The following is a 57671-nucleotide window of genomic DNA, read 5'->3' on the forward strand; positions in this document are numbered from 1 at the left end:
GCCGTGGCCAAGAAGGACCTCAAGCCCGGCGACAGGCTCGACGCCATCGGCGAATACAGCTACCGCGCCTGGATCATGACGGCGGCAGAAGCACGTGCCGCCAAAGCGATCCCTTGCGGCCTCCTGCAGGGCGGCACCGTCACCGCCCCGATCAGGAAGGGCGAGCTCATCACCACCGCCAACGCCGCCGTCGCGCCCGGCTCGAAGATCGCCGAGCTCAGGGCACGACAGGACAGGCTGGTCTATGGCGAATAGCCCATACGCCGCGCGTCGAGACGGACGTGCGGCGCGGCTCGGCCTCTAAAGCACTTCCGCTTTTCTTCGAATCGCGGAAACGCCCTATGCTCTTTGTTCTTGCGCAATTCCGGACGGAAAACCGCTGCGCAGGTTTCCTGGAGTTGCTCTAGGCCTGTCGGCAAGCTGCAAGGATGGCCTCCCGCAAATCCTCTCCGCCGATCGGCTTGTGGAGGATGCGGGCGCCGCTCGCGTTCACTTCCTTCAGCCGTTCCGGCGAGGTGTCGCCGGTGATGATGATGGCCGGCACGGGGCGGCCGACATAGGCATTGAGGGCCTGGATCGCCTCGAAACCGGTGGCGCCGTCGGCGAGGCGGTAGTCGGCGACGATCAGGTCGACGGGTGCATTTCCGGCTTTCGAAGCCTGCGCGTGGGCGCTCTGCGCCTCGGCGGTGGAGCGGCCGGCATAGACGCGGTGCCCTTCAAGAGTGAGCAGTTGCACCATCGCGTCGAGCACGTCTCTTTCGTCCTCGATGACCATGATGCCGACCGAGACGCCGACATGGGCGACTTGCTCGACCGGCCTGGGCGATGGCGCTGCGCGGATGCTGGGAACCGTGACCGAGAACAGGGAGCCGCGGCCGGGCTTCGAGACAAGCCTGAGCGGATGCTTCAGCAGGCCCGCCGTGCGCCGCACGATGGCCAGCCCCAGGCCCAGCCCTTGCGTCCTGTCCCGCGCCGGGTTCTGCAGCTGCACGAATTCCTCGAAGACCATCGTCTGCTGGTCTCGCGGAATTCCCGGGCCTGTGTCCAGGACCTGGATCTCCACCATGTCGCCACGCCTGCGGCAGCCGAGCAGGATACGGCCTTGCGTGGTGTAGCGAAACGCATTCGACAACAGGTTGTTGAGGATGCGCCTGAGCATCATCGGGTCGCTCTCGACCCTAAGGCTGCTGTCGACCACGCGCCATTCCAGGCCGCGCTGCCTGGCCTCTTCGGCAAACTCGCCGTGAAGATCGCGGAACAGTTCGCGCAGCGCCACTGTTTCCGGGGTCACAGTGACGATGCCCGCGTCGAGCTTGGAGATGTCGAGCAGCCCGTTCAGCAGCCCGCCGAGGTTGCCGACGACGGATTTTGCCCGGCCTGCCAGGCTGCGGGCATCGGCCGAAGGCACGTCGCCGCGCTGTCCCAGCACGGCCAGCGTCGAGACCAGCAGGCTCAAGGCGTGGATCGGCTGGCGCAGGTCGTGGCTGGCGGCGGCGAGAAAGCGGGTCTTGGCGCGGTCCGCCGATTGTGCCCGGTCGCGCTGCTCCTGCAGGTTCAGGACCAGATCCTCGTTCTCCAGCCGCAGGTTGATGGTTTCGCGCAACATGCGATAGGTGATGCGGCAATAGTAGAAGTTGATGGCCACGAGTGACGCCAGCAGGAACAGGAAGGCGCCGGAGATGTCGCTTTCGGTGGTGATGGTGCGGACGGCGACCGGTAGGGCCGTGGCGAGGATCGAGCCGATGAGGGCCGGGGGGAACGCCGAGAGCGACGGCACGGTGCCGCAGACGAGGCCGGTCAGCACGATGACGGTGAAGGAAAGCACGATGGGCGCCTCGGGAAGGAAGCCTGCCCAGCCGAGCCCGCCCCACAGCAGGCCCGAAACCCACGAGAAGCCCGCCGCCAGCCATGCCCAGCGCAGCATCGATCCGGAATCCCGCTTGCGGCTGAAAAAGCGGCGGGACGCCAGGACGCGGATCGCGGTCAGCAGATAGAGCGCGGTAAGCCACGCCGTGAGCCAGGTCACGGAAACGGCGCTGCTGAGGACATACACGGCCGCGAGCGAAATGACGATGTTGGAGATGACCACGCCGTAGGAATTGCGATACAGAAGCTCGATGAGAGCCTGGCGTATCTTGTCTTCCCGCATGGTATTCCCCCAGTTGCCGCATAGATGCTAGGACGGATGATCTATCGGCAACTTGTTTCCCATAAGTTGGCGACTGAACATTATCTTTCTTGTTTTTGGATGGCGACCGGATGAATCACTTGCTCACCGCCATTGTCGCCGACGACCACGCCATTGTCCGTGAAGGGCTCAAGCTGCTGATCTCGGCGATGGACAACGTCACGGTCGTTGCCGAGGCCGCGGATGGCGAGGCCCTGTTGCGGCAGGTGCGGGGCACGCGCGCCGACCTTCTGATCCTCGACCTCGGCATGCCGGGCATTCCCGGAATCCAGTTCATCGCTGATATAAGGGAGCTTGCGCCTCGAACGAAGGTCCTGGTCCTGACCGCGAATGTCGAGCCGAGGACGGTGCGCGCTGCGCTCGAGGCGGGGGCGAGTGCCTATCTCACCAAGGACGGCGACCCCGAGGAGCTCGGCGCGGCCATCGAGGCGGTGAAGAAGGGCGGCACCTATCTGGCGCGAACCGTGCGCTTCGCCGTCAGCGAACCGTCCCGGCAGGCTGTTCCCATGCAGGAGGTGCTCTCGCCGATCCCGCTGACGCGGCGCGAGCGGCAAATCCTGGCGCTGGTCGCGCACGGCATGACCGCGCGCGAGGTCGCCGAACGGCTGGGCATCAGCCCCCTGACCGTCCGCAAGCACCGGGAAAACCTGATGCGCAAGCTCGATCTCCACAGCGTTGCCGAACTGACCGGCTACGCGGTACGCCTTGGGCTGCCGGCAGGCTGACCCGATCGCCCTGCGCCGATAACATTGCCTTAACCATCCGATGCGCGGGCGAAAGCGCGCGCGACCTAAATACGGCATCTGCCGTATGTTTTCACATAGGCGCCACGCCTATTCCTCCCAGCGGCTTGGTCGTACGGGGAGGAGCCGTCATGCTGTCGCTGGTCCTGTTGGTTCCGTTCGCCATCGCAACGCTTGCTTTCGCTGTCATGCCGGGGCCAGCGATACTCTACATGACCGCTCAAACCCTGACTTATGGCCGGCGGGCGGGATTGAGGGCGGCCCTGGGCATCCACATCGGCTGCTATGCCCATATCGTTGCGGCTGCCATCGGCCTGGCGTCGCTGATCGTCCAGGCGCCGACGGTCTATGCGGCAATCAAGCTGGCCGGAGCGGGCTATCTGGTCTGGCTCGGGCTCACCATGTTGCTGGGCTGGAACAAGGCATCCGAGAAGGGCAGCCCGGCCTCGAACACCCTGCGCGACAGCATCGTGGTGGAAGTTCTCAATCCGAAGACGGCGCTGTTCTTCCTGACCTTCCTGCCGCAATTCGTCGACCCGTCGGCGTCGATGCCGCTCTGGCTCCAGTTCATGGTCCTCGGCATGATCGTCAATCTCGTTTTCTCGACGGCCGACGTGGCTGCCGTGGGCATCGCCTCCTTCGCCCATGGCCGGTTGAAGGCCGGCAGGGCGGAATGGGTGATCCCCAAGGCCTGCGGCTCCATCCTGATCGGACTTGGCGTGGCGCTCGTCGGTTTCTACCAGTGACATGCCGGCAGCCGATGGGCCGGCGTAGGGTCAAAACGCTGTTATCGCCGGCTTCAGGAAACCAAACTTGGTTCTTCGTCCGGAGGTGAAGCGCCGGCCTGCCGCTTTCGCGCCTCGACCAGTGTGTGGATGGCAACGGCGGCGAACACGATAAGCCCTCCGGCGACCGTGCTGACGCCCGGCGTCTCTCCAAAGGCGAGCCAGACCCAGAGCGGAGCCAGTGGCGCATCGAGCGAGCCGATCAGGGCTGTTTCGATCGCCGGCAGCAGCCGCGCGCCAAGCGTGAACAGGGCAAGGCCGACCGCCGAGTTCACCAGACCGAACATGGCCAGGACGGACAGGTCGTACCCGGAGACGGCGAGCGGCTCGCCAAAGGGCCAGCAGACCAATCCGCTCAGCAGCGCGGAGAGGCAGGCGGCCGGCATGGTGGGAATGTCGTGGAACCGTCGCGCAATGACCATCATCGCAGCCATGCAGAAGGTCATTCCAAGGGCCAGCAGATCTCCGAGCAGGCCGCCCTCGGCGCCCAGGCCGACCATCAGGGCAACGCCTGCGAGCGCGGCCAGGCTGGCGATCATGGCATTTCTCGACGGCCTTTCCCGCATCGCCAGCCAGCCGAGTGCTGCGGCGATGAACGGCACCGTCGCATAGATCACAGCGACATGAGCAACCGTCGTGTGCCTGAGCGAGGTGATGAACAGCACCATGCCGACCGCCGAGACGATGGCGTACAGCCAGCCGGGCCAGGCCATGGAGCGCACGACGCGCCAGGCATTCCTGCGTTCCATGGCAAGGATCACCACGGCGATGCCGATGGCGCCGAAGATGCCACGCCAGGCGAGCATCGTCCAGCTATCCAGCGGAACGAGGCGGGTGAAGAATCCTGCCGTGCTCCAGGCAATCGCCGACGCGGTGACGAGGGCGAGGCCAAGCCTGTATTCCGTGGCATTCATGGCTGGCCTCGATCCGTACCGGGCGAGGCGGGCTTGTTCTTCCAGTCGCCGGTCGTATTCCACCAGCGATTGGGGTTGGTGCTGTCGTCGAGACCCCTGGACCGCGCGGTGACTATGGTCTGGAGCCTGATCACCGGCTCCTGATAGCTGTGCGACCCGAATATCGTCTCGATCACTCTTTCGATGAGTCGCTGCTCGTCGGGGAGTTCGAACGATACCTCCACCGTGCCGGGCCGCTTGCGAAGCTCCGCCTCCGGCCCGGCGGCTGCGCCTTCAAGCGGCCGGTATCGCTCGATGCCCGGTCCGGACTGCCACGCGTTGCTGTCGTAGTTCCCCATGGTCAGCGGTGCGATCTTCACCACCTCGGCCATGATGCGGTCCACGTCCTCGGACGGCGCCTGAAACGTAAGCAGGCACATCCGCTCCATCCTTACCGACTTCGTTTCAAATGCCTGGTCGACCATAGATGCCCTCGCAACTGATTGATCGCCAGCCTAGCTGCGCCATGCTGACACCTCGTGTCAGCATGCTCATGCTAAAAGTCGATCATGTGCAGGACGAACCGCGATGGGACGATCGAGCCGGCTGTTCGAGATCATCCAGATGCTGAGGCGGGCAGCGGGGCCGGTCTCGGCGGGCGCCATCGCTGAAACCCTGGAGGTCAGCCAGAGGACCATCTATCGCGACATCGTGGCGTTGCAGGCAATGCGGGTTCCCATCGATGGCGAGGCCGGCGTCGGCTACGTCATGCAGTCGGGCTTCGACCTGCCACCCATGATGTTCACGGCTGACGAGGTGGAGGCCATCGTCGTCGGCCTGTCACTCATCGGGCGTACCGGCGATGCCGAGCTTCTGGCGGCGGCGTCCCGCGTCGGCAGCAAGATCGCCGACATCCTTCCCGACGCCGTAGGCAGCCGCATCGAGCGATCGCCCCTTCACGTCTCGCATTGGAACGCCATTCCTCCCGCTTCGGTGGAGTATCGCGTCATACGCGAGGCGATCAGGGACGAACGCAAGCTTCACCTGCACTATCGGGACGCGGAAGCCCGCTCTAGCGAGCGCGCCATCCTCCCGATCGCGCTGGTCTACTACGTGGACAATGTCCTGCTCGCCGCCTGGTGCGAGCTGCGGCAGGATTTTCGGCATTTCCGTATCGACCGGATGAGCGCCTGCGTCGCGACCGAAAGCCTTTTCAAAGGCGAGGGCGAACGCCTCCGTGCCGAATGGCAGGCGCGGCATCAACTGTTCTCGGCCTCTTGACCGTGCAGCATGCCGATGACCGGCAAACCGGGCGGTCAAGCCAGCTGCGGGACAGTAGCATCCCAGTGGCCGGGGCTTGTCGGAACTCGCAGGAGACCGTGCCGAAGCCGGCAAAAGCCACGGTCAACCCCTGGCCGGGCAGCACCTGCAGCATCGGAGTGAACGAGCCGAGCGTCACGATGTCGCCGGCACTCAGCGCGGCGCGCCGCATGCGCAATTGCCGCGCGAGCCAGGCGAGGGCCAACAACGGGTGTTCGTCGGATGCCGCTGGGTCGGCCTTCGCCACGGCGTTTCCGTCGATCGTCGCCCGCACCGAGAGCGTGGCCGTCGCCAGCGGATCGAGGTGTCTGGTCGAGGCGCCGCAAATGGTGGCCACGTGCAGGCCGAAATCCGCGATGGCCGTCAGGTGCGCATCGCCCGCCGGCTTGGTGCGGCGACCCAGAAGACCGATCGCAGGCTGGCAGGCAACCACCGCATCCGCCGCGGCCTCCATGCCGATCGCTTCCCCGGGCGCGGGGAAGGTGCGGCCGAGCGTCAGCGCCAGCTCGCATTGCGCGCCGATCATCCCGGCCGGCAGGGTGTAGGCTGCCAGCTCCTCGTGAAAGGCCTTTCGGGGAATGGGGGCATATATCGGCTCCCGCAGCCCCAAGGTCCGGCGTGTGACATCAGTGGTGCCGACGAGTGCATAGCCCTTGAAATCGCTGTCATAGGCGTCAAGGGCCGTTTGCTGCACGGCGATTGCCTCCGCCTCGTCGGCAATGGCCGATAGCGCCAGCCCGGTGACCACGCCGGCCTTGCGATTTTGCGCCAACTGCTCCCCGAGCCTGTCCAGCATGTCGTCCATGCGGCGAGGCTACATCGGCAACGCATAAAAAATCGAGATGGGAGGCGCGGCGAAAACATTAAAATCCGCGGAGGATAATGCCTTCGCGACGCCGTCCCGTTTCGCGTATCTCAGCGCCGGAAGATCACCGGGAACCAGTCTTCGCGCAGCTTCTCGCCCGGCCGCATGCCGTGACCCGGGAAGGGCGGCGAGGTGCGCCCGGGGCGTTCGACGTAATGCGCGTCGTCGCCCATCAGCCGCAGCGAGAAGGCGCGGCGGCGCGACTTGCTCTCGTTGCCGCGGGCGCCGTGGAGCGTCTTGTAGTCGAAGGCCACGGCATCGCCCGGCTCCATCTCCCATTCCACGATCTTCATCCCTTCGGCATCCGGGTCGGGCACCGGCATGTAGGCATCGGCGTCGGGATAGAAATTCTGCTCCGACAGCCAGCGCGTCGGTAGCACCGGCTTCTCCCACAGATGCGAGCCGGCGACGCAGCGCAGCGAGGCTTCCCGCACCGGGTCGAGCGGCGACCAGAAGCTGACCGTCTGCCGGCCTTCGACGAAGTAATAGGGCGAGTCCTGGTGCCAAGGGGTGGGCTTCGACGTTCCCGGTTCCTTGACTAGCACATGATCGTGGAAGAGCTGCACGGCGTTCGACTGCATCAGGTCGGCGGCGACCTCGGCGGCGGGCGACGTGCGGATCACCGTCTCGAATTCCGGGATGCGCTGCCAGTTGCAGTAGTCGTCGAAGAAGCGGCCGCCTTCGCCCGCCTTCAGGTTCTCGGCGGCGTATTCGCCGGGTTCGGCCATGTTGGTCTCGACGCCCTTCCGCAGCGCCTCCACATGGTCGCGGAAGAGGCCCTTGATGAGCACGACACCGTCGCGCCGGTAGCTGTCGATATGGTCCTGGGTGATGAGCGGGTGGGGCATGGCTGTCTCCTCAAAGCGCCCCGATCATGCTGCCGATCGATTTTAACTTCCAATAATATATGGATAAGATAAATATAATCAGGTGTTATATATTTCGCTCAGGCAGCTCGAATATGTGGTGGCGGTGGCCCATGCGGGCAGCCTGACCGTTGCCGCGCAGCAGGTGAACGTCTCGCAGCCGGCGCTGTCGGTGGCCGTGACCCAGGTCGAGACGCATCTGGGGCGCAAACTCTTCCTGCGCCGCAAGGGCGTGCCGGTGATGCTCACCGGCTTCGGGCGGCTTTTCCTGGCGGATGCCGAGGCGCTGCTGGCCGATGCGGCCCGGATGGAGGACCCCGGGGCGCTGGGGCGTCGGCGGCTGGCGCGGATCACGCTGGGCATCTTCGAGGACCTGGCGCCGACCTATCTAGCGCCGCTGCTGCGGCGGCTGCGCGAAGCCTTCCCCGATGTCGAGATCAGGACGCGGGTGGCGAGTTTCGAGACCCTTGCCGAAGCCGTGCCGGCGGGCCAGATCGACCTTGCGCTGACCTATGATCTCGGGCTCGACGCCAGTTTCCGGCGCGAGCTCTATGCCCTGGTGACGCCGCAGGCGTGGCTTGCGCCGGACGACCCGCTGGCCGGGCGCGACGAGATCGGCCTCGCCGAACTCGCCGGCCGGCCGCTGATCCTTTCCGATCAGGGCCTGTCGATCCGCCACATGCTCGGGCTGTTCCGGTCGCGGGGGCTGACGCCGCTCGTGGCGCACCGGGCAGCCTCGGTCGAGGTGATGCGCAGCCTGGCGGCGAATGGCGAGGGCGTGGGCATCAGCTACACCAACCCGGCAGGTGCGGTGAGCTATGACGGCAGGCCGCTCGCGCGGGTGCCGATTGCCGACGCCGAGGCCAAGGAGCCCATCGTCCTGGTCCATTGCGGCGACCAGCCGGCGCCCTTGGCCGAGATCCGCGCCGCCGTCCTGGCCACCGCCGTGCAAGGGCCGGCCGGACAATCAGCCGGATGACCGGCCGAAACCAACTCCCAGCGCGCCGTTGCCGACCCGTTACGCCTCCAGCGCGCCGGAGCGCGCGTCCTTGCTCGCTGCATTGCCGACCAGCTTGACGAGGTCGTCGCCGGCGCCGGTGAAGCGGTGCGAGCGGCGGGTGAGGATGTAGCCGTCCTGCGGCGCGAACACCTCGACGCGGCCGCCGTCCTCGCCGGGCGCGCGCACGATCGTCGCCAGCCGCGCGCCGGCCTTGACCCGGTCGCCCGGCTTCACGTCGTAGAGGATGGCGCCTGAGCAGGGCGCGGACATCATTTCGATATGGTCGATGGGCGCAACCACGCCGGCGAACGGCTTCGGCGCCTCGACCGATTGGTCGGCAATGACGCCGCGCGCCACCAGCAGGCGGTAGATGCCGTCGGCGTCGTGCTCGGCGATGCCCGAATAGACATCGGACGTGCCGCGATATTCCACCGTGGAGATGACGCGGCTTTCGAGGCGGGCTTCCTTGCGCGGCAGCTTCAGCCAGGGATGCAGCGAAGCCTCGTCGAAGGAGGCGCCCGACTGGCCGCCCCACAGGATCACGGCGTCGACGCCCATGGCCGCGGCACAATCGGCCATCGCCGGCCACAGCTCCTCGGGCACGTAGAGATAGGCGACGCCCTCGTCGTCGCAGTGCAGGTCGAGCACGATCTCGTGGCCGACGGAAAGCTTCAGGAGCCGCGCCTTGAGCCGCTTGTCGGCGGTCCTCGCCACCTCGTCGCCCGGCAGCAGCGACACATCGGGCCGGTCGAGCAGGGGGAAGTCGCGGTTGTAGTTGATGCGCGTGCCGAGGTCGAAACGGCCCTGCGTACCGTGGAAGAGCTGCTGGGTGCCGCCGATCGGGTTGGCGCGCGGCACGACGGTGAGGTTGCCGCGAATGCGGCCCTCCGCCTCCGCCTTGCGCAGGCGCGGCATCAGTGCGTCGATGGCGACCACGCCGGGCAGCTCGTCGCCATGGAGCGCGGCCTGGATATAGGCCGAGGGCGCGTCTGCCGCCGAGCCCTTCAGGCGCAGCACCGCAAATTCATAGGCGATGCCGTCGCGGTCGCCCCTGATCGTCTCGACGCTTTTTTCCAACTTTTTGACCCCTCGATTCTTTGCCTGAGCGGTAGAGCAGACCGCGGTTGCGCCGTCCTGATCCAGCCGCAACCGTCCGCCGCTCCAGGCGGCTTACGCCGCCGCTGCACCCCACTGCTTCATCAGTTGTACGGAGCGCGCCAGCTGGGGTGCGGCATGGAACTCGTGCCCGAGCGTGGCCGCCGCCCGCCAGGGCCAGCGCGGGTCGGCGAGCAGCGCGCGGCCGAGCGCCACCATGTCGGCCTGGCCGTCGCGGACGATCGCGTCCGCCTGGCGCGGCTGGTCGATCATACCGACCGCGCGCACCGGAATGCCGGTTGCCCGCTTCACCGCTTCCGCCAGATGCACTTGGTAGCCGGGGCCGGTACGCAGGCTCTGGTGGGGTGAGTTGCCGCCGCTGGAACAGCAGATATAGGCGATGCCCGCCTCCGCGTAGGCCCTGGCCACCTCGATGCCTTCCTCGACCGTGAAGCCGCCGTCGACCCAGTCGGTCAGCGACATGCGCGCGCCGACCATGAGCCCGGGCACGGCCTCGACGACCCGGCGGGCGACCTCGATGGCAAAGCGCATACGGTTTTCGAGCGATCCGCCCCATCGGTCGGTGCGACGGTTGGAGAGCGGCGACAGGAACTGGTGCAGCAAATAGCCATGCGCCGAATGCAGCTCGATGAAGTCGAAGCCGGCGCGCTCGGCCCGCTTGGCGGCCTCGACGAAATGGCCGATGGTCTGCTCGATCTCGTCCTCTGTCAGCGCATGCGGCACCTGCCAGCCGTCGGCATAGGCGAGTGCCGAGGCCGACACCACCGGCCACGCATCCTCGTTTGGCGCCAGCGGGCCGCCGCCTTCCCACGGCCTGCGGTTCGCGGCCTTGCGGCCGGCATGGGCCAGCTGCACGCCGAACTTGGCGCCCGGTGTCGCGACACGCCTGGCGGCTTCCAGCGTCCGTTTCGCCGCCGCCTCGTTGGCATCCGAATAGAGCCCCATGCAGCCGTGGCTGATGCGGCCGCGCCGCTCGACGTCGGTCATCTCGATGGTGATCATGCCGGCGCCCGACATGGCGAGGTTCATCCAATGCTGCAGGTGCCAGTCCGATGCCGAGCCGTCGTCGGCCGAATACTGGCACATGGGGGCGACGGCGATGCGGTTGGGGAATTCGAGCTTGCCGAGGCTGATCGGCGAGAACAGATGGGTGGTCATGGCGGCTCCGAGCGGTGGGTGCCGCGAATGTAGGACCTTTGCTGCCGCCGACAACCGTGTTGCATGGGGCCAGCGCGTGCTATTCGGAGCCTCGACGACTGCGTATCGCTCCGAATCGGATGCATCCATGAAGACCAGAGACCGGCTCGAAGCCATCCTTGAGCGGCTCGCCGCGCGCGCCGGCGAAGAGCGCGTGTTCATGAAGCTCTACGCGGAAGCCGCCCGAGCCGCCGCCGATGCTGCAGACGCGCGGGTCAGGGCAGGGCTTTCGCTCGGCCCGCTCGACGGCGTCATCGTCTCGATCAAGGACCTGCTCGACGTCAGAGGTGAGCCGACGCTGGCGGGTTCGCTGATGCGCCGCGAGGCAGCGCCCGCGCAAGACGACGCGCTGGTGGTGAAGCGCCTGCGCCGCGCCGGCACCGTCATCCTAGGCAAGACGGCGATGACCGAATTCGCCTTCACCGCGCTCGGCATCAACCCGCATTACGGCACGCCCGGCAACGCCGCCGATCCCACGCTCATCCCGGGCGGCTCGTCGTCCGGCGCCGGCGTGTCGGCCGCCGAGGGCACCTCCGACATCGCTATCGGTTCGGACACCGGCGGCTCGGTGCGCGTGCCGGCGGCGCTCAACGGTGTCGTCGGCTTCAAGCCGACGGCGCGGCGCGTGCCGCTCGACGGAGCCTTCCCGCTGTCGCCGTCGCTCGATTCGCTCGGGCCGCTGGCAAGGACGGTCAGTGCCTGCATTGCCGCCGACGCCGTCATGGCCGGCAAGGAGCCCGCCGGCCTCGCGCCGCTTTCGCTTGCCGGCCTGCGTATCGGCGTGCCGCGCGGGCGGCTTCTGGAGCATTGCGACGGCGTCGTCACCACCGCCTTCGGCGATGCGTTGGGGCGGCTCGCAGCCGCCGGCGCGCGGATCGGCGATCTGGTGCTCGACGATCTGCTCGCCGGCATGCGCGACGCCACCCGCGCGGCCTCGATCGCGGCAATCGAGGGTGCCGAGATCCACGCCGATTGGCTGTCCGCCGGTGCCAGGGTCGCGGTCGACCACCATGTCAGCGGCTCGCTCGGCCGCGCCATGCAGGTTCCGGCCGTCACCTACATCCGCACCATGCGGCGCCGAGCCGAGCTTACTGCGGCGATGGACGAGCGGCTGTCCGCCGTCGATCTGATCGTGCTGCCGGCGACGCCGATCGTCGCCCAGCCGATCGCCGAGATGCTGGCCGACGGGATGCACGGCAACCGCATCGAGGGGCTGTTGCTGCGCAACACCCAGGTCGCCAACCAGTTCGACCTCTGCGCCCTGTCGCTGCCCATGCCGGGCTCGGCGCTGCCGGCCGGCCTCATGCTCGTCGGCCGCCACGGCCACGACCGTCGCCTGCTTGCGGCCGGGCTCGCGGTCGAGGCGATGCTGAAGAGTTAGCCGATGAGCGCCCTGATCACCGAAGACGGCGTCGTCGCCCGCTGGCCGGCCAAGGCGGCGGACAAGGTTCTGGTGCTCGATTTCCTCGCCGCGAAGTTCGAGGCCGGCCGCGACTATGCCGAGCGCGAGGTCAACGACATGCTCAAGCGCCATCACAGCTTCGGCGACTGGGCGCTGCTCAGGCGCGAATTGTTCGAGAGCGGCCGCTTCTCGCGCGACCTCAGAGGCGGCGTCTACCGGCGCGTCGATGCCCGTTGAAATGGTCGTTCGCTGGCCTCTTGCGGAGCTGGCTCAAATAGTGGTCATCTGGCCCAGGACGTCGCAGGACCGGAATCGGGAGCAAGTGAGATGCCGTCGACAATGAAGGGTCCAGCGATCTTCCTCGCCCAGTTCGCGGGCGACGCGGCGCCGTTCAATACGCTGAAATCGATTACATCCTGGGCCGGCAGCCTCGGCTACAAGGGCGTGCAGATCCCGACGCCCGATGCCAGGCTTTTCGACCTCCAGAAGGCGGCGACCTCGAAGACCTATTGCGACGAGATCAAGGGCATCTGTGCGGAAGCTGGTGTCGAGATCACCGAGCTCTCCACCCATCTGCAGGGCCAGCTTGTCGCCGTGCACCCGGCCTATGATGCCCAGTTCGACGCGTTTGCGCCCGTTTCCGTGCACGGCAAGCCGAAGGAGCGGCAGCAATGGGCGGTCGAGCAGATGAGGCTTGGCGCAAAAGCCTCGCAGAACCTCGGCCTCAAGGCCTGCGTGTCCTTCACCGGGTCGCTCGCATTCCCCTATCTCTACCCCTGGCCGCAGCGGCCGGCGGGCCTGATCGAGGAGGCCTTCACCGAACTCGGCAAGCGCTGGCGGCCTATCCTCGACGCCTATGACGATGCCGGCGTCGACCTCTGCTTCGAGCTGCATCCGGGCGAGGACGCCTTCGACGGCGTAACCTTCGAGATGTTGCTCGACGCGGTCGGCGGTCACAAGCGCTGCAACATCAACTACGACCCGTCGCATTTCCTTTTGCAGCAGCTCGACTATCTCGCCTTCATCGACATCTACCACGAACGCATCAAGGCGTTTCACGTCAAGGACGCCGAGTTCAATCCGACCGGACGCCAGGGCGTCTATTCCGGCTACCAGGGCTGGCTCAATCGCGCCGGCCGCTTCCGTTCCCTCGGCGACGGCCAGGTCGACTTCACCGGCATCTTCTCGAAGCTGGCGCAGTACGGATACGACAGCTGGGCTGTGCTCGAATGGGAGTGCTGCCTCAAGCATCCGGAAGACGGTGCCGCCGAGGGCGCGCCCTTCATCGAGGGCCACATCATCCGCGTCACCGAAAAGGCCTTCGACGACTTTGCCGGCGGGACGAGCGATCGCAAGACGCTTCGGGCGATGATGGGGCTCGAATAGCCTCTTTGCCCCGGTCACGGGGAGAAGGTCCCCGTCCTTCGATAAACGCAGGACTGGATAGGGGGCGGGGAGCAACCTATCAACGGAGAATACAGCATGGTCGGTGTATCGAAATCCGAGGCAGGCAACGGCCCGATCCGCTACGGCATGGTCGGTGGCGGGCAGGGGGCCTTCATCGGCGGCGTCCATCGCATAGCCGCGCGCATGGACGGTGACTTCCAGCTCGTCGCCGGTGCGCTTTCGTCCAATCCGGAGCGGGCTAAAGCGTCTGCGGCCGAGATTGGTCTCGACCCCGAGCGCAGCTACGCCTCCTATGCGGAGATGGCCAAGGCCGAGGCGAAGCGCCCCGACGGCATCGAGGCGGTGGCTATCGTCACGCCGAACAACATCCATTTTCCCGCGGCCAAGGCCTTCCTCGAGGCCGGCATCCACGTCATCTGCGACAAGCCGATGACGGCGACGCTGACTGAAGCGAAGAAGCTCGCCGCACTGGTCGAGAAAACCGGCAAGGTCTTCGTGCTCACCCACAACTACACCGGCTATCCGATGATCCGGCAGGCGCGCGAGATGGTCCAGAAGGGGCTGCTCGGCGACCTCAGGATTGTCCAGGCGGAGTACCCGCAGGACTGGTTGACCGAGGACCTCGCCGCCTCCGGCCATAAGCAAGCACTATGGCGCGCCGATCCCAAGCAGTCGGGCGCGGGCGGCGCCACCGGCGACATCGGCACCCATGCCTACAATCTCGCCCGCTTCGTCTCCGGCCTCGAGCTCGACAGCCTGTCGGCCGATCTCGATACCTTCGTGCGCCGGCTGCTCGACGACAATGTCAACGTCATGCTTCGCTTCAAGGGCGGCGCCAAGGGCATGATCTGGGCGAGCCAGGTGGCGGCGGGCCACGAGAACGGGCTGAAGCTGCGCGTTTATGGCTCCAAGGGCGGCATCGAATGGGTGCAGGCCGACCCGAACTATCTTTGGTACACGCCTTTGGGTCAGCCCAAGCAACTGATCACCCGTGGCGGCGCCGGCGCTGGCGCGGCAGCAGCGCGGGTGACGCGTGTGCCTCCAGGTCACCCGGAAGGCTATCTCGAAGGCTTCGCCAACATCTACCAGGAGGCGGCGCGGGCCATCCGCGCGGCGCGCAAGGGCGGCAAGCCGGCCAAGGACGTCATCTACCCGACCGTCCACGACGGCGTCGAGGGCGTGGCCTTCATCGAGGCCTGCGTGCGCTCGTCGAAGAAGAACGCCGCCTGGACGAAACTCTGAGCGCAGGGGGCCCGCGCGTCGCCTCGCGGCGCGCATTCCGGTCGATCATTCGGCGAAGAACGCGGCGGTGCGCTGCGTCCAGCTCTTCACGTCGTCGAGGCTGCGGGCGACGTGAAGGGTTGCGTCGGGGATCAGCTCGGCCAGCCGTTCGGCGGTGGTCACGGGATGCAGCGGATCGGTGTCCCAGGCGAGAATCAGCGTGGGGTGCGGCAGCACGGCCAGCGCGGCCGGGTCGGGCAGGTCCGAACGCCCGACACCGCGCAGCACGGCCGGCGCCAGCTCGTCGTCGACGTCCGGACTGAACTTCGCCTGCGGATAGTCGGCGAAGATCGGCAGCGGCGGCATTTCGGCCCATTGGCGCCGCCATGCGGCCGGCCCGATCTCCTCGATGGTGTCGGCGGTATCGAAATACCATTGCCTCAGCTGAGTGGGGCCGGACTCCCACGCAACCGGCGGGATGAGCAGCGCCAGGCGCCGGAAGCGGTACGGCGCGGCAATGGCTGCATGAAGGGCAGCGGCAGCGCCCCAGGAGGAGCCGACGAAGTCGATGGGTTGGTCGATCCCGACCTCGTCGAGAAGGCCGAGCAGGTCGGCCGCGACCTGTTCGAACCGGTAGTCCGCGGATTTGGGCCGACCGGTCGAGTGGCCGTGCGCGCGCTGGTCGTAGGTGAGCAGCGGGCGACCGGCCGCGATGACGTCGAGATCGAAGATGCCCAGGCTCCGCACGGCGGCCCTGCTCAGCAGGATGCCGTGGGCATATCCGACCGGAGCGCCGGTGCCGCCGGTGAGGCTGTAGGCGATGCTGGCACTCTCGGCGGCGAACTGTCTGTCGGTCATGTCAGTCTCCTCGCGGGTTGGCGTAGGTGTGAGGCTGCGCGTTCCCGGCGATGGAGGGTCAAGCGCTTTCCCGAATTTTCGCGATTTCTCGGGGCTCGTCCGACATCGCAGCCGCATTTGGCTCTGGATTAGAACAGGATCCAGTCGATCCGGCGTTGGCCTTTTCCGGCCTTATTCACAAGCACGAACAATTGTATACACTACTTCGTTCTACCCTCTTCCTAATCGTACACAATCTATGCATACATAGCCGGGCGAAGCTCCGAGCCGCGCTCCGGGGAAGGCAGGCGCGGGCGGATCTTACGAGGATCAACACCTAGGGAGGGATGAATGAAACGTGGATTTCTGGCGCTGTGCGCCGCAACCGCAGCACTCGCCGGCGTGGTCGGGGCGGCGCAGGCCGCGACGATCGACACGGTCAAGAGCCGCGGCAAGCTGATCTGCGGCGTGTCGCTGAGCACGCCCGGTTTCGCGGCAGCCGACGAGAAGGGCCGGATGCAGGGTTTTGACGCCGACATCTGCCGCGCCGTGGCAGCTGCGGTGTTCGGCGATCCGGAGAAGGTCGACTTCGTTCTCACCAACATCAACACCCGCTTCCAGGCGTTGCAGTCGGGCGAGATCGACGTGCTGTCGCGCCAGACCACCAACACCTTCTCGCGCGAGACCTCGCTCGGCCTCGATTTCGGCCCGACCGTGTTCTACGACGGCCAGGGCCTGCTGGTGCCCAAGTCGCTCGGCGTCAGCAGCGCCAAGGAACTGACCGACGCGGCGATCTGCACGCTGCCCGGCACCACCACCGCCCAGAACCTGACCGACTTCTTCCGCACGATCGGCGGCAAGTTCGAACTGGTCGTGTTCGAGAGCCCGGACGAGAACCGCGCCGCCTTCTATTCCGGCCGCTGCGAGGCGATCTCGTCGGACCGCTCCGACCTGGCGTCGATCCGCGCGGTCGCCAACAATCCGGACGACTACGTGCTCCTGCCGGAGACGATCTCCAAGGAGCCGCTGGCGCCGGCCGTGCGCCAGAACGATTCCAACTGGCGCGACATCGTCTCGTGGTCGGTGTGGATGCTGATGGCCGCCGAGGAAAAGGGCATCACCCAGGCCAATGTCGACGAGAAGCTGAAGAGCGAGGACCCCGAGGTGCAGCGCATGCTGGGCGGCGCCGACGAACTCGGCAAGATGCTCGGCCTCGACAACAAGTGGGGCTACAACGTCATCAAGGCCGTCGGCAACTACGGCGAGGTATTCGACCGCAACCTCGGCGAGAAGACCAAGCTCGGCATGACCCGCGGCCCGAACATGCAGTGGAACGCCGGAGGCCTGCTCTACGCGCCGCCGGTGCGCTGACGACACCGGTCCGCGCCGTACCCCGGCGCGGACCTTTCCTTCCGGTCCACCTGCTCGGCGCGCCCATGCTTTTCCTGAACGACGCGCGATTCCGCGCCGCCTTCTATCAATTCGTTGCGATTTCCGCCGTGCTGCTCGCCGGATGGGCGATGTACAGCACCGCGAGCGCCAATCTCGCCAAGCAGGACATCGCCACCGGCTTCGGCTTCCTGTCGCGGCAGGCGGGCTTCGAGATCAGCGAGACGGCGATCGCCTTCCAGTCGACCGACAGCGTCGGGCGCGCCATCCTGGTGGGCATCGCCAACACGGTAAAAGTGTCGTTCCTGGCCGTGCTGTTCGGCACCGTCATCGGCCTGTTCGTCGGCATCGGCCGGCTGTCGACCAACCCGCTGCTCAGCCGCCTCATGCTTGCCTATGTCGAGGTGCTGCGCAACGTGCCGCTGCTGCTCTACCTTTTGCTCTGGTACTCGCTGATCATCCTGGTGTTCCCGCCGGTCAAGCAGGCGATCCAGTTCCTGCCCGGCTTCTTCCTGTCAAACAGCGGCCTCGCCGTTCCGGCCATGCAGTGGCAGAGCGGCTTCTACGCGCTGCTCGGCGCCGTGGCGGTCGGTGTGGCGGCAGCCTTCATCGCGCACGCGATCTCGCGCCGGCGGCGCATCGCCAGTGGCCGGGGCGGCTCGGGTTGGGCCATGGCCGCAACGCTGTTCCTCCTGCCCATCGTCGCCGTCTGGGCCAGCGGCCAGGTCGCGGTCACCTGGGAGGCGCCGGAACTCGGGCGGTTCCGGCTCACCGGCGGGCTGCACATTCGTCCCGAATTCGTGGCCCTGCTCTTCGGCCTGGCGCTCAACCTGTCGGCCAGCGTCGCCGAGATCGTCCGCGGCGGCATCCAGGCGGTGAACCGGGGGCAGTGGGAGGCGGCGATGGCGCTCGGCCTGTCGCGCTCGCTGGCGCTCCGGCTGGTCGTGCTGCCGCAGGCGCTCAGGGTCATCGTGCCGCCGCTCACCAACAACTATCTCAGCGTCTTCAAGAACAGCTCGCTCGCCATCGCCATCGGCTATCCCGACCTGGTGATGGTGTCGAACACGGTCATGAACCAGACCGGCCAGGCCATCGAGACCATCGCCATCTTCATGGGCGTCTATCTCGGCCTGTCGGTGCTGATCTCCGTGTTCATGAACTGGTACAACGCGCGTGTCGCGCTGAAGGAGCGCTGAGATGAGCGACGCCCAGGCACTCCCCGCAGCGGCGGAGAAGGTCGCCCGGCCGCCGCGCCGCTCGCGTTGGCGCGAAGCCTATTTCGGCACGCCGGGTAATGCCGTCGTCACGCTGATTTCCGGCGCGGTCATCCTGCTGCTGGCCAAGCTCGCCATCGGCTGGCTGTTCGTCGACGCCGTGTTCGACGGCAGCTCCGAAGACTGCAAGCAGAGCTCAGGCGCCTGCTGGCCGTTCCTCGCCGGAAAGCTGCGCTACATGCTGTTCGGCTTCTATCCGTTCGAGGAGCAGTGGCGGCCGCTCACAGCACTCATCCTGTTCATCGGCAGCTGTGCGCTGTCCATGGTTCCGCGGCTGTGGGGCAGGGGCCTGCTGCTCGCCTGGGCGCTCGTCATCCTGCCGCTGCTCTATGTGCTGATGGCCGGAGGCGTCTTCGGCCTCACCGCCGTGCCGACGTCGAAATGGGGCGGCCTGCCGCTGTCCTTCACGCTGTCCTTCGTCGGCCTGGCGTTTGCGCTGCCGCTCGGCATCGGGCTTGCGCTGGCGCGCGCCTCGGAACTACCCGTCATCCGCGTGCTCGGCACGGGCTTCATCGAGATCGTGCGCGGCGTGCCGCTGATCAGCATCCTGTTCATGGCGGCGGTGATGCTGCCGCTGTTCATGCCCGACGGGGTCACCATCGACAAGCTCTTGCGCGCCCAGGTGGCGATCATCCTGTTTGCCGCGGCCTATATCGCCGAGGTGGTGCGCGGCGGCCTGCAGGACGTGCCCAAGGGCCAGTTCGAGGCCGGCCGCTCGCTCGGGCTGCACTACTGGCTGGTGATGTTCAAGATCGTGCTGCCGCAGGCGCTGAAGAAGGTCATCCCGGCGCTGGTCGGCCTGTTCATCGCCTTCTTCCAGGACACCACGCTGGTGACGATCATCGGCCTGCTCGATTTCCTCGACACCGTGCGCACGGCGCTGCGCGACCCCGAATGGCAGGGCATCGCCGTGCTCGAAGGCTATGCCTTCGCCGCAGCCGTCTACTTCCTGTTCAGCGCCGTGATGGGCGCCTACAGCCGCTTCCTCGAAAGGCATTTCAACACGTCGTACCGGTGAGGGCTGCGCGCGCGAGGGGAACAGCGCGCGGCAGCGGTTCTGAACCCGGAGTTCCCCTGGCATCCGAGGGGCTCAGAGCCGGTAAAATGTATCCGTGCGCTTCGTCGGTCTAAGCCGCGTTATTCTGGCGCTCTACTGGCGCTTTGTTCGGTGCGCCACGCTTGCGCCAGCACCCGGCCTATTGCCGCCGGGCGACATGTTTGATTTCCTGCATCGGGGTTTGATTGTCGTTCAAAGGGGCGCATGTGGCTGAGGCAAGGGGGCCGCTTGGCAAATTAGCTAAGTTCTTGATGATCGCTTGGATATTGCTCGGCCTGTTGCCCATGCTTGCCCAGATGTTCGGCGGCGGCTTCGTGCCATCGACTGAATGGGCAACCGCAACACGCGGCCCTGGACTTGTTGCCGGTCTAGGAACCGTGATGCTGTGGCTTTGGTCGGTATGGAGCGCCGATGATTGGCCTTCGCGCAGTGACCTCAGCAAGTTTGGTGCTGCTCTTGGCGTGCTGCTTTTGGGTTTTATGACCGGCAAGAACATCGTTGACGTTACCGGCCCGATGGCAATTGCCCTTGTTGCTGGCGGAGAGACTGAGCTGCAGTTCACTGTAGAACGCACTGACAGCTTCGGACCCAAAGGCTGTCGTTCGCAGGTGGAGCTGCAGGGGCTGCCGCTCCTCTTCAATAGCGCTTGCGGCGTTCCGAGTGACTTCAGGGACAGCCTCACCCCAGGTACACGCGTCGTAGTCTCTGGCCGCGGGACCAGTCTAGGCGTCTATGCAAGGTATATGCGTCGAGCTGATTGATTGGCGGCAAGGAGGTAGGCGACGAAGCGCTGCTGCTTGTCAGTTGGCGCCACGTCTGGTTACCCTCGGCTGTTGTCGAAATGGGCGTGGGCAATGGCAGGCGACAAACCGAACCCAACATGGCTGAGGTTCCTCGTCCTTGTTCTGTTTTGTCTGTCGTGCGCCGCGTGGGTCTCTGCAATTCTCTCCGGCGAACTCAAGGATGTTGTGTCGATCATCACAGGCGCCACGTTACCGTTGGCCGGATTTTTCGCGTTTCGAACCTTTGGTGGGAAGTTTCAACGATAGACTGCCTGGCCCGGTCGCGGCTGTACTCATGGGTGATCGCAATCCTTCGCCCTTTGGACGGCATCAGAGATATATCTTCCCGATGACGTGTCGGAGCATCGATCAATTTCGTCATTGATCCGCTCGACGACTACCGCCAAGGTCACAAAAACGGTCACGAACACGCCCAAGAGCGCGGCTGACAACAACCACAATGAGATTCGCCAACGACCCACTTGTCACCGCTTGATCAATCGGCTTGCAAGTTGGCATGGCAACGGAACGGTGTCACTTGCCACTAGGTTTCAGATGCAGAGGGTACGCCTGAGCCCGTGCCCTGATCTGGTTGCAGGGGGAGGATTTCACCTTCAGCCTCCAGCTTATAGGGCTGGCGAGCTACTGGGTTGCTCTAGCCTGTGAAACTAAGGTGCTTTCTGGCGCCGCTCATCTAGACGTTGCCGATAGCGGCGATCATCGAACAACGCCTTTACGACGATTACTGTTGTGCAAAGAAGGCCAGCCCCAAGGAACCATCCTATCGGTCCCAAAAGCTGGCCAGCGAGTATCACTACGACGGCCATTACTGCGATGGCACCAGCACTTCTCGCAAAGAACTTCACACTGTCGACCATGGAGCGAAGACTAGCACCTTCGCGACTGTCGGCAACATCACCCCGCCCGATCACTCGGATGCCCTTTGATCCAGAAGTTCAGGAAGGGGCCGGGACCTGAGCCTGGGCTGAGCGGCGGCGTGGGCTGCCTTGAACTCAGCCCTCCGAATTCTTCGGAAACACCTTCCAGCGATTGGGCCGGAAGGTCACCCGGCTCTTGTGGGCGGCCGGATGGCCGACCGGCAGCTCGATCTCGACGCGCTCGCGGCCGCCGCCGATCTCGAGTTCGACGCGGCGCGTGCCGGCGACGCGGCGGCTCGACGCCACCGTGCCGGCGATGCAGCCGTTGCATTCGTCGAGCAGGTCGACATGGTGCGGGCGGAAATAGAGCGTCGCCTCGCCATTCGGCAGATCGGGCGTCGCAAGCCCGATCGGCCGGTCGGAGATCCAGACATGGCCGTCCTCGACCTTCACCGGCAGCGAGCTCGATTCGCCGATGAAGCCGTAGACGAAGGGCGAGTTGGGCTGGTCGTACACCTCGTCGGCGGTGCCGACCTGCTCGATGCGGCCCTGGCTCATCACCACCACGCGGTCGGCGAGCTCGAGCGCCTCCTCCTGGTCGTGGGTCACGAACACGGTGGTGTGGCCGGTGGCGTCGTGGATCTCGCGCAGCCAGCGCCGGAGTTCGCGCCTGACCTGCGCGTCGAGCGCGCCGAACGGCTCGTCGAGCAGAAGCACGCGCGGCTCGATCGCCATGGCGCGGGCCAGCGCCACGCGCTGCCGCTGGCCGCCCGACAATTGCGCCGGATAGCGCTTTTCGAGGCCCGAGAGCTGCACCAGGTCGAGCAGTTCCGAGGCGCGGCGGCGGATTTCAGCCTTGGGCGGACGCTTGCCGCCCGGCCGCACCTTGAGGCCGAAGCCGATGTTGTCGGCGACCGTCATGTGGCGGAACAGGGCGTAGTGCTGGAACACGAACCCGACATTGCGCTCCTGGATCGTCCTGTTCGAGGCATCCTCGTCGCCGAAGAAGATGGTGCCCCGGGTCGGCCGCTCCAGCCCCGCGATCAGGCGCAGCAGCGTCGTCTTGCCCGAGCCGGACGGGCCGAGCAGCGCGATCAGCTCGCCGGAGCGTATGTCGAGCGAAACATCGCGAAGCGCCGGAAACCGGTCGAATTCCTTGCGCACATTGGCAACGCGAACATCCATAAATCAACCTCGGTCAATGTCCGCGCGTAGCGGCAAGTTCGGCGCCGTAGCGCATTTCAAGTATGGTTTTCAGCACGAGCGTCACCAGTGCCAGGCCGGCGAGAACGGAAGCGACGGCGAAGGCGCCCACGGCATTGTACTCATTGTAGAGGATTTCGACCTGCAGCGGCATGGTGTTGGTCTGGCCCCTGATGTGGCCCGAGACCACCGACACGGCGCCGAATTCGCCCATGGCGCGGGCGTTGCAGAGCAGCACGCCGTAGAACAGGCCCCATTTGATGTTGGGCAAGGTCACGTGCCAGAAGGTCTGCCAGCCGTTGGCGCCGAGCGAAAGAGCGGCTTCCTCGTCGCCGGTGCCCTGTTCCTGCATCAGCGGGATCAGCTCGCGCGCGACGAAGGGGAAGGTCACGAAGATCGTGGCAAGCACGATCCCGGGGACCGCGAACAGGATGACGATGCCCTGCGCCTTTAGCCAGGGCCCGAGCAGGCTCGATGCGCCGAACAGAAGCACATAGACCAGGCCCGAGATCACCGGCGACACCGAAAAGGGCAGGTCGATCAAGGTGATGAGGAAGGCCTTTCCCTTGAATTCGAACTTGGCTATCGCCCAGGCGGCGGCGACGCCGAAGACGAGGTTGAGCGGCACCGAGATCGCCGCCACCAGCAGCGTCAGCTTGATCGCGGCGATCGTGTCCGGCTCGTTGACGGCTTCGAGGAAGGCGCCGATGCCCTTGGCGAAGGCCTGTTCGAAGACCACGATCAGCGGCACGACCAGGAAGATGCCGAGGAAGGCGAAGGCCGTCGCCATCAGCAGGAAGCGTGCCACCGGCGCTTCGCTGGTGGCCAGCGAGACGTGCTCGTGCAGTTGGTCTGCTGGGTAAAGCTCCGGATCAGCCATAACGCTTGCGGGTCCACGCCTGGGTGAGGTTGATGATGAAGAGCAGGCTGAAGGACAGCAGCAGCATGATCGCGGCGATCGCGGTGGCTGCGGCGTAGTCGTATTCCTCCAGCCGGATGATGATCAGCAGCGGTGTGATCTCCGACACGTAGGGCAGGTTGCCGGCGATGAAGATGACCGAGCCGTATTCGCCGACGCCGCGGGCGAAGGCGAGCGCGAAGCCGGTGGTGACGGCCGGCGCCAGCCCCGGGAACAGCACCCTGGTGATCGTCTGGAAGCGGTTCGCGCCGAGCGTGGCGGCCGCTTCCTCGACCTCCTTGTCGATCTCCTCGATGATCGGCTGCACTGTGCGCACGACGAAGGGCAGGCCGATGAAGATCAGCGCGATGACGATGCCGAGCGGGGTGTAGGCGACCTTGATGCCCAGGGGTTCGAGCAGGCGGCCGATCCACCCTTGGGTCGAATAGAGCGTGGTGAGCGCAATGCCGGCCACCGCGGTCGGCAGCGCGAAGGGCAGGTCGACCATGGCGTCGACGACGCGGCGCCCGGGAAAGCGGTAGCGCACCAGCACCCAGGCGACCAGCGTACCGAACACGACATTGACCAGCGCTGCGATGAAAGCGGTGCCGAAGCTGATCTCGAGCGCCTTGAGGGTGCGGCGGTCCGTGGCGATGGCGAGGAAGTCGCTCCAGCCGAGGGCGGCCGAGCGCCAGACGAGTGCGGCCAGCGGGATGAGGATGATGAGGGTGAGGTAGGCAAGCGAGAAGCCGAGCGTCAATCCAAAGCCTGGAATGACGCTCGGCTGTCTGAACCGCCACCCCGCCGTAGCGGGTGCTGAACTCATGTCGTTTGGAACTTCCCTGCTGGCTTACTGCGCTGGCTTGTAGATCTGGTCGAATATACCACCATCTCCGAAGTGATAGGGCTGCGCTTTTGCCCAGCCTCCGAAGATCGGATCGTCGATGGTCACCAGCTTGAGTTCGGGAAGCTTTTCCACGTCGACCGGAACCAGCTCCGGCTTGGACGGCCGGTAGTGGTGCTTGGCGACGATCGTCTGGCCTTCAGCCGAATAGAGGTAGTTGAGATAGGCCTCGGCCACCTTGCGCGAGCCCTTGGCGTCGACATTGGCGTCGACGACCGCAACCGGCGGCTCGGCCAGGATCGACGACGGCGGGATGACGATGTCGAACTTGTCGGCGCCAAATTCGTCGAGGGCGAGATAGGCCTCGTTCTCCCAGGCCAGCAGCACGTCGCCCAGGCCGCGCTCGGCGAAGGTCACCGTCGAGCCGCGCGCACCGGTGTCGAGCACCGGCACATGGGCGTAGAGGTTGCCGATATACTGCTTGATCTTGCCCTCGTCGCCGCCGAACTGGCCGTTGGCCCAGGCCCAGGCGGCGAGGTAGTTCCAGCGCGCGCCGCCGGAGGTCTTGGGATTGGGCGTGATCACCTGCACGTCTTCCTTCACCAGGTCGCCCCAGTCCTTGACGGCCTTGGGGTTGCCCTTGCGGACGAGGAAGATGATGGTCGAGGTGTAGGGCGAGGAATTGTTGGGCAGCCTGCCGCGCCAGTCGGGGTTGATCGTCTTGGATTTCTCGACGATCGCGTTGATGTCGCTTTCGAGCGCCAGCGTGACGACGTCGGCGTCGAGGCCGTCGATCACCGCACGCGCCTGCTTGCCCGAGCCGCCATGCGACTGCTGGATCGTCACCGTCTCGCCGGTCTCGGCCTTCCAGTACTTGGCGAAGGCCTCGTTGTAAGCCTTGTAGAGTTCGCGGGTGGGGTCATAGGAGACGTTGAGCAGCGTCGTCTCGGCATGGGCAACGCTCAGGCCGCCGAGTTGCATGGCCCCGGCGACCAGCGCCGAGAGGAGTAGGGTTCTGCGTGAAGTGGTCATTTCCGCCTCCGTTCGAATAGGCATAGTCTATCGAACTGGTAGAAATTAGATGCGGCGAATGTTCCGAATTTTCCCGCCGCGGGGCAATTTTCGGCCACACCCGGACCGGTCGCGAAATTTTTTTGCTCGCCCAAAAAGTCCTGACCGTCGGGGCAAACGATTCGCCACAGACCACGACAGCTAGGGGATGCGGAGGAGGTGGCAAGGGGCGGCGGTCGGGGATGTGCTTGGTTGCAGCCCCACGGAATTTGCGCCCAGCCGAAATATTCTGCACCGGCGTTGGTTCGTAGCCGTCGCGGCATGGATCCCCGGGTCTCCGCAACGTCGCTTCGCTCCTGCTCCGCCCGAGGATGACGAGCTTCATTAGACTTTGCCGCCAATCTCCAACGCATGCGATTGGCGAGGAGCCCCATGCCTTCGTCATCCTCGGGCGGAGCAGGAGCGAAGCGACGTTGCGGAGACCCGGGGATCCATGCCGTGACGGCTACGAACCAATGCCCGTGCAGAAGTTCGGAATGGTTGATTGATCCCGTTTCATGATCGATCTACTCCACGAACACCCTGACACTCGCCGCCCGGCCGGCCGCGTCGATCACCGTCAGCGTCGAATAGCCCGCGCCGTCCGGTTGCCACGTCGCCTCGCGGCGGCGTTCGATCGCGTCCAGCGGCTTGCCGTTGGCGAGCCAGCGGAACGGCGCGCGGCCGCCCTGCAGCTTGAGCACCAGCGGGCTCGTACTCCCGCTTGCCGCGCCCAGTTCGACCCGGGCGCCGTCGGGCGGGAAGACGATCTGCGGCGCGGGCTCGGTGACGGCGGCGGCGACGACCGTCGGCAGCTGCCCGGCCGAGGAGAAGCGTTCGAGCGTCACCGGCAGGTCGGCGCGGGCCAGGCGCAGGGCACCCGTGGGCGCCTGCGGCAGCGGCATCGCCGGCAGGCCGGAACGGGCAAAGCCCTCGAACAGGATCGGCGCGGCCGAGACGTAGCCGGACAGGCCGGGCACGGCACCCGCATCGGCGCGTCCGGCCCAAACGCCCAGCACATAGCGGCCGTCATAGCCGATCGACCAGGCGTCGCGGTAGCCGTAGGAGGTGCCGGTCTTGTAGGCGATGCTGCGCTTGGCCGCCCCCTCGGGCGCGCGCACGCCGGCAAGGATGTCCGCCACCTGCCAGGCCGCCTGTTGCTCGAGGATCGTGCCGTTGGCGAGCGGCGCGGGTGCGGAAGTCTCGGTGCCGTCGCGCAGGACCTTGGCGCGGCCGCCATTGGCGAGGCCGGTGTAGAGCTGGACGAGGTCGCGCAGCGAAACGCCGACGCCGCCCAGCCCGATCGCGAGCCCCGGCACCTCGCCCGGCGGCAGCGAAGGCGTCACGCCGGCCTGGCGGAAGCGCGCGGTCAGCCGCTGCGGCCCGACCGCGTCGAGCAGGCGGATCGCCGGCACGTTGAGCGACAGCTGCAGCGCCTGGCGCACCGACACGTCGCCCTGGTAGCTCATGTCGAAATTCTTTGGCCGGTAGCCGGCGAAATCGGCCGGCCGGTCTTCGATCAGCGTTTCCTGCGCCACCAGCCCCTGTTCGAAGGCGAGACCGTAGATGAAGGGCTTCAGCGTCGAGCCGGGCGAGCGCACCGTCCGGGTCATGTCGATCCAGCCGGAGCGGGTCGCATCGAGATAGTCGGCCGAGCCGACCTCGCCGAGGATCTCGCCGGTCATCGCATCGGCCATCACCAGGGCGACCGAGATGCGCGGCCCGAGCCGCTGTCCTGCCTCGCGCGCCACGGCCTCCAGCCCGGCCTGCACGCTTTTGCGCAGGGTGAGCTGGTGCCTGACGATGCCGGGCGCATTGCGCAACGCCAGGTCGGCTGCGTGCGGCGCCATGGCGGGCAGCGCGAGCCGGGTGGTGCCGACGTCCTCGAGTGCTGCGCGCGCCGCCTCGGCCTCGCCCAGCAGCCCCGCCGTCACCATCCGCCCCAGCACCCGGTCGCGCGCCACCTGGGCGTTGTTCGGGTTCCTGTCGGGCCGGCGCCGCTCCGGCAGCTGCGGCAGCGCCACCAGCAGCGCCGCCTCCGACACGGTTAGGCGCTTCGGCTCCTTGCCGAAATAGGCGAGCGCGGCGGCGCGCACGCCCTCCAGGTTGCCGCCATAGGGCGCGAGCGTGAGATAGCGTTCCAGTATCTGCTGCTTCGACAGCCGGCGCTCGATCTGTACGGCGCGGACAAGCTGCCTGAGCTTGGAGCTGAAGCTGCGCTCGGCGCGCGGCTCGATCAGGCGGGCCAGCTGCATCGACAGCGTCGAGCCGCCCGAGACGATCCGGCCGTTGCTTGCGAACTGCCAGGCGGCGCGGCCGAGCGCCAGGAGATCGACGCCCTCATGCTCCCAGAAGCGCTTGTCCTCATAGGCGACCAGCATCTTCACCAATGCTGGGTCGACGTCGTCGAGGCCGACGCCGAGCCGCCAATGCCCGGACGGCGTCGCATAGGCGCGCAACAGCTGGCCGTCGCGGTCGACCACCTCGGCCGAGACGACGAGTTTTTCGGGCAGGGGCGGGGGGAAGGTCCGGTCGAGCACGACAAGGCCGCCGAGAGTCAGCGCGGCCAGCGTGGCAGCACCCGTCGTGCAGAGGGCGATCCTGCGCGCTGTTCTCGCGGAGAGCATTGCTCTGCCCCTCACCCTTGCCCTCTCCCCGTGAAAAACGGGGAGAGGGGGGCGTCGACGTGGCCGCTTGTCCCTTCTCCCCGTCCTGAGCTTGTCGAAGGATCACGGGGAGAAGGTGCCGGCAGGCGGATGAGGGGCAGCGCAGACCGCGCCGTCAAAGTCGATGCTGGTCTGAAAGCAGACATGGCTACTCCGCCTTCACCTCCATCATGCCGGTGGCCGTGCGCGCCGAATATTGCGGACGGTACATGTCCTCGACATTGGCCGCCGGGTGGGCATAGACGCCCGGCGTCACCGCGCGGACGACATAGGCCAGGGTGAATTCCTGGTCGGCGCCTTCGCCGCTGTCCATGGCGGCGACGAAGCGGTCGTTGCGGAATTCGAGATGTGCCGCTTCAGTCTGTGTCAGCCACGGGAAGTTCGACAGGTTGGCGCTGTTGACCAGCCCCGGATTGTCGATCTCGAAGCCGGCGGGCAGCATGTCGGCGACGACGATGCGCGAGGGCCAGTCGTTGAGCTCGCTGATCTTGAGCACGACGACGAAGCGCTCGTTCTGCTTCACCTCGGTCACGTTGGCCTCGCTGCCGTCGAGCCGGTAGTAGGTGCGCTCGATGGTGAAGCCGTCGCCGCCCGCGGGCAGCGGCTGCACCGGCGGCGCCACCGTCGTCACCACCGCCTGCAGCGCATCCTTGCCGGTGTTCGACACCACGATCGGGTTGACCAAAAGGTCCGCCCCGCCGACCCGCTCCGAATAGGCGCCGCTGTGCGCCGCTCCGTTGACGTCGAGCGAGATCGCCTCGTTGCCGGCCTTGAGCGCGCGTGCCGCAAGCAGCATCCAGGCGTCGTCCTGGGTGCTCGTCCAGTTCGCGGCGACACGATCCGCCGCCACCATCTTGACCAGCGCCGGCACCACCGAGGGCACCGGCTTGCTCTCGGCGGCCAGCGCCAGCATGGCAGCGCTGTCGCGCAGGCGCGAACCGTAGTCCGAGCGGTACCAGTCGTAGTCGGTCGCAGCCTTGGCGAGCTGCAGCGCGGCTTCGAAGGTCTGCTCCGAGCGCTGGGCGTCGCCATAGAGCGCGAGGCTCGCGCCCAGCTGGGCCACCGCCATCGGGCTGGTGAAGGCTTCCAGCTTGGTGTCGGCGAAGTAGCGCAGGTCGCCCACCGAGGCCTGCTTGTTGCGCGCCAGCACATAGAGCGCATAGGCGATCTCCGAGCCGCGGTCCTCGACGTCGACGTCGTAGCCGATCGAGTTCTGCAGGTTGTTGAGCGCCTGCATCATCGCCTGCTGCGGCACTTCGAAGCCCTTTTCACGCGCCCTTGTCAGGAAGTCGGAGACATAGGCGTCGAGCCAGAGGTCGCCGGAGCCCGGCCCCCATAGGCCGAAGCTGCCCGAAGAGGCCTGGTAGTTGAGCACGCGGTAGACCGCGCCCTGGATGCGCTCGCGCAGCTCCGGATCGTCGGCCATGCCGGCCGCGGCGCTGAGCTCGCTGACATAGAGCAGCGGCAAGGCCCGGCTGGTCGTCTGCTCGGCGCAGCCATAGGGATAGCGGTCGAGCGTCATCAAGAGCGACGGCACGTCGAAGGCCGAGGCCTGCGACACGCCGACGCTGACATGGGCGTCCTGCAGCAGGCTCGCCGCCAGCAGCTCCTTGTCGATGCGCAGCGAGGCGTTGGGCTTGAGGTCCACCACCATGCGCGTGGTCACCGGCAGCTGGCCGGGGCGCACGGGGAAGGAAAGCTCCTGCTCGACCGTCAGGCCCTCGGCATTGGCGAGGCGGATCGTCAAGCCTGCCGTTCCCGCCGTCACCGGCATCAGCGGGATCTTCACCGTCTGGCGCTTGCCGGGCTCCAGCGCAAGCTTCTGCGGCAGGGCGGCATCGCCGGTGGAAAGATCGCCGGTGGTGTCGACCGACAGCGTGTAGTCGCCCGACGGGGCATCGGTGTTGGCGATGTCGAGTGTCATCTCGGCGAAATCGCCGGGCGCCATGAAGCGCGGCATGCCGGCGGTCAGCACGATCGGGTCGCGCACGATCACGTCGCCCACGGCGCGTCCCACCGCATCCCTGGTCCAGGCCACGCTCATCACGCGCACCGTGCCGTTGAACTGCGGAATGTCGAAGTCGACCGTGGCCTTGCCGTCGGCGTCGAGTTCGACGACGCCGGAGAAGAAGGCGACCAGCTTCTCCTTGGGCGGGCTGCCCTGCGAGGTCATGGAGGCGCCGTCGCCGCCGGTGCGCAGCTTGCCCATCGCCCCCAGTGAGCCGTCGATCAGCCTGCCATAGAGGTCGCGGATCTCGAGCCCCATCATGCGCTGGCCGAAATACCAGTCCTCGGGGTCGGGCGCGCGGTAGTTGGTGAGGTTGAGGATGCCGACGTCGACGGCGGCGACCATCACATAGGCCTTGTCGCCCGCCTTCGCCCCGGTCACGGCGACCGGGATCGACAGCGTCTTGCGCGGCTCGGTCTTTTCGGGAAGCGTGAGCGCGACGCCGAGTTTCTTGTCGGCGGGGTCGACCGCCAGCCATTTCAGGCCGATGGCGCGGGCCGGCATGCGCGATTCCTGCGCCTCGCCGGGCCGATAGAGGGTGGCCGTCACATAGGCGCCGGCGCCCCAGTCGTCGCCGACCGGGATGTCGACGGTGGCGCCGTCGGCCGGCACGCTGGCTGTGACGGTCCTGATCAGCTTCTCGGCGCCGATGGTGACCAGGAGCTCGCCGGCGAAGCGCGGCGAAACCTTCAACTTGGCCACCTCGCCGGCGGCATAGCTCTCCTTGTCGAGCGCCACTTCGAGGCCGTCGGGCGTTTCGGTCGAGGTCGCGGCCACGTACCAGCCGGCATCGAACTCGTAGCTCGAGGCCGGTCCGGCCGGGTTGGCGGTCTCCACCTCGAGGCGGTAGCGGCCCCAGTCGACCGGCAGCGAAACAGTCGGCTCGCCGTTGGCGTCGAGGTCCACCTGGCCGGTCGCCACCGACTTGGTGAAGGTCACCGGCTCATAGTTCCAGGAACTGCCCGCGCGGTACCACTGGTAGTTCCGCTCGACCTTGACCAGCGACCATTGCGCGCCCTTGAGCTCGGCGCGCTTGCCGTCCGGCTGGGCCGCGATCAGGCTGAACTTGGCGGTGCCGCCCTGCGGCACCTCCTCGCCGGAGAAGTCGGGGCGGATGCCGATCATCGTGCCTTGCGGCAGGATGCCGATGTCGAGCCGCTCCTCGACGGCGCGGCCGCCGGTCTCGCGCATGCGCACGGTCAGCGCCGCGTTGATCAGGCGGGTGGTCGAGGGCGCGGAGGCAATCACGACGGGGAAGGTCGCCTTGCCGTCGTCGCCCACCACGGGCAGGCCGGTCAGGGGGGTGCGGGTCGCTTCGCCTTCCTGTTCGTCGGCGAGGCCGAAATAGTAGCCCTTGAACGCGTCCCACTCGCGCTTGGTCGACAGCGTCACCTCGCCCTCGATCGCCAGGCCCGCGGCCGGCGCGCCATAGAGGAAGCGTCCGTCGACGGTGGCTGTGGCCGTCTCGCCCACCGCGATCTCCTTGCGGTCGGCGGTGAGGTCGAATTCGATGCGATCGGGAACGAAGTCCTCGACCAGGAACATCTGGCTGGCGACCGCCGGCTGCTTGGGATCGGTGTAGATGCCGAGGCTCCAGGTGCCGCGCATGGCGGCGCTGGACAAGGGCAGGTCGACGGCGTGGCCGCCGGCATTGCCGCCCTGGCTGACGATGCGCCTGTCCTCGACGCCGTCGGGACGGGTGAAGATGAAGGTCAGCGGCAGGTCGTTGGCGCGCGCCGCGTCGTCGCGGGCAAGTGCTGCCGCATGCACCGTCTCGCCGACGCGGTAGATGCCGCGCTCGGTCCAGGCATAGACGTCGAGCGCGCTGGGCGCGGCGCGGCCGGTCACGCCGCGGTCGGACAGGTCGAAGCCGGCCCTGGTCATGTCGAGGAAGACGAAGTCGTCGCCCCCCTTGCTCGCCATCAGCACCGCCGGCGCAAGGCCCGAGTCGCCGCGGGTCAGGCCGGGATTGAAGGTGGCGCGGCCCTCGGCGTCCGTCCTGGCGGTGCCGAGGATCTCGTTGTTGCGGGCAAGCAGGGTCACTTCCGTGTCGGCGATGGGCTTTGCTGTCGCCAGCGAGCGGGCGAAGACGTTGAGCCCGTCCTGGCCGGTATAGGTCGAAAGCCCGATGTCGGAGACCACGAACCATTGCGTCGCCTTGGTCGCCCACTCCTCGCTCCTGTCGTCGAGCGGCTGGGCGGTCAGCACATAGACGCCCGGCTTGCGGCTGGGCAGCGCCTCGTCGACGGGGAAGGAGGTCGTCACTTCCTTGTTGAGTTCGTTGGCGATGACCAGCTGGCCTTCCCAGATGGGTTCGCCCATCTGGTCGGAGATGCTCGACAGGTCATAGCTGTCGAGCTGGCGCAGGAACTGGTAGCCGGAGAGCAGCTGCGCCAGCGAGCGGTCGCCGATGCGATAGAGCTTCATCGCCGCCGCATCCATGTTGACCGTCACCACCGGGATGCCGCGACGGGCGGTCGAGGGCAGGACGAAGCTGTCGCCGGTGAAGCGGGCCGATTGCGCCCGGTCCTGGATGTAGACGCTGAGCACCACCGGCGCCTCCAGCACCTCGCCGATCGCCGCCGGCAGGCCGGGGCGGAAGGTGACGCGATAGTGCCTGCCGTGCTCCAGCCCCTCGACACAGATCTGCTGGTCCTTGGCCTCGACGGCCTTGGGCGCGGCATCGTCGACGGTCACGAAGGGGGTGTAGTCGACGCCGGCCTTGACCAGCGCTTCGGAGAACTGGGCGCAGACGCGTGGCGAGGTGGTGTCGGCGTCGATCGAGTGGTCGACGACGCGGAAGCCCTTGCGGGCCTTGAGGTCCTCGTATTCGGCTCGCACCGAGGCCGAGTTGTCGAGCGCCAGGCTCGCCTCGTAGGCCTGCAGTGCCGGGCGGAACATGTCGCGCTTGTCGAGGGCGCGGGCGATGAGCGTCAGGCTCTCGGCGCGCACCTTGGCGGTGCGCGACAGCAGGTAGGCGTTGTAGGCGCTGGCGGTGGCGTCGCGCTGCTGGTTGGCCGTCTCGTTGCCGTCGCCGGGCTGGATCAGCAGCACGGCATTGGCCAGCCGGTTCCAGATCGCGGTGTCGTCGGGCAGGATCTTCAGCGCGGCGCGGAACTTCTGGCTGGCCGCGCGGCCGTCGCCGCCCCGGATGGCGGCCTCGCCGGTATCCATCAGGCCCGCCAGGCCCTCGCTGCCGTCGATCTGGCCGCCGGTGACCTCGGCGCGAAACTTGCGGGCTTCCTCCGCGAACGCGGCGGGGAAGAACGACAGTTCGGCCGGCGCGCCGATGTCGGGATCGCCGTTGACCGGCACCACCTTGCCGGCGACCGCGCCGCTGAACGGCTTGATGGTCGCGAAGTCGGACTTGAGGAAGCACCACTTGGCCTTGGTGTTGTAGGTAAAGGCGCGGCAGGCCGAATCGCCCAGGCAGGAGGTCTGGCACTGGTCGAGGGTCACGTTCTGCTCCGACCTCAGGTCGAAGCCGAAATAGTCGCTGTTTTCGGTGGTCACCACGCGCCGGGCCTCGAGCGCCGCCGCACCGAGCGTCCAACCGAGCAGGAAGAGAACGAATACCGGAAAAACACGCGCCGCACGCATCATCAGTCCCTCCGACAGGCTCGTCGCCGTTCAAGTCACGTTCAGGCTAGCCTCACTACAGGCAATACGGAAGCCTGCCAGCGAGTGCTCGCCAAGGTTGTCGCTTGTCTTGGATGCCGTGCATGGTATTGCCCCACCATGCGGTTGCCCCGATGAACCTGCCGAATCCCTATCGCGGGGCTCGACCTTTCGCCCACTGGAATCTCATTCCTCGATTGTGTCTGCTTTACGAATGCACAGAAACTTCATTCCAATTTTAGATTTGAAGGTTACGTTGGCTTGATGTTTGTGCGGCGTAAGCGTGGAAACGATAGTTCTGCCGGCGCCCGCGTGCTTTGGCGCGCGGCGATGGCGGCGCTTTTGGCCACCACGATTCTCGCCGCCGAGGCGCGCCAGGCGGCGGCGCTCGAGATCTTTGGAATCAAGCTTTGGGGATCGAGCAAGGACGAGGACGCCGACATCGTCGATCCGCTCGACTATGCCGTCACCTTCGAGGTCGCTGGCGACGACGACGATCTGCGCGAGGCGCTCGAAAACGTCTCCCTGCTCAAGAGCGAGGAGGAGCGTCCGGTCTCCGGTTCGCTCGGCCTGCTCGCCAAGGCGCGCAGCGACCGCGAACGGCTGATCGCGGCACTCTTCTCCCGGGCGCGCTACGACGGCGTCGTCGAGATATCGATCGCCGGCAGGCCGCTCGACGAGCTCGAACCCGACGCCGTGTTCGACGGCCCCCAGCCCGTCCCGGTCACCGTTCGCATCCAGCCCGGCTCGCAGTTCACCCTGGGCGACATCGTGCTCCAGGGCGACGCGGCCGGCATCCGCGGCGCCGATTTCGGCCTGATCGCCGGCGGCGACGCCTCGTCCGACGCCATCCTCAAGGCCGAGGCCGAGATCGTGCGGGCGCTCAAGGAGGAAGGCCGGCCGCTGGCGCGCGTCACCGACCGCGCGATCGTCGCCGACCATGCCACCACCACGCTCGACGTCACGCTCAGCGTCGAGGCGGGGCCGATCGCCGGCTACGGCGACACCTCCGTGGAGGGCACCGAAGCCGTCGACCGCGATTTCACCGTCTACATGACCGGGCTGGAGCGCGGCCGCCGCTATTCGCCCAAGGAAATCGACGACGCGCGCGACCGGCTGCTCGCGCTCGACGTCTTCTCCAGCGTCTCGATCAGCGAGGCGGCGGCACTCGATCCCGCCGGTCAGATCCCCATCGACGTCCGCGTCAGCGAGCGCAAGATGCGCTATTTCGGCGCCGGCGCCACCTTCTCCAACACCGAGGGCGCCGGCATCGAGGGCTACTGGGGTCATCGCAACCTGTTCGGGCGCGCCGAGAAGCTGCGCATCGGCGGCGCCATCAGCCGCATCGGCGACACCACCGAGCTCGGCCAGCTCAACTACAATGCCGGCATCATGTTCGAGAAGCCGGGCGTAATCGGCCCGGCGTCGAAATTCTTCGCCAACGCCAAGGTGGTGTTCGAGCATCCCGACGCCTACGACCGCTTCTCGGTCAAGGGCGGCGCCGGCGTCTCCTACGAGCTGACCAAGCAGCAGACCGTGTCGGCCGAGGTCGCGGTCGACTATTCCGACATCGAGGACGCGCTCAATCCCGACGGCAAGCGCTACCTCCTGGTCAGCCTGCCGCTGCAATATGTCTACGACAGCCGCGACGACAAGCTGAATCCGACCCGCGGCTTCCGCGCGCTCGCCTATGTCGAGCCCACCTACGACACGCTCAACGGCAAGGCCTTCGTCAAGCTCAAGGGCGAGGGCTCGGCCTACTACGGCCTCGGCGCCGACAACCGCTTCGTGCTCGCCGGCCGCGTCGCCATGGGATCGATCCTCGGCGCCAGCCTCGAGGATGTGCCGGCCGACCGGCGCTTCTATTCCGGCGGCGGCGGCTCGGTGCGCGGCTATTCCTACCAGGGCATCGGCCCCAAGGCCGGCGACCAGCCCACCGGCGGCCTGTCCTATGCTGAGACCTCGGTGGAGATGCGCTACGCCGTCAACGACAAGTTCGGCATCGTGCCTTTCATCGATGCGGGCACGGTTTCCACCAAGCAGTTCCCGAATTTCTCGACCGTCAAGGTCGGCGCCGGCATCGGCGTGCGCTACCTCACGCCGTTCGGCCCGCTGCGCGTCGACGTCGCCGTGCCGCTCAACCCCGGCCCCGGCGATCCGAGCTACGGCATCTATGCCGGCGTCGGCCAGTCGTTCTAGGCTCGCTCAATGGCCATGCTGAAGATCATCCTGCGCTTCCTCCGCATCGCCGTCCTCGTCGTGCTGGCCTTGGCCATCGGCGCGGCGGCGGTCTTCACGCTCACCGCCAGGGGGCGGGAAAACCTCGCCGGGCTGATCTCCAGCGTCGCCTCCAGCGACGACCAGAAGATCAAGCTGAGCGGACTGAGCGGCATCTGGTCGGGGAACCTCCGTCTCGACAACGTCGTGATCGAGGACAAGCAGGGCGCGTGGCTCGCGCTGCGCGGGGTCTCGGTCGACTGGGCGCCACTGGCGCTGCTCTCCTTCACCTTCCGTGCCGACCGCATCGCTGTGGCGCGGATCGAGGCCGCGCGGCTGCCCAGGCCGGGCACGCAGCAGGCGAAGGCGAGCGGTGGCGGCTTCTCGCTGCCGGTGGCGCTCGACATCAGGCAGGTCGACCTGCCCCAGATCGCGCTCGGCGAGGAGCTTGCCGGTGCCGGCATCGCCGAGCTTTCGGCCAAGGGCATGCTGCGCGCCGGCGGTTCGCCGCTGGCGGTCGAGACCAGGTTCAATGTCGCGCGCAGCGACGGCAGGCAGGGCAGCGTCGATGCCGACATCGCCTTTGCGCCCGATGAGAACCGGCTGACGCTGAACGTCCGCGCCGCCGAGCCCGCCGGCGGCATCATCGCCAACATCCTCAAACTGCCCAACCAGCCTGCGGTGGAATTGGTTGTCGCGGGCGAGGGGCCCCTGGCCGATTGGAGCGGCAACGGCACCTTCGCCGTCGACGGCAACGTCGTCACCCGCGTTTCCGGCACGCACCGGCTCACCGACCAGGGCAACGTCGTCACCGCCATCGGCGACGGCGCCTTCGAGGATTTCCTGCCCGCGGCCCTGAAGCCGCTGCTTGCCGGCAGCACCAGCTTCGACATCGCCGGCACCCGCACCACCACCGGCGGCCTCGACATCGAGCGCGCCTCGATCGCCAGCGGCGCGCTGACCGCCACCGCCACGGGCTCGCTCGATCCGCAAGGCGCCGCCGACCTCGCACTCGACGTCAAGGCCAATGACGGGCCGATCGTGCTCAGCCTCGGCAGCGACGCCCAGCCGGTCACCGTCGCCATCAACGCGGCCAGCCTGCGTGCGCTCGGCGACGGCAAGGCGCCGGCCGTCGATTTCAGCGCCTCGCTGCTTTCGGTCATCGCCGGCAACACCGAGCTGCGCGACATCGCCGCCTCGGCCCAGTCCGACGGCTTCGACATCGCCAACCGCAGCGGCCCGGTCTCGATCAAGCTCGGCGTGGCCGAACTCAAGACCGACATCGCCACGCTGGCGCCGCTCGTCGCCGGCCGCGTCTCGGTCGACATGGCAGGCTCCATCAGCAAGGACGCGGTGGTCGTCGACCGCGGTAGCGTCCGCAGCGACGCGCTCAACGGCGAGATGAACGCCCGCCTGGCGCTGGCCGATCTGGCGCTGACGCTCGGCCTGAGCGCCGACGTCGCCTCGAATGCGCTGCCTGCCGGCGTCCGCATTGCGCTGGCCGACCGGGTGCAGCTGTCGGCCACCGCTAGCCGCGACGCCGAAGGCAGCTTCGCCGCCAACGCCATCGAGTTCACGTCCGGGGCGCTCACGGCGCGAGGCACGGCCAGGATGAAGGGCAGCGAGATCGACGCCGATCTCAAGGGCGCCTTCGCCGATGTCTCGCTGCTGTCGAAGGACGCCAAGGGCGCCATCGACTTCGCGGTCACCGCGAAGGGCGCGCGTACCGCGCCCGACGTGTCGCTCTCCGTCACCAGCGACCGCATCGAAGCCGCCGCGCGTGAAATCACCGGGCTGAACCTGACCGCAACCGGCAAGGTCGACCCGGCCAATCCCGCCGCCAATGTCGCGCTTTCGGGCGATGTGGCGGGCCAGAAGCTCCAGGGCAGCGCGGTGCTCGCCACCGCCGACGGTTCGAGCCAGATCAAGGGCCTGTCGCTGTCGCTCGGCCAGAACAGGCTGTCGGGCGACCTTGTGCTCGACAAGGGCTTCGTGCCGCTCGGCAGCATCGACATCGACATGCCCGACATCGGCCCGCTGGCCGCACTCGCCCTGGAGAAGGCCGAGGGCGACATCCGCGGCAGGATCGACTTCACCCGCAGCGGCGACGTCCCGCAGGTCAAGGTCGCGCTCGACACCGCGCAGCTCAAGCGCGGCGACCTCGCCGCCAACTCGGTCGCCGTCAGCGCGGATGTGCTGGACTACCTCAAGGCGCCGGCCATCTCGGGAACGGTCAAGGCCAGGTCGGTCACCTCGGGCAAGACCGTCATTTCCGGCATCGGCGTCGATCTCAAGCGCGACGGCGAGTGGACCGGCTTCTCCGGCGGTGCGACCGTCGCCGACATTCCGGCCAAGGCCGTGGGCCGCCTCAAGGTCGGCGGCGGCACGACCACCATCGAGCTTGCCTCCGGCGAGGCGATCATGCGTGGCATCCGCGCCGCCATCGCCCGGCCGACCACGGTGGCGATCGCCGGCGGCACGACGACGCTCGACCGCCTGGCCCTCAACCTCGGCGGCGGCACGGCGACCGTCTCCGGCACCGCCGGCTCGGCGCTCAACCTCAACGTGGCGCTCGCCAACGTGCCCGCGTCGCTGGCCAATTCGTTCGCACCGGGTCTGGACGCGGCCGGCTCGATCTCCGGCACCGTCAAGGTTTCCGGTGCCGCGGCCAACCCGACGGTCGGCTACGATCTCAAGGTTGCCGGCGCTGCCACATCCCAGACCCGCGGCGCCGGTTTCGGCGCCATGAACATCGGTTCGACCGGAACCTTCGCTGGCGGCAAGCTCGCCTTCCAGTCGACCATCGGCGACGGCTCGGGCCTGGCGCTGAAGGGCGGGGGTACTGTCGTCACCAACAAGCCCGTCGCGCTCGACCTGAATTTCTCGGGACCCGTGCCGTTTGCCTTCCTCACCCGCACGCTCGCGGCGCAGGGCATGGCGCTGACCGGCACGGCCGACGTCAACGTGCAGGTGCGCGGGCCGGCCACGTCGCCCGTCATAGGCGGCAGCGTCCGCTCCACCGGCGCGCGCCTGGTCGCGGCGCAGATGGGGCTCGCCATCAACGACATCGCCCTCGACATCGGCATCGCCTCCGGCGTGGCCACCATCAACCGGCTCAATGGCTCGCTGTCGACCGGCGGGTCGCTGTCGGCCAGCGGCACGGTGGGCATTGACGCGGCGAACGGGCTGCCGGCTGACATCTCCATCAAGCTGACCGACGGCCGCTACACCGACGGTCGCGTCGTCACCGCCAATCTCGGCGGCGACATCGCCGTCAAGGGACCGCTGGCCTCGGCGCCGGTGCTGAGCGGGACGATCAACCTCGCGCGCACGGTCATCAGCATCCCCGAGAAGATCCCCGGTTCGCTGACTGCCGTCGACGTCCAGCATAAGAACGCCCCCAAGGCCGTCGTCGCCCAGCAGGAGGCGATGCGCCCGCCGGCCAAGGCCAGCGGCGGCAGCGGCGCGCTCACCCTCGACGTCACCGTCAACGCGCCCAATCAGATCTTCGTGCAGGGCCGCGGCCTCGACGCCGAACTCGGCGGCTCGCTGCGCCTGACCGGATCGTCGGCCTCGCCTCAGGCGGTGGGCAACTTCGATCTCAGGCGCGGCCGTCTGTCGATCCTCGGCAAACGCCTCAACTTCACGCGCGGCTCCGTCGGCTTCGCCGGCTCGCTGGTGCCCACGATCGATTTTGCCGCCGAGACGACGGCCACCGACGCCACGGTGACGGTGGGCATCAGCGGTCAGGCCAACAATCCGAAGTTCACCTTCTCGTCGGTGCCGGCGCTGCCCGAGGACGAGGTTCTGGCGCGGCTGATCTTCGGCCGGTCGATGTCGAACCTGTCGCCGCTGCAGATCGCCCAGCTCGCCGACGCGGCCGCGACCATGGCCGGCATCGGCGGCTCCACATCGCTGCTCTCCAGCCTGCGCGCCACGCTCGGCGTCGACGATCTCGATGTCAGGACCAACGAGAAGGGCGACACCTCGGTCGCTGTCGGCAAGTACCTCAACGACCGGACCTACATGACCATCGAGAAGGGCGACAAGCCCGGCTCCGGCAAGGCCACCATCGACCTCACCATCGGCCGCGGCGTCAAGCTGCGCGGCCAGGCGTCGGACGATGGCGAGGCCAAGGGCGGCATCTTCTACGAGCGCGAATACTGATCCCGCCGGGATCGCGAGATCGGCTTGTTAGAGGTGTTTCGACACTCTGCTGACAATGTCCTGCATCGGCCGCAGCCCTGTCGCGGAGGGTGGTCCCATGGCGAATATAAACAACGGAGAATATTCCCTGGAATCCGCCGCGCATTACCATTTTTGCGCCAATCCTGTCGCTATCGCGCGAACTGCTCCACTCCCAAAATTGCAGAGTTGATCCGGGAACAACGACATCCACCCGTTTTTGACAACGGCAGTTGGATGCGGAATGGTAGCCAACAGGCCAATACAATGGGAGAAGCAAATGGCATTCTACAAAAGCAACTCTGATCTTGTCCCCGGCCACATCCGTGAGCTGGCGCGGGACGTCATCGACGGCAAAATGGACCGCCGCGAGTTTCTCGCGATGGCAAGCACCTTCGGTGCCTCCGCCGCCATGGCCTATGGCATGATCGGCCTTGCCGCGCCGACAGAGGCGCGGGCGCAGGAAGCCAAGAAGGGCGGCGTCCTCAAGGTCGCGCAGTGGATCAAGGACCCCAAGGACCCGCGCAAGGCCGACTGGTCCGAGATCGCCAACGCCGAGCGCCAGGCGCTCGAGCCGCTGGTCAAGTACACCGCCAAGTACACTTTCGAGCCCTACCTGCTCGAGAGCTGGGAAGTGAACGACGACGCCACCGAATACGTCCTGCACGTGCGTCCGGGCGTGACCTGGAACAACGGCGACCCGTTCACCGCCGACGACGTGATCTTCAATTTCACCCGCTGGGCCGACAAGAGCGCCGAGGGCAACTCGATGCCCGGCCGCCTGGGCACGCTGTTCGACGACAAGACCGGCAAGCTGCGCGAGGGTGCGGTCGAAAAGGTCGACGACAAGACGGTCAAGCTCAAGCTGACCAAGTCCGACATCTCGATCATCCCGAACCTGTGCGACTATCCCGGCCTGGTGGTGCACAAGACGTTCGACGAGAAGGGCGGTGACTTCAAGTCCTGCCCGATCGGCACCGGCCCGTTCGAGCTCGTCTCCTACGACGTCGGCCAGAAGGTGGTCTACAAGCGCCGCGAGGACAACAAGTGGTGGAACGGCGAGGTCTATCTCGACGGCATCGAGATGATCGACTACGGCACCGACCCGGCCGCCATGGTCAGCGCCTTCGAGTCCGGCGAGGTCCACACCAACTTCGAAACCTCGGCCGACTACGTCAAGATCCTCGACGATCTCGGCCTGGTGAAGTCGGAGGTCGTGACCGCGGCGACGATCGTGGCGCGCACCAACGTCGCCAACAAGCCCTATGACGACCAGAAGGTGCGCCAGGCGCTGCACAAGGCGGTCGACAATTCGGTCGTTCTGCAGCTCGGCTATGGCAATGCCGGCGAGGCGGCGGAGAACCACCACGTCGCCCGCATCCATCCGGAATATTTCGAGCTGCCCAAGCAGGTCCGCGACATGGCGGCGGCCAAGAAGATGATGGAGGAGGCCGGCCAGGCCGACTTCGAGCACGAGCTCATCACCGTCGACGAGGACTGGCACAAGAACACCGGCGACGCCATCGCCGCCCAGCTGCGCGAGGCCGGCATCAAGGTCAAGCGCACGGTGCTGCCGGGCTCGACCTTCTGGAACGACTGGACCAAGTATCCGTTCTCGATGACCAACTGGAACATGCGCCCGCTCGGCGTGCAGGTTCTGGCGCTCGCCTACCGCACCGGCGAGGCCTGGAACGAGACCGCCTGGTCCAACCCGGACTGGGACGCCAAGCTCAACGCGGCGCTCGCGGTGGCCGACGCCGACAAGCGTCGCGAGATGATGAAGGACATCGAACAGATCCTGCAGGACTCCGGCATCATCATCCAGCCGTTCTGGCGCAAGCTCTACAACCACTCGGTGGCGGCGGTGAAGAACCACGGCATGCACCCGACCTTCGAGGCCGACTACGGCAAGGTCTGGCTCGAGGAGGCATGACCTCAGGCCACGAGCCGGGGAGGGGTGCCCGACACCCCTCCCTTCCGTCGCGAGCGGTCTGACGCACCGGACCCCAAACCCGCAAAGGCAGGGGACGCACATGCTATCTTTCATCATGCGCCGGCTGGGCACGATGGCACTCACCATGTTGTGCCTGACGCTCGTGGTGTTCTTCCTGATCAACCTCGAGCCCAATCTCAAGAAGCTCGCGATCAGCCAGACCGAGATGCGCACCACCGCCGACCAGCTCGAAAGCTGGCTGCAGCGCAACGGCTACCGCCAGAACTTCTTCGTCCGCTACGGCCAGTGGCTCGGCGTCGTCCAGAAGCAGCCCAACGTCGACCCGGCCACCGGCCAGGCGGTGCCGCGCTTCCGCTTCTGCAACGAACCGGCGGAGCCGACCTATTCCGGCATCCTGCAGGGCGATTTCGGCTGCTCGACCAAGTTCAAGACCCCGGTCGCGACCAAGCTGTTCCCGGCACTCGGCTCCACCGGCATCCTGATGTTCTGGGTGCTGGCGACCATGGTGCCGATCGCCCTGCTCATCGGCATCCTCGCCGGCATGCGCGAGGGCTCGCGCACCGACCGCACGCTGTCGGTCGCCTCGATCGCCACGACGGCGACGCCCGAATATGTCTCGGGCGTCATCTTCACCGTCGTCTTCGCCTCGTGGCTGGGCTGGCTCAACGGCTCGGCGGCCTCCGCCAGCCAAGGCATCACCTTCTACAACTTCACCCTGCCGGTGATGACGCTCGCCATCTACGGCATCGGCTACATCGCCCGCATGACGCGCGCCTCGATGGTCGAGGTGATGACGCAGCAATATATCCGCACCGCGCGGCTGAAGGGCCTCGGCTTCGGCGCGGTGGTGGTCAGGCACGCGCTGCGCAACGCGCTGATCGCGCCGTTCACGGTCATCATGCTGCAGTTTCCGTGGCTGCTCACCGGCGTCGTCATCGTCGAGGTGATGTTCCGCTACCAGGGCTTCGGCTACACGCTGGTCGAGGCCGCCGGCAACAACGACATCGACCTTCTGCTCGGCTGTTCGCTGGTGTCGGTGTTCATCGTGCTGATCACCCAGCTGATCTCCGACATAGGCTATGCCTATCTCAATCCACGCATCCGGGTTCAGTAGGGAGCGCGCTTGATGCAGATCGAATATATCGGCGGCTTCCAGGTCTTCCTCGGCGTGCTGGCGCGGTTCTGGCCGGTCTGGGCAGCACTCGCCATCGTGCTCGTCGCCAGCTTCAACTTCCGCAAGCATCTCGGGCTCTACGGCCAGCTCTTCGATTCGGGCGTCGGCATTGCCGGCGTGTTCATCTGCCTGTTCTGGATGTTCACGGCGATCTTCGCGACCAGGATCGCGCCCTTCGACCCGCTCAGCCAGATCCCGGTGATGAAGGACGCGCTGCCCGGCGCCATCGAGCCGACGTCGAAGCAGATCTACCTCTTCGGCGGCGACAAGCTCGCCCGCGACGTGTTCTCGCGCATGGTGTTCGGCAGCCAGATCGTGCTGATCATCGCGCCCGCCGCCACTGCGTTCGCGCTGATGGTCGGCATTACGCTCGGCCTGCCGGCGGGCTACTATGGCGGGCGGATCGATGCGTTCCTGTCGTTCCTGGCCAACCTCGTGCTGGCCTTCCCGGTCATCCTGCTGTTCTACCTGCTGGTGACACCCGGCATCATGGACACGCCGATCCCCTATGCCATGGCGGGCGTCTTCTTCCTGTTCCCGATCATCTTCTTCGTCACGCTGTTCTACACGCGCTTCAAGGCGCGGCCGGAGCGGCTCTACCTCCTGGTCGGTCTCACCCTGGTCCTCGGCGGCTGGGTCTATGCCGGCCTGGTCTTCGACGCCGACCCGCTCGGCATCGTCTCGATCGACCCTAACCAGCTCAACATCTTCGTCGCCGTCGTCTTCGCCTCCAGCCCCGGCGTGTTCCGTATCGTCCGTGGCCTCACCATGGACATCAAGACGCGCGACTACGTCGCCGCCGCCCAGACCCGCGGCGAGAGCCCGTGGTACATCATGCTGTGGGAGATTTTGCCCAACGCCCGCGGCCCGCTGATCGTCGATGCCTGCCTGCGCATCGGCTACACCACCATCCTGCTCGGCACGCTCGGCTATTTCGGCCTCGGGCTGGCGCCCGAAAGCCCCGACTGGGGCACGGCGATCAAGGATGCCAGCCGCCTGCTGCGCTCTTTCATCCACCCGGCATTGCCGCCGACGATCGCGCTGATGTCCTTCGTGCTCGGCCTCAATCTGCTCGCCGATGCGCTGCGCGAACAATCGATGAAGGACTGATGGAGGCTCCCATGAACGAGACCGTCAGAAACGCCACCGCCCGGGAACCCATCCTCGAGATCGAGAACCTGTCGATCTCCTTCTTCACCCGCGCCGGCGAGATCCCCGCGGTGATGGATTTCTCCTGCACCGTCATGCCAGGCGAGGCCATGGGCATCGTCGGCGAGAGCGGCTGCGGCAAGTCCACCGTCTCGCTCGGCATCATGCGCGACCTGTCCAACATCGGGAAGATCGTCGGCGGGCGCATCCTGTTCCAGGGCAAGGACATGGGCGAGATGTCCGAGGCCGAGCTGCGCGCCGTGCGCGGCAACAAGATCGCCATGATCTACCAGGAGCCGATGGCGAGCCTCAACCCGGCCATGAAGATCGGCAAGCAGCTGATGGAAGTGCCGCTGATCCACGACAAGGTGTCGAAGGAGGAGGCCTACAGCAGAGCGCTCGACATGGTGCGCGCGGTCAAGCTGCCCGATCCCGAGCGCATGATGCGCTCGTTCCCGCACCAGCTTTCGGGCGGCCAGCAGCAGCGCATCGTCATCGCCATGGCGCTCCTGTCCAAGCCGGCGCTGCTCCTGCTCGACGAGCCGACCACCGCGCTCGACGTTACCGTCGAAGCCGGCATCGTCCAGCTGGTCAAGGGGCTCGGCAAGCAGTTCGGCACGTCGATGATCTTCGTGTCGCACAATCTCGGCCTGATCCTCGAGACCTGCGACCGCATCACCGTCATGTATTCGGGCGAGGCGGTGGAGACCGGCTCGATCAAGGACGTGTTCGACCGCATGCGCCACCCCTACACGCAGGGGCTGTTCCGCTCGATCCCGCTGCCCGGCGCCGACAAGAACGAGCGGCCGCTGGTTGCCATCCCCGGCCAGCTGCCCTTGCCGCACCAGCGGCCCAAGGGCTGCAACTTCGGCCCGCGCTGCCACCATTTCGTCGAGGGGCTGTGCAACGCCGCCGAGATCCCGATGATCCCGGTCGCCGGCCATGACGGCCATTTCAGCCGCTGCGTGCGCTTCAACGAGATCGACTGGGCGGCCCTGCCGCCCGGCGCCAAGGCAGCCCAGGAGCCGGTCAAGCCGGGCACGCCCGTGCTCAAGATCGACGACCTCAAGAAATACTACCGCGTCGGCGGCAACGAGGTGTTCGGCGGCGGCGAGGGGAGGGTGGTCAAGGCCAACGAGACCATCAGCTTCGAGGCGCGCGAATCCGAGACCGTCGCCATCGTCGGCGAGTCGGGCTGCGGCAAGTCCACGCTCGCGAAAGTGCTGCTTGGTCTCGAGACGGCGAGCTCCGGCAAGGTGGTGCTCGGCAACAAGGAGATCCAGTCGACCGGTATCGAGGCGCGCGACGTCGAGACCGTGTCGTCGATCCAGATGGTGTTCCAGAACCCGTTCGACACGCTGAACCCCAGCCATTCGGTCGGCTCGCAGATCATCCGTACGTTGGAGAAGTTCAAGGTCGGCAGGAACGCCGCCGAGCGCAAACAGCGCATGCTGGAGCTCTTGGACCTCGTGAAGCTGCCGCGGCCTTTCGCCGAGCGCATGCCGCGCCAGCTCTCGGGCGGGCAGAAGCAGCGCATCGGCGTCGCCCGCGCCTTCGCCGGCAACGCCCGGGTCGTCGTCGCCGACGAGCCGGTTTCGGCGCTCGACGTCTCCGTCCAGGCGGCGGTGACCGAGCTTCTGATGGACATCCAGCGCAAGTCGAAGACGACGATGCTGTTCATCAGCCACGACCTGTCGGTCGTCCGCTACATCGCCGACCGCGTGGTGGTCATGTATCTCGGCCACATCGTCGAGCAGGGCACGACCGACCAGATCTTCTCGCCGCCCTACCACCCCTATACGGAGGCCTTGCTCTCGGCGATCCCGATCGCCGACACCTCCGTGGTCAAGAAGCACATCGTGCTGGAAGGCGACATCCCCTCGGCGATGAACCCGCCGTCGGGCTGCCCGTTCCAGACCCGCTGCCGCTACAAGTCCCAGGTGCCCGGCAATCTGTGCGAGCGCGAGGTGCCGCCGGTGCGCGACATGGGCGGCGGCCACCAGATCAAGTGCCACCTGCCGCAAAGCGCCTTCGACGCCATGGAGCCGGTCATCAGCCTCGGCAAGGGCGCTGCCCCCGGCGCGCACGACATAACGCCCGAGGCGTGAGGGGCCATCGGTCTGGACCTGTCGTGGTTTCCACGCGGTCAGGATCAGCAACCTGACGAGGCGTCGGCATTCGTCATCCCAGGGCGAAGCAGGCGCGTTGGCGCCGTCGCGGAGACCCTAGGATCCATGCCGTGACATCTGTCTTCGCGGGTGGAAACCTTTCCCACGGGCCGGGGATTTTTTCGTGTGGGCCGGCCCTTCGTCTGGTCGCGCTTGAGGACCGCCTCATTCCTTCCCACCCCCCTCTGGGCTGCCGCCCATCTCCCCCACAAGGGGGGAGATTGGCAGCTCCGGCGTCTCGCCCGTTTCCGGCTGCTAAGAGTGGCTTTTGCAACGGTGGCGATTGGCAAAGGCCGTGGCGACAGCCAATCTCCCCCCTTGTGGGGGAGATGTCCGGCAGGACAGAGGGGGGTGGGAAGGAATAAGACGTAGAAGGTCTGCCTTCCTCGCACGCCTCGTTTTGGCAGGAACTCTGTCAGCAGACCGCGTGGAGAAATTCTCCCGTTTTTCCACCCCCTCCAAAACCTCCGGTATTCTCGTGCCATCGCCCTTGTCGGGACCTGGTGCGCACCGGGTGTCAGGAAGGGCGGCGGTGACCTCCCGCCACGGCTGCGGTAGCCGTGGCTCCGAGGGCCCGTCGACAGGCCGGCGTCGTCCGGCGCGCGCCGCAAATGGCGGGTGCCGGACGGTGCGGAGAAGCCGCGGGTTCAGGCCACGAAAAGACCGTGGGACGGACCTGTGACCGGCCGACCGAGGGACAGACACCGGGCGGGGCGCGCGGTTCGCGCCACGTATCAAACTATCGGAAGGCTCGGCCTCGCGCCCCGCTTCCCGAACTTTCTCCCGGCAAGGGAGCGTTCTTTGACAATGGCCAGGCGCGAAAGCGAGCGTGGCAGTGAATAGATGCGCCCCCAGCGCACCCCTCATCCGCCCCTTCGGGGCACCTTCTCCCGCAAGGGGAGAAGGTCTCGCCAACCGCTTCGCTCTCCTTAGGGAAGGCTGAGACCAGAATCGCCAAATCTTGACTATAATATTCATCTTTTATTTCAGCGAAATCAGCTGCTTATCCAAAAATTTGACCGATTGATAAAAAAACAGAAAGTGCTACGCTTCCTCAAAACCAATAAAAACTGGGGAACTGGAATGGCAGAAGGTCTTTTCAAGGAAGGCATCGTCGGCGGCCGCCTTGGCACCGCTCAATACGCCGAGAATTTCTCCGACCTGCACCCGCCGCTCGACAACCACGAGGCGCTGGTCGAGGCCGATCGTTGCTATTTCTGCTACGACGCGCCGTGCATGCAGGCATGTCCGACATCGATCGACATCCCGATGTTCATCCGCCAGATCGCGACCGGCAATCCGCTCGGATCGGCAAAGACCATCTTCGACCAGAACATCCTCGGCGGCATGTGCGCCCGCGTCTGCCCGACCGAGACGCTGTGCGAGGAGGTCTGCGTCCGCGAGGTCGCCGAGGGCAAGCCGGTGCAGATCGGCCGCCTGCAGCGCTACGCCACCGACGTCGCGATGGAGGAGGGCAAGCAGTTCTACAGCCGCGCCGCCTCGACCGGCAAGAAGGTCGCCGTCGTCGGCGCCGGCCCCGCGGGGCTTGCCGCCGCCCACCGGCTCGCCCGCCACGGCCATGACGTGACCATTCTGGAAGCCAGGCCCAAGTCGGGCGGCCTCAACGAATACGGTATCGCTGCCTACAAGAGCACCGACGATTTCGCGCAGGCCGAGGTCGACTACGTCACCGCAATCGGCGGCATCAAGACGGAAAACGGCAAGGCGCTCGGCCGCGACTACCACCTCGCCGACCTCACCGCATCGTACGACGCCGTGTTCCTGGGTCTCGGCCTCGCGGGCGTCAACGCGCTGCGCGCCGAGGGCGAGGACGCCGACGGCGTCGCCAACGCCGTCGACTTCATCTCGACGCTGCGCCAGGCGAGCGATCTCTCGAGCCTGCCGGTCGGTCGTCGCGTCGTCGTCATCGGCGGCGGCATGACGGCGATCGATGCTGCCGTCCAGTCCAAGCTGCTCGGCGCCGAGGAGGTGACGATCTGCTACCGCCGCGGCCAGGAGCACATGAACGCCTCCGTCTTCGAGCAGGATCTGGCCGCCGCCAACGGCGTCGTCATCCGCCACTGGCTGCAGCCCAAGGCCGTCGTCGCTGAAGGCGGAAAGGTCACGGCCATCGAGCTCGAATATACCGCCATGAAGGGCGACAAGCTCGCGGGCACCGGCGAGACCGTGCGGCTCGCCGCCGACCAGGTGTTCAAGGCCATCGGCCAGAGCTTCGAGGCGTCGGCGCTCAACGGCAGCGGCCCGTCGGTCGCCATGGAAGGCGGCCGCATCAAGGTCGATGGCGAAGGACGCACCTCGCTCGCCAAGGTCTGGGCCGGCGGCGACTGCATCGCCGGCGGCGACGACCTGACCGTTTCGGCCGTGGCGCAAGGGCGCGACGCGGCTGAATCCATCAACCGCGCCCTGATCGGCTGAGGGAGGCTAAGATGGCAGACATTCGCAACAACTTCGTCGGCATCAAGTCGCCCAACCCCTTCTGGCTGGCCTCTGCGCCGCCCACCGACAAGGCCTACAACGTCGAGCGCGCCTTCAAGGCGGGCTGGGGCGGTGTCGTCTGGAAGACGCTGGGCGAGGAAGGCCCGCCCGTCGTCAACGTCAACGGTCCGCGCTACGGCGCGATCTGGGGGGCGGACCGCCGCCTGCTCGGCCTCAACAACATCGAGCTGATCACCGACCGCGACCTGCAGACCAATTTGCGCGAGATGAAGCAGGTCAAGATGAACTGGCCGGATCGGGCGCTCGTCGCCTCGATCATGGTGCCGTGCGAGGAAAACGCCTGGAAGGCCATCCTGCCGCTGGTCGAGGAAACCGGCGCCGACGGCATCGAGCTCAACTTCGGCTGCCCGCACGGCATGAGCGAGCGCGGCATGGGCTCGGCGGTCGGCCAGGTGCCCGAATATATCGAGATGGTGGTGCGCTGGTGCAAGCAGTACACGCGCATGCCCGTCATCACCAAGCTGACGCCCAACATCACCGACATCCGCAAGCCGGCGCGGGCGGCCAAGTCGGGCGGCACCGACGCGGTGTCGCTGATCAACACCATCAACTCGATCACCGGCGTCGACCTCGACAGCTTCGCGCCGCAGCCGACCATCGACGGCAAGGGCAGCCACGGCGGCTATTGCGGCCCGGCGGTGAAGCCGATCGCCATGAACATGGTGGCGGAGATCGCCAGGGACCCCGAGACGCGCGGCCTGCCCATTTCGGGCATCGGCGGCATCACCACCTGGCGCGACGCGGCCGAATTCATGGCGCTCGGCGCCGGCAACGTGCAGGTCTGCACGGCGGCGATGACCTACGGCTTCAAGATCGTGCAGGAGATGATCGCCGGCCTCGAGAACTGGATGGACGAGAAGGGCCACCGCTCGCTCGACGACATCGTCGGCCGCGCCACGCCCAACGTCACCGACTGGCAGTATCTCAACCTCAACTATGTCGCCAAGGCGCATATCGACCAGGATGCCTGCATCAAGTGCGGCCGCTGCCACATCGCCTGCGAGGACACCTCGCACCAGGCGATCACCAGCATGGTCGACGGCGCGCGCCACTTCGAGGTGATCGAGGAGGAATGCGTCGGCTGCAATCTCTGCGTCAACGTCTGCCCGGTCGAGGGCTGCATCACCATGGAGCCGCTCGCCGCTGGAGCCATGGACAAGCGCACCGGCAAGCCGGTGTCGCCGACCTACGCCAACTGGACGACGCATCCCAACAACCCGATGGCCAAGGCGGCGGCGGAGTAGGGGAGCCAGGTGAGCCGAAGGCTGCGTCTTTCCAGTCTCGCCATGGCACTTGCCGCCGGCCTCTCGGCCGGCGGTGCTCTTGCTGACGACCTCAAGCCGCTCGATCTCGATACGCTCGACAAGGCCGAGGTCGAGGATTTCCTCGGGCGACCGTGGGAGATTCGCAACGAGGCCGGTGACAAGCGTTGCCGGGTCGTGCTCAAGCGCGAGCCGGTGATCGGCGGGTCGGAGATCGAGGTCGACCCCGGCTGCGCCAAGGTGTTTCCGATCATGGACGAGATCGCCGCATGGCGGCTCAAGGAGGGCTGGGCGATCGACCTGGTCGATGCCGTCCGCCAGATGCGCCTGCGCTTCGAGGTGCCCGACGTCACCTATGTCGCCGTCCAGGACATCGACGGCATCTTCACCATCGAGCAGCTTCCGAAGGAGTGATCTTTGGGCCGCACCTGGCACCGCCTCAGCGTCTCGTTTCGCGCCATCCACCCGGTGACCGAAGCCAGGGCAGCCTGAGTTCGCTCGACCTTATCCGTTTCAAAAACGACAGTTTGTCAGTGGCCGCCGGCGGCCGCGCATGGGACCCTCGTCATGGAAAACGACTTTTCGGTGCTCGCCCTGATGGGGCGCTTCTTCCTCGGCGGGGCATTCGTCTTTGCCGGTTTGCGCAACATAGCCAACGCGAAGCTGCTCACCGGTATGATGACGGCGCGCGGCGTGCCGCAGGCGGGCCTGGTGCTCTGGGCAGGCATCGTGCTGCAGATCCTTGCCGGCCTGATGGTGGCAATCGGCTTTCAGGCAGCCTATGCGGCTGCGGCACTGATCGCCTTCCTGGTGGCCGGGACGCTGATGTTCCACAATTTCTGGGACCATCAGGGACCGGACCGCGCCTCGCGGATCAACGGCGTGGTCAGCAACGTGGCGCTTGCCGGCAGTTTTCTGCTGGTGATCGCAAGCAGCCAGTAGCTGAGGAGCCGATTCAGCTTTTCGGCCTAAGCCCTTCGAGGAAAAGCTGTTCGAGGAACCGGGCGGCGTCCTCGAAGCGGCCATCGCCGCCGCGGTCCGGGCCGAGCACGGCGCGGACCTGGACGTCGAAATCGGCATAGTGCTGGGTCGTCGCCCAGATGGCGAAGATCAAGTGCCAGGGATCGGTTTTCGCAATCTTGCCCGACCGCATCCAGCCCTTGATGACCTCGACCTTCTCGTCGACCAGGCTTTTCAGCTCGCCCTCGAGCATCGGCATGATGCGCGGCGCGCCCTGCAGGATCTCGTTGGCGAACAGCCGGCTCTCGCGCGGATAGTCGCGCGCCATCTCGAGCTTGCGGCGGATGTAGCTCCTGAGCTCGGTCATCGGGTCGCCGATGTTGTCGAGTTCCTTCAGCGGCGCCAGCCAAGTGTCGAGCAGCCGGTGCATCAGCGTCTCGTGGATGTCTTCCTTGCGGCGGAAGTAATAGAGCAGGTTGGGCTTGGACATGCCCGCCGCCTCGGCGATCTGGTCGATGGTCGAGCCGCGGAAACCGTTGGCCGAAAACACCTCGAGTGCCGCTTCGAGGATGACCTCGCGCTTCTCCTTCTGGATGCGGGTGCGGCCGCGCGATGTCGAGCCTTCCATGGTCATGACGTCCCGCATTCGAGGGTGGACAGCGATCGCATCTGGACCAATCCGCTGGACCAGTTCTTGCCGACCTGTGGAGCGCGCCTCAGAAGCCGCATTTCCGGTAGTAATCCCTTGACCGCCAATGCGGCGGTGCTAACGTTTGTCCAATCGGTCAAAAAATTGCGTAGCATGAAAACGCACCGAAGACCAAGCGTTGGCCGTACCGAAACAGGGGAAGAAAGGAAAGCTTGGTCATGTCGGACAGGCTAAAAGTTACGCCCAACGATCTCAGCGCATTCTGGATGCCGTTCACCTCGAACCGGCAGTTCAAGCAGGCGCCGCGCATGATGGTTGCGGCCAAGGACATGCATTACACGGCCAGCGACGGCCGCAAGATCCTCGACGGCACCGCGGGTCTCTGGTGCGTCAACGCCGGCCACTGCCGGCCCAAGATCACCGAGGCGATCCAGCGCCAGGCGGCCGAGCTCGACTACGCGCCCGCCTTCCAGATGGGGCATCCGATCGTCTTCGAACTGGCGAACCGCCTCGTCGACATCGCGCCCAAGGGCATGGACCATGTGTTCTTCACCAATTCCGGTTCGGAATCGGTCGATACCGCGCTGAAGATGGCGCTCGCCTACCACCGCGTGAAGGGCGAGGGCTCGCGTACCCGCCTCATCGGCCGCGAACGCGGCTATCACGGCGTCAATTTCGGCGGCATCTCGGTGGGTGGCATCGTCACCAACCGCAAGATGTTCGGCACGCTGCTGACCGGCGTCGATCATCTGCCGCACACCCACCTGCCGGCCAAGAACGCCTTCACCAAGGGCGAACCGGAACATGGCGCGGAGCTTGCCGACGAGCTCGAGCGCATCGTCACCCTGCATGACGCCTCGACCATCGCCGCCGTGATCGTCGAGCCGGTCGCCGGCTCCACCGGCGTGCTGATCCCGCCGAAGGGCTATCTGCAGAAGCTGCGCGATATCTGCACCAAGCACGGCATCCTTTTGATCTTCGACGAAGTCATCACCGGTTTCGGCCGTCTCGGCACGCCGTTCGCGGCCGACTATTTCGGCGTTACGCCCGACATCATCACCACCGCCAAGGGCGTCTCCAACGGCGTCATCCCGATGGGCGCGGTGTTCGTGAAGAAGGAGATCCACGACGCCTTCATGACCGGCCCCGAGCACATGATCGAGTTCTTCCACGGCTACACCTATTCGGGCAACCCGATCGCCTCGGCGGCAGCACTCGCCACCCTCGACACCTACAAGGACGAGGGACTGCTCACGCGCGGCGCCGAGATCGGCGCCTATTGGGAAGAGGCGCTGCATTCGCTCAAGGGCGAGCCGCATGTCATCGACATCCGCAACATCGGCCTGATCGGCGCGATCGAGCTGCAGCCGATTGCCGGCGCGCCGACCAAGCGCGCCTTCTCGGCCTTCGTGAAGGCGTTCGAGCGCGGCGCGCTGATCCGCACGACCGGCGACATCATCGCGCTGTCGCCGCCGCTGATCATCACCAAGGGCCAGATCAACGAGCTGATCGACCACGTCCGCGAGGTGCTGAGGATGATCGACTGACGCATTCGCCCGAAGATCGGGTTCGGTCTTCGGCGATGCGATTGAAGACGTCAGAGCGTCTGTCCGCGTCCGTATGGACGCGCAACGCTCTGGAGCTTGAACCCGCAGGGCGTCCGTGCTCTGCGGGTGTCGCTCCGACGAAGACAGGGGCCCCGTTCCGAAGGCGTGGGGTTCCAGGCGAAAGCCGACCGAAGGAGATCCGGCGCCGGGAACCGCTGGGGTTTCCGGGCAGAACAAGAAAATGAGAGGACGTTTGCGATGGCCGCCCCCGGCGAAAATCTGCGAATCAATTCAGAGCGTTTGTGGGATTCGCTGATGGAGATGGCGAAGATCGGCCCCGGCATCGCCGGCGGCAACAATCGCCAGACCCTGACCGACGAGGACGGCGAGGGCCGTCATCTTTTCAAGAAATGGTGCGACGCCGCGGGGCTCGACATGGGCATCGACGAGATGGGCACCATGTTCGCCCGCCGCGAGGGCACCGATCCCGAAGCCTTGCCGGTCTATGTCGGCAGCCATCTCGACACCCAGCCGACGGGCGGCAAGTTCGACGGCGTTTTGGGCGTGCTCGGCGGGCTCGAAGTGATGCGCACGCTCAACGACCTGGGCATCAAGACCAAGCACCCGATCGTCGTCACCAACTGGACCAACGAGGAGGGCACCCGCTTCGCGCCGGCCATGCTGGCGTCGGGCGTGTTCGCCGGCGTGCTCGAGCAGGACTGGGCCTGTGCACGCCAGGACGCCCACGGCAAGCGCTTCGGCGACGAGCTCGAGCGCATCGGCTGGAAGGGTGCGGAAAAGGTCGGCGCCCGCAAGATGAAGGCCTTCTTCGAACTTCACATCGAGCAGGGGCCGATCCTCGAGGACGAGGACATCGACATCGGCGTGGTCACCCACGGCCAGGGCCTGAAGTGGCTGCAGGTGACGCTGACGGGCCGCGAGAGCCACACCGGCTCGACGCCGATGCCCAAGCGCCGCAATGCCGGCCTCGGCATGGCGCGCGTGACCGAGCTGGTGCACGAGATTGCCATGGACTACCAGCCCGATGCGGTGGGCGCCGTCGGCCACATGGAGGTCTATCCCAACTCGCGCAACATCATCGCCGGCCGCACCGTCTTCACCATCGACATCCGCTCGCCGGAGAAGGAGGTGCTCGACACGATGGATGCGCGCATCCGCGAGGGCATCGCCACCGTCTGCGAGGCGCTGGATATCTCCTTCGAGGTCGAGCAGGTCGGGCATTTCGACCCCGTCGCCTTCGACAAGGACTGCGTGAAGGCCGTGCGCGATGCGGCTGATCGCCTGGGCTACAGCCATCGCGACATCGTTTCGGGCGCCGGCCACGACGCCTGCTGGATCAACCGCGTGGCGCCGACGGCGATGGTGTTTTGTCCGTGTGTCGACGGCCTCAGCCACAACGAGGCCGAGGAGATCTATCCGGAATGGGCCGCGGCCGGCTGCGACGTGCTGTTCCACGCCGTGGTGGAGACCGCGGAGATCGTGGAGTGAGTTTCTGGACCGACATTGCCGCGCAGGACGGCCTTTCCCCCGTGGGGGAAGGGCTGCCTGTGCTTGGCCTGCGCGGAGTGCCTGTCCGTACATGATCTGAACCAATGCCAAAGCGCACAAAAGAGGCGCGGCACGAATAAGGGGAACTAAAATGACCAAAGTCATCAGAAACGGCACCATCGTCACGGCCGACCGGACGTGGAAGGCCGACGTGCTGATCCAGCACGGCAAGATCGTCGCCATCGGCGAGAACCTGCATGCCGACCACGAGTTCGATGCCACCGGCTGCTACATCATGCCTGGCGGCATCGACCCGCACACGCATCTCGAAATGCCGTTCATGGGCACCTATTCGGCCGACGATTTCGAGAGCGGCACGCGCGCCGCCCTTTCCGGCGGCACCACGATGGTGGTCGATTTCTGCCTGCCCGCGCCCGGCCAGTCGCTGCTCGAAGCGCTGCAGATGTGGGACAACAAGACCTCGAAGGCGTGCTCCGACTTCTCGTTCCACATGGCGATCACCTGGTGGGGCGAGCAGGTGTTCAACGAGATGGCCGAGGTCGTCGACAAGGGCATCACCTCGTTCAAGCACTTCATGGCCTACAAGGGCGCGTTGATGGTGGACGACGACGAGATGTACGCGTCGTTCAGGCGCTGCGCCGAACTCGGCGCGCTGCCCCTGGTGCATGCCGAGAATGGCGACGTGGTCGCGCAGTTGCAGCAGAAGCTGATGGCCGAGGGCAACAACGGCCCGGAGGCGCACGCCTATTCGCGCCCGCCCGAGGTGGAAGGCGAGGCGACCAACCGCGCCATCATGATCGCCGACATGGTGGGCTCGCCGCTCTACGTGGTGCACACCTCCTGCGAGCAGGCGCATGAGGCGATCCGCCGGGCCCGGCAGAAGGGCATGCGCGTCTTTGGCGAGCCGCTGATCCAGCACCTGGTGCTCGACGAGACCGAATATTTCAACAAGGACTGGGACCATGCCGCGCGCCGGGTGATGAGCCCGCCGTTCCGCAACAAGCTGCACCAGGATTCGCTGTGGGCCGGCCTGCAGGCGGGTTCGTTGCAGGTGGTTGCGACCGACCATTGCTCTTTCACCACCCAGCAGAAGCGCACCGGCGTCGGCGACTTCACCAAGATCCCCAACGGCACCGGCGGCCTCGAGGACCGCATGCCGGTCTTGTGGACCAAGGGCGTGAACACCGGCCGGCTGACGATGAACGAGTTCGTGGCGGTGACCTCGACCAACATCGCCAAGATCCTCAACATGTACCCGAAGAAGGGCGCCATCGTCGAAGGCGCGGATGCCGACATCATCGTCTGGGATCCCAAGCGCAAGAAGACGATCTCGTCCAAGACCCAGCAGTCGGTGATCGACTACAACGTCTTCGAGGGCATCGAGGTGACGGGCCTGCCGCGCTTCGTCTTCACCCGCGGCGAACTGGCGATCCAGGAACACGAGGTCAAGGCGCATCCCGGCCACGGCGAGTTCGTCGCCCGCGAGCCGCATGCGGCGGTCAACCGGGCGCTGTCGCAGTGGAAGGAGATCACTGCGCCGCGCAAGGTGGAGCGCACCGGCATCCCGGCGACGGGCGTGTGATCATCCACCCGTTGCGCCATTTCTTCAAAGGATGGCGCAACGCTGTGCGAGGAGCTTTTTGATGCAATCGGATGTGGCTCGGTTCGCAACGCGGTCAAGCAACTACTTTTCCATCGGGGCTCTCGTTGGAAGTGTGTTCGTTGGGCTGTGGGTTGGTGGTGGGGTGTTCTTGGTCTTGCGAGAATTGGTCGAGGGGTATTCGGAATCGACTTCAAGGTTTCCGATGGTTGTGGCGGGAGCGGCATTCTGGAGCTTGCTGGCCGCACTTGTTGCCACACTGCCGGTCAGCATGGCCGTAGCCGGATTGACGCTGTTGTTGGCTAGGCTGGCACATGCTCGGCAATTGCCCAAAGTCTCTGGTTTTGGACTGTTGGGTGCAATGGTGGGAACGGTTCTTGCGGCGCTGCTCGTGATTGCCGACATCCTTGCCGGCAACTCCATCGCACTGGCGGTTGGCACCCCATTGATCATTGCAGGGGTCGCGGGTGGAGCGTTGGCCGGCGTCATCTATCGTGCGCTGCTCGTTTACCGATATCCCGCATTGAATCGCGAGACACTCAGGCAGGATGCTTAGTTTGAACAGCCGGGACGATGCCGAAAAGACAATCGGATTCAGACGCCTGGAAAAACATTCCGATCAAGTGGACGCCTCCCTCATCTTCGGAGAGGATGGCACTATGTGGGGTAAAGTCGGGCAATGCTCATGACAGTCAATCGAGCCACGGCGGCCAGCGTCGAACAGAACGCGGTCGTCGAAGCCAGAAAGCTGGGACTGACCTTCCAGACCAATGACGGCCCGGTGCGGGCGCTTTCCAACGTCGACCTGACCATCAACAAGGGTGAGTTCGTCTCCTTCATCGGACCTTCGGGCTGCGGCAAGACGACGTTCCTGCGCGTCATCGCCGATCTCGAGAAGCCGACGGAAGGCTCGATCTCGATCAACGGCATGTCGCCGGAGCAGGCGCGCGAGGCGCGCGCTTACGGCTATGTGTTCCAGGCGGCGGCACTGCTGCCGTGGCGGACGATCGAGCGCAATGTCGGCCTGCCGCTCGAGATCATCGGCCTGTCCAAGGCCGAGCAGCAGGAGCGCATCAAGCGCACGCTCGACCTGGTCAACCTCTCCGGCTTCGAGAAGAAGTACCCCTGGCAGCTGTCCGGTGGCATGCAGCAGCGCGCCTCGATCGCGCGCGCGCTCGCCTTCGACGCAGATCTTCTCTTGATGGACGAGCCGTTCGGCGCGCTCGACGAGATCGTGCGCGACCATCTGAAC

Annotated in this window: 43 protein-coding genes and 1 tRNA gene (1 of these 44 running past the window's edge); 28 read left to right on the plus strand and 16 right to left on the minus strand. The window is 66.3% G+C overall.

Features of this window, described 5'->3' with window-relative positions; genetic code table 11:
- Positions 1–255, plus strand: a 255-nt coding sequence (locus tag AmiPiv_RS16865; protein ID WP_445206972.1) for an SAF domain-containing protein, incomplete at its 5' end; no start/stop codon positions are given.
- Positions 256–403: 148 nt separating this feature from the next.
- Here the strand turns inward: AmiPiv_RS16865 and AmiPiv_RS16870 are convergent.
- Positions 404–2149, minus strand: a complete 1746-nt coding sequence (locus AmiPiv_RS16870) for an ATP-binding protein (protein ID WP_340038650.1) — start codon at positions 2147–2149, stop codon at positions 404–406.
- Between the two features lie 110 nt (positions 2150–2259).
- On the opposite strand from AmiPiv_RS16870, the gene AmiPiv_RS16875 reads away from it, so the two are divergent.
- Together AmiPiv_RS16875 and AmiPiv_RS16880 are read left to right on the plus strand one after the other, a co-directional pair.
- Positions 2260–2913, plus strand: a complete 654-nt coding sequence (locus AmiPiv_RS16875; protein WP_340038651.1) for a response regulator transcription factor — start codon at positions 2260–2262, stop codon at positions 2911–2913.
- Between the two features lie 149 nt (positions 2914–3062).
- The gene (locus tag AmiPiv_RS16880; RefSeq protein ID WP_340038652.1) at positions 3063–3677 is read left to right on the plus strand and encodes a LysE family translocator; all 615 of its coding nucleotides are present in this window, start codon (positions 3063–3065) and stop codon (positions 3675–3677) included.
- 53 nt (positions 3678–3730) lie between these two features.
- On the opposite strand, the gene AmiPiv_RS16885 is transcribed toward AmiPiv_RS16880, so the two are convergent.
- Both AmiPiv_RS16885 and AmiPiv_RS16890 read right to left on the minus strand, forming a co-directional pair.
- Entirely contained in the window at positions 3731–4630 is a 900-nt protein-coding gene (locus AmiPiv_RS16885; protein WP_340038653.1) for a DMT family transporter, read from the minus strand.
- Positions 4627–5094 (minus strand): hypothetical protein, encoded by a 468-nt coding sequence (locus AmiPiv_RS16890; RefSeq protein ID WP_340038654.1) that lies wholly within the window; start codon positions 5092–5094, stop codon positions 4627–4629. Before AmiPiv_RS16890 ends, AmiPiv_RS16885 begins: the two co-directional genes overlap by 4 nt.
- Before the next feature lie 103 nt (positions 5095–5197).
- On the opposite strand from AmiPiv_RS16890, the gene AmiPiv_RS16895 reads away from it, so the two are divergent.
- The gene (locus AmiPiv_RS16895; protein ID WP_340038655.1) at positions 5198–5890 is read left to right on the plus strand and encodes a helix-turn-helix transcriptional regulator; all 693 of its coding nucleotides are present in this window, start codon (positions 5198–5200) and stop codon (positions 5888–5890) included.
- Here the strand turns inward: AmiPiv_RS16895 and AmiPiv_RS16900 are convergent.
- Together AmiPiv_RS16900 and AmiPiv_RS16905 are read right to left on the minus strand one after the other, a co-directional pair.
- A complete protein-coding gene (locus AmiPiv_RS16900; RefSeq protein WP_340038656.1) occupies positions 5823–6734 on the minus strand; it encodes a 2-keto-4-pentenoate hydratase in 912 nt (303 codons plus the stop codon). The genes AmiPiv_RS16895 and AmiPiv_RS16900 overlap by 68 nt on opposite strands.
- Before the next feature lie 110 nt (positions 6735–6844).
- Positions 6845–7642 carry a phytanoyl-CoA dioxygenase family protein gene (locus AmiPiv_RS16905; RefSeq protein ID WP_340038657.1) on the minus strand — a complete coding sequence of 266 codons (798 nt, stop codon included), beginning with the start codon at positions 7640–7642 and terminating at the stop codon, positions 6845–6847.
- Between the two features lie 82 nt (positions 7643–7724).
- Here AmiPiv_RS16905 and AmiPiv_RS16910 point away from each other — a divergent pair, with 82 nt between their 5' ends.
- Positions 7725–8639, plus strand: coding sequence for a LysR family transcriptional regulator (locus AmiPiv_RS16910; protein WP_340038658.1), 915 nt, complete (start codon positions 7725–7727; stop codon positions 8637–8639).
- Between the two features lie 39 nt (positions 8640–8678).
- Here AmiPiv_RS16910 and AmiPiv_RS16915 read toward each other — a convergent pair whose 3' ends face one another.
- Positions 8679–9737 carry a succinylglutamate desuccinylase/aspartoacylase domain-containing protein gene (locus AmiPiv_RS16915; protein WP_340038659.1) on the minus strand — a complete coding sequence of 353 codons (1059 nt, stop codon included), beginning with the start codon at positions 9735–9737 and terminating at the stop codon, positions 8679–8681.
- Positions 9738–9830: 93 nt separating this feature from the next.
- Positions 9831–10934 (minus strand): NADH:flavin oxidoreductase/NADH oxidase, encoded by a 1104-nt coding sequence (locus tag AmiPiv_RS16920; RefSeq protein WP_340038660.1) that lies wholly within the window; start codon positions 10932–10934, stop codon positions 9831–9833.
- A gap of 127 nt (positions 10935–11061) precedes the next feature.
- Between AmiPiv_RS16920 and AmiPiv_RS16925 the strand changes: the two genes are divergently transcribed.
- The 4 genes from AmiPiv_RS16925 to AmiPiv_RS16940 all read left to right on the plus strand — a co-directional run bounded on the left by AmiPiv_RS16925 (position 11062) and on the right by AmiPiv_RS16940 (position 15024).
- Positions 11062–12354, plus strand: a complete 1293-nt coding sequence (locus AmiPiv_RS16925; protein WP_340038661.1) for an amidase — start codon at positions 11062–11064, stop codon at positions 12352–12354.
- Positions 12355–12357: 3 nt separating this feature from the next.
- Positions 12358–12612 carry a DUF2087 domain-containing protein gene (locus AmiPiv_RS16930; RefSeq protein WP_340038662.1) on the plus strand — a complete coding sequence of 85 codons (255 nt, stop codon included), beginning with the start codon at positions 12358–12360 and terminating at the stop codon, positions 12610–12612.
- 90 nt (positions 12613–12702) lie between these two features.
- Entirely contained in the window at positions 12703–13761 is a 1059-nt protein-coding gene (locus tag AmiPiv_RS16935; RefSeq protein ID WP_340038663.1) for a sugar phosphate isomerase/epimerase family protein, read from the plus strand.
- 96 nt (positions 13762–13857) lie between these two features.
- Complete coding sequence (locus tag AmiPiv_RS16940) at positions 13858–15024, plus strand: Gfo/Idh/MocA family protein (RefSeq protein ID WP_340038664.1); 1167 nt, start codon at positions 13858–13860, stop codon at positions 15022–15024.
- 45 nt (positions 15025–15069) lie between these two features.
- On the opposite strand, the gene AmiPiv_RS16945 is transcribed toward AmiPiv_RS16940, so the two are convergent.
- A complete protein-coding gene (locus AmiPiv_RS16945; RefSeq protein WP_340038665.1) occupies positions 15070–15861 on the minus strand; it encodes an alpha/beta fold hydrolase in 792 nt (263 codons plus the stop codon).
- 330 nt (positions 15862–16191) lie between these two features.
- Here AmiPiv_RS16945 and AmiPiv_RS16950 point away from each other — a divergent pair, with 330 nt between their 5' ends.
- The 4 genes from AmiPiv_RS16950 (at position 16192) to AmiPiv_RS16965 (ending at position 20321) form a co-directional block, all read left to right on the plus strand.
- Complete coding sequence (locus AmiPiv_RS16950) at positions 16192–17211, plus strand: amino acid ABC transporter substrate-binding protein (protein ID WP_340038666.1); 1020 nt, start codon at positions 16192–16194, stop codon at positions 17209–17211.
- 65 nt (positions 17212–17276) lie between these two features.
- The gene (locus tag AmiPiv_RS16955) at positions 17277–18425 is read left to right on the plus strand and encodes an amino acid ABC transporter permease (protein ID WP_340038667.1); all 1149 of its coding nucleotides are present in this window, start codon (positions 17277–17279) and stop codon (positions 18423–18425) included.
- 1 nt (position 18426) lies between these two features.
- The gene (locus tag AmiPiv_RS16960) at positions 18427–19521 is read left to right on the plus strand and encodes an amino acid ABC transporter permease (RefSeq protein ID WP_340038668.1); all 1095 of its coding nucleotides are present in this window, start codon (positions 18427–18429) and stop codon (positions 19519–19521) included.
- A gap of 245 nt (positions 19522–19766) precedes the next feature.
- Positions 19767–20321: a hypothetical protein gene (locus AmiPiv_RS16965; RefSeq protein WP_340038669.1), complete on the plus strand. Its 555-nt coding sequence runs from the start codon at positions 19767–19769 to the stop codon at positions 20319–20321.
- A gap of 610 nt (positions 20322–20931) precedes the next feature.
- Here the strand turns inward: AmiPiv_RS16965 and AmiPiv_RS16970 are convergent.
- From AmiPiv_RS16970 to AmiPiv_RS17000, 7 genes are all read right to left on the minus strand, one after another.
- Positions 20932–21007, minus strand: a tRNA-Ile gene (locus AmiPiv_RS16970).
- Between the two features lie 348 nt (positions 21008–21355).
- Positions 21356–22405 carry a sulfate/molybdate ABC transporter ATP-binding protein gene (locus AmiPiv_RS16975; RefSeq protein ID WP_340038670.1) on the minus strand — a complete coding sequence of 350 codons (1050 nt, stop codon included), beginning with the start codon at positions 22403–22405 and terminating at the stop codon, positions 21356–21358.
- Between the two features lie 13 nt (positions 22406–22418).
- The gene (gene cysW / locus AmiPiv_RS16980; protein ID WP_340038671.1) at positions 22419–23303 is read right to left on the minus strand and encodes a sulfate ABC transporter permease subunit CysW; all 885 of its coding nucleotides are present in this window, start codon (positions 23301–23303) and stop codon (positions 22419–22421) included.
- Complete coding sequence (gene cysT / locus AmiPiv_RS16985) at positions 23296–24147, minus strand: sulfate ABC transporter permease subunit CysT (RefSeq protein ID WP_340038672.1); 852 nt, start codon at positions 24145–24147, stop codon at positions 23296–23298. The genes cysW and cysT overlap by 8 nt, the downstream gene beginning before the upstream one ends.
- A gap of 24 nt (positions 24148–24171) precedes the next feature.
- On the minus strand, positions 24172–25197 hold the full coding sequence (locus AmiPiv_RS16990; RefSeq protein ID WP_340038673.1) for a sulfate ABC transporter substrate-binding protein: 1026 nt from the start codon (positions 25195–25197) through the stop codon (positions 24172–24174).
- A gap of 545 nt (positions 25198–25742) precedes the next feature.
- Entirely contained in the window at positions 25743–27842 is a 2100-nt protein-coding gene (gene pbpC / locus AmiPiv_RS16995) for a penicillin-binding protein 1C (protein ID WP_340038674.1), read from the minus strand.
- A gap of 187 nt (positions 27843–28029) precedes the next feature.
- The gene (locus AmiPiv_RS17000) at positions 28030–33489 is read right to left on the minus strand and encodes an alpha-2-macroglobulin family protein (RefSeq protein ID WP_340038864.1); all 5460 of its coding nucleotides are present in this window, start codon (positions 33487–33489) and stop codon (positions 28030–28032) included.
- 282 nt (positions 33490–33771) lie between these two features.
- On the opposite strand from AmiPiv_RS17000, the gene AmiPiv_RS17005 reads away from it, so the two are divergent.
- The 10 genes from AmiPiv_RS17005 (at position 33772) to AmiPiv_RS17050 (ending at position 51075) form a co-directional block, all read left to right on the plus strand.
- Positions 33772–35706 (plus strand): autotransporter assembly complex protein TamA, encoded by a 1935-nt coding sequence (locus AmiPiv_RS17005; protein ID WP_340038675.1) that lies wholly within the window; start codon positions 33772–33774, stop codon positions 35704–35706.
- A 9-nt stretch (positions 35707–35715) separates the two neighbouring features.
- Positions 35716–39891 (plus strand): translocation/assembly module TamB domain-containing protein, encoded by a 4176-nt coding sequence (locus AmiPiv_RS17010; protein WP_340038676.1) that lies wholly within the window; start codon positions 35716–35718, stop codon positions 39889–39891.
- A 298-nt stretch (positions 39892–40189) separates the two neighbouring features.
- The gene (locus tag AmiPiv_RS17015; protein WP_340038677.1) at positions 40190–41842 is read left to right on the plus strand and encodes an ABC transporter substrate-binding protein; all 1653 of its coding nucleotides are present in this window, start codon (positions 40190–40192) and stop codon (positions 41840–41842) included.
- A 100-nt stretch (positions 41843–41942) separates the two neighbouring features.
- A complete protein-coding gene (locus AmiPiv_RS17020) occupies positions 41943–42977 on the plus strand; it encodes an ABC transporter permease (RefSeq protein WP_340038678.1) in 1035 nt (344 codons plus the stop codon).
- A gap of 12 nt (positions 42978–42989) precedes the next feature.
- On the plus strand, positions 42990–44147 hold the full coding sequence (locus AmiPiv_RS17025) for an ABC transporter permease (RefSeq protein ID WP_340038679.1): 1158 nt from the start codon (positions 42990–42992) through the stop codon (positions 44145–44147).
- Positions 44148–44158: 11 nt separating this feature from the next.
- The gene (locus tag AmiPiv_RS17030; protein WP_340038680.1) at positions 44159–46294 is read left to right on the plus strand and encodes an ABC transporter ATP-binding protein; all 2136 of its coding nucleotides are present in this window, start codon (positions 44159–44161) and stop codon (positions 46292–46294) included.
- Between the two features lie 1143 nt (positions 46295–47437).
- Positions 47438–48790: an NAD(P)-dependent oxidoreductase gene (locus AmiPiv_RS17035; protein ID WP_340038681.1), complete on the plus strand. Its 1353-nt coding sequence runs from the start codon at positions 47438–47440 to the stop codon at positions 48788–48790.
- Between the two features lie 11 nt (positions 48791–48801).
- Positions 48802–50115 (plus strand): NAD-dependent dihydropyrimidine dehydrogenase subunit PreA, encoded by a 1314-nt coding sequence (gene preA, locus AmiPiv_RS17040; RefSeq protein WP_340038682.1) that lies wholly within the window; start codon positions 48802–48804, stop codon positions 50113–50115.
- 9 nt (positions 50116–50124) lie between these two features.
- On the plus strand, positions 50125–50547 hold the full coding sequence (locus AmiPiv_RS17045) for an AprI/Inh family metalloprotease inhibitor (protein ID WP_340038683.1): 423 nt from the start codon (positions 50125–50127) through the stop codon (positions 50545–50547).
- A 153-nt stretch (positions 50548–50700) separates the two neighbouring features.
- The gene (locus AmiPiv_RS17050) at positions 50701–51075 is read left to right on the plus strand and encodes a DoxX family protein (protein WP_340038684.1); all 375 of its coding nucleotides are present in this window, start codon (positions 50701–50703) and stop codon (positions 51073–51075) included.
- A 13-nt stretch (positions 51076–51088) separates the two neighbouring features.
- On the opposite strand, the gene AmiPiv_RS17055 is transcribed toward AmiPiv_RS17050, so the two are convergent.
- Positions 51089–51721, minus strand: a complete 633-nt coding sequence (locus AmiPiv_RS17055) for a TetR family transcriptional regulator C-terminal domain-containing protein (RefSeq protein ID WP_340038685.1) — start codon at positions 51719–51721, stop codon at positions 51089–51091.
- Between the two features lie 239 nt (positions 51722–51960).
- Between AmiPiv_RS17055 and AmiPiv_RS17060 the strand changes: the two genes are divergently transcribed.
- From AmiPiv_RS17060 to AmiPiv_RS17080, 5 genes are all read left to right on the plus strand, one after another.
- The gene (locus AmiPiv_RS17060) at positions 51961–53289 is read left to right on the plus strand and encodes an aspartate aminotransferase family protein (protein ID WP_340038686.1); all 1329 of its coding nucleotides are present in this window, start codon (positions 51961–51963) and stop codon (positions 53287–53289) included.
- Between the two features lie 258 nt (positions 53290–53547).
- Positions 53548–54798, plus strand: coding sequence for a Zn-dependent hydrolase (locus AmiPiv_RS17065; protein WP_340038687.1), 1251 nt, complete (start codon positions 53548–53550; stop codon positions 54796–54798).
- Positions 54799–54949: 151 nt separating this feature from the next.
- Positions 54950–56401, plus strand: a complete 1452-nt coding sequence (hydA, locus tag AmiPiv_RS17070) for a dihydropyrimidinase (protein WP_340038688.1) — start codon at positions 54950–54952, stop codon at positions 56399–56401.
- Between the two features lie 61 nt (positions 56402–56462).
- Positions 56463–56975, plus strand: coding sequence for a hypothetical protein (locus tag AmiPiv_RS17075; RefSeq protein WP_340038689.1), 513 nt, complete (start codon positions 56463–56465; stop codon positions 56973–56975).
- Positions 56976–57098: 123 nt separating this feature from the next.
- On the plus strand, positions 57099–57671 hold the 5' portion of the coding sequence (locus AmiPiv_RS17080; RefSeq protein ID WP_340038690.1) for an ABC transporter ATP-binding protein. It continues 249 nt past the right edge of the window; the window shows 573 of its 822 coding nt (coding positions 1–573); it begins with the start codon at positions 57099–57101; its stop codon lies beyond the right edge, outside the window.

This window comes from Aminobacter sp. Piv2-1, from assembly GCF_037625995.1.
Classification (GTDB): domain Bacteria; phylum Pseudomonadota; class Alphaproteobacteria; order Rhizobiales; family Rhizobiaceae; genus Aminobacter.

What these genes read in the sequence shown, in the direction of transcription:
- AmiPiv_RS16870 (WP_340038650.1), bottom strand. Translation starts at nt 2,149, where the DNA reads ATGCGGGAAGACAAGATACGCCAGGCTCTCATCGAGCTTCTGTATCGC.
- AmiPiv_RS16875 (WP_340038651.1), top strand. Translation starts at nt 2,260, where the DNA reads ATGAATCACTTGCTCACCGCCATTGTCGCCGACGACCACGCCATTGTC.
- AmiPiv_RS16880 (WP_340038652.1), top strand. Translation starts at nt 3,063, where the DNA reads ATGCTGTCGCTGGTCCTGTTGGTTCCGTTCGCCATCGCAACGCTTGCT.
- AmiPiv_RS16885 (WP_340038653.1), bottom strand. Translation starts at nt 4,630, where the DNA reads ATGAATGCCACGGAATACAGGCTTGGCCTCGCCCTCGTCACCGCGTCG.
- AmiPiv_RS16890 (WP_340038654.1), bottom strand. Translation starts at nt 5,094, where the DNA reads ATGGTCGACCAGGCATTTGAAACGAAGTCGGTAAGGATGGAGCGGATG.
- AmiPiv_RS16895 (WP_340038655.1), top strand. Translation starts at nt 5,198, where the DNA reads ATGGGACGATCGAGCCGGCTGTTCGAGATCATCCAGATGCTGAGGCGG.
- AmiPiv_RS16900 (WP_340038656.1), bottom strand. Translation starts at nt 6,734, where the DNA reads ATGGACGACATGCTGGACAGGCTCGGGGAGCAGTTGGCGCAAAATCGC.
- AmiPiv_RS16905 (WP_340038657.1), bottom strand. Translation starts at nt 7,642, where the DNA reads ATGCCCCACCCGCTCATCACCCAGGACCATATCGACAGCTACCGGCGC.
- AmiPiv_RS16920 (WP_340038660.1), bottom strand. Translation starts at nt 10,934, where the DNA reads ATGACCACCCATCTGTTCTCGCCGATCAGCCTCGGCAAGCTCGAATTC.
- AmiPiv_RS16925 (WP_340038661.1), top strand. Translation starts at nt 11,062, where the DNA reads ATGAAGACCAGAGACCGGCTCGAAGCCATCCTTGAGCGGCTCGCCGCG.
- AmiPiv_RS16930 (WP_340038662.1), top strand. Translation starts at nt 12,358, where the DNA reads ATGAGCGCCCTGATCACCGAAGACGGCGTCGTCGCCCGCTGGCCGGCC.
- AmiPiv_RS16935 (WP_340038663.1), top strand. Translation starts at nt 12,703, where the DNA reads ATGCCGTCGACAATGAAGGGTCCAGCGATCTTCCTCGCCCAGTTCGCG.
- AmiPiv_RS16940 (WP_340038664.1), top strand. Translation starts at nt 13,858, where the DNA reads ATGGTCGGTGTATCGAAATCCGAGGCAGGCAACGGCCCGATCCGCTAC.
- AmiPiv_RS16945 (WP_340038665.1), bottom strand. Translation starts at nt 15,861, where the DNA reads ATGACCGACAGACAGTTCGCCGCCGAGAGTGCCAGCATCGCCTACAGC.
- AmiPiv_RS16950 (WP_340038666.1), top strand. Translation starts at nt 16,192, where the DNA reads ATGAAACGTGGATTTCTGGCGCTGTGCGCCGCAACCGCAGCACTCGCC.
- AmiPiv_RS16955 (WP_340038667.1), top strand. Translation starts at nt 17,277, where the DNA reads ATGCTTTTCCTGAACGACGCGCGATTCCGCGCCGCCTTCTATCAATTC.
- AmiPiv_RS16960 (WP_340038668.1), top strand. Translation starts at nt 18,427, where the DNA reads ATGAGCGACGCCCAGGCACTCCCCGCAGCGGCGGAGAAGGTCGCCCGG.
- AmiPiv_RS16975 (WP_340038670.1), bottom strand. Translation starts at nt 22,405, where the DNA reads ATGGATGTTCGCGTTGCCAATGTGCGCAAGGAATTCGACCGGTTTCCG.
- cysW (WP_340038671.1), bottom strand. Translation starts at nt 23,303, where the DNA reads ATGGCTGATCCGGAGCTTTACCCAGCAGACCAACTGCACGAGCACGTC.
- cysT (WP_340038672.1), bottom strand. Translation starts at nt 24,147, where the DNA reads ATGAGTTCAGCACCCGCTACGGCGGGGTGGCGGTTCAGACAGCCGAGC.
- AmiPiv_RS16990 (WP_340038673.1), bottom strand. Translation starts at nt 25,197, where the DNA reads ATGACCACTTCACGCAGAACCCTACTCCTCTCGGCGCTGGTCGCCGGG.
- pbpC (WP_340038674.1), bottom strand. Translation starts at nt 27,842, where the DNA reads ATGCTCTCCGCGAGAACAGCGCGCAGGATCGCCCTCTGCACGACGGGT.
- AmiPiv_RS17000 (WP_340038864.1), bottom strand. Translation starts at nt 33,489, where the DNA reads ATGCGTGCGGCGCGTGTTTTTCCGGTATTCGTTCTCTTCCTGCTCGGT.
- AmiPiv_RS17005 (WP_340038675.1), top strand. Translation starts at nt 33,772, where the DNA reads ATGTTTGTGCGGCGTAAGCGTGGAAACGATAGTTCTGCCGGCGCCCGC.
- AmiPiv_RS17010 (WP_340038676.1), top strand. Translation starts at nt 35,716, where the DNA reads ATGGCCATGCTGAAGATCATCCTGCGCTTCCTCCGCATCGCCGTCCTC.
- AmiPiv_RS17015 (WP_340038677.1), top strand. Translation starts at nt 40,190, where the DNA reads ATGGCATTCTACAAAAGCAACTCTGATCTTGTCCCCGGCCACATCCGT.
- AmiPiv_RS17020 (WP_340038678.1), top strand. Translation starts at nt 41,943, where the DNA reads ATGCTATCTTTCATCATGCGCCGGCTGGGCACGATGGCACTCACCATG.
- AmiPiv_RS17025 (WP_340038679.1), top strand. Translation starts at nt 42,990, where the DNA reads ATGCAGATCGAATATATCGGCGGCTTCCAGGTCTTCCTCGGCGTGCTG.
- AmiPiv_RS17030 (WP_340038680.1), top strand. Translation starts at nt 44,159, where the DNA reads ATGAACGAGACCGTCAGAAACGCCACCGCCCGGGAACCCATCCTCGAG.
- AmiPiv_RS17035 (WP_340038681.1), top strand. Translation starts at nt 47,438, where the DNA reads ATGGCAGAAGGTCTTTTCAAGGAAGGCATCGTCGGCGGCCGCCTTGGC.
- preA (WP_340038682.1), top strand. Translation starts at nt 48,802, where the DNA reads ATGGCAGACATTCGCAACAACTTCGTCGGCATCAAGTCGCCCAACCCC.
- AmiPiv_RS17050 (WP_340038684.1), top strand. Translation starts at nt 50,701, where the DNA reads ATGGAAAACGACTTTTCGGTGCTCGCCCTGATGGGGCGCTTCTTCCTC.
- AmiPiv_RS17055 (WP_340038685.1), bottom strand. Translation starts at nt 51,721, where the DNA reads ATGGAAGGCTCGACATCGCGCGGCCGCACCCGCATCCAGAAGGAGAAG.
- AmiPiv_RS17060 (WP_340038686.1), top strand. Translation starts at nt 51,961, where the DNA reads ATGTCGGACAGGCTAAAAGTTACGCCCAACGATCTCAGCGCATTCTGG.
- AmiPiv_RS17065 (WP_340038687.1), top strand. Translation starts at nt 53,548, where the DNA reads ATGGCCGCCCCCGGCGAAAATCTGCGAATCAATTCAGAGCGTTTGTGG.
- hydA (WP_340038688.1), top strand. Translation starts at nt 54,950, where the DNA reads ATGACCAAAGTCATCAGAAACGGCACCATCGTCACGGCCGACCGGACG.
- AmiPiv_RS17075 (WP_340038689.1), top strand. Translation starts at nt 56,463, where the DNA reads ATGCAATCGGATGTGGCTCGGTTCGCAACGCGGTCAAGCAACTACTTT.